This window comes from Cupriavidus sp. FW305-F7, assembly GCF_058782875.1.
Map to the genome: position 1 here is coordinate 54,251 of NZ_JBYSYC010000004.1, position 56,397 is coordinate 110,647.

The 56,397-nt window shown below is 67.0% G+C and carries 52 protein-coding genes and 1 riboswitch (2 of these 53 only partly in view); of the genes, 31 read left to right on the forward strand and 21 right to left on the reverse strand.

Translation table 11 applies throughout. The annotated features are described in order from the left end of the window. A protein-coding gene (locus AC3WL8_RS05080) for a sensor histidine kinase (RefSeq protein WP_153955730.1) crosses the window boundary here: on the forward strand, positions 1-567 show its final stretch. It extends 774 nt beyond the left edge of the window; only the last 567 of its 1,341 coding nucleotides appear in the window; its start codon lies beyond the left edge, outside the window; it ends in the stop codon at positions 565-567. Here the strand turns inward: AC3WL8_RS05080 and AC3WL8_RS05085 are convergent, their stop codons facing one another. Then, the gene (locus AC3WL8_RS05085; protein ID WP_013952876.1) at positions 568-1,065 is read right to left on the reverse strand and encodes an Mpo1 family 2-hydroxy fatty acid dioxygenase; all 498 of its coding nucleotides are present in this window, start codon (positions 1,063-1,065) and stop codon (positions 568-570) included. A gap of 185 nt (positions 1,066-1,250) precedes the next feature. Here AC3WL8_RS05085 and AC3WL8_RS05090 point away from each other — a divergent pair, with 185 nt between their 5' ends. From AC3WL8_RS05090 to AC3WL8_RS05110, 5 genes are all read left to right on the forward strand, one after another. After that, a complete protein-coding gene (locus AC3WL8_RS05090) occupies positions 1,251-2,003 on the forward strand; it encodes a Crp/Fnr family transcriptional regulator (protein WP_153955729.1) in 753 nt (250 codons plus the stop codon). Between the two features lie 27 nt (positions 2,004-2,030). Beyond that, positions 2,031-2,897: an arylamine N-acetyltransferase family protein gene (locus tag AC3WL8_RS05095; RefSeq protein WP_013952874.1), complete on the forward strand. Its 867-nt coding sequence runs from the start codon at positions 2,031-2,033 to the stop codon at positions 2,895-2,897. Positions 2,898-3,102: 205 nt separating this feature from the next. Continuing rightward, positions 3,103-3,867, forward strand: coding sequence for an SDR family oxidoreductase (locus AC3WL8_RS05100; protein WP_011617096.1), 765 nt, complete (start codon positions 3,103-3,105; stop codon positions 3,865-3,867). A 97-nt stretch (positions 3,868-3,964) separates the two neighbouring features. Beyond that, positions 3,965-5,713 carry a class I adenylate-forming enzyme family protein gene (locus AC3WL8_RS05105; RefSeq protein WP_153955728.1) on the forward strand — a complete coding sequence of 583 codons (1,749 nt, stop codon included), beginning with the start codon at positions 3,965-3,967 and terminating at the stop codon, positions 5,711-5,713. 48 nt (positions 5,714-5,761) lie between these two features. Further along, positions 5,762-6,604, forward strand: a complete 843-nt coding sequence (locus AC3WL8_RS05110; RefSeq protein WP_338084270.1) for an acid phosphatase — start codon at positions 5,762-5,764, stop codon at positions 6,602-6,604. 33 nt (positions 6,605-6,637) lie between these two features. Here the strand turns inward: AC3WL8_RS05110 and AC3WL8_RS05115 are convergent, their stop codons facing one another. From AC3WL8_RS05115 to AC3WL8_RS05125, 3 genes are all read right to left on the reverse strand, one after another. Further along, positions 6,638-7,120: a CreA family protein gene (locus AC3WL8_RS05115; RefSeq protein ID WP_013952871.1), complete on the reverse strand. Its 483-nt coding sequence runs from the start codon at positions 7,118-7,120 to the stop codon at positions 6,638-6,640. Between the two features lie 14 nt (positions 7,121-7,134). After that, entirely contained in the window at positions 7,135-7,620 is a 486-nt protein-coding gene (locus tag AC3WL8_RS05120) for an acyl-CoA thioesterase (protein WP_013952870.1), read from the reverse strand. Between the two features lie 209 nt (positions 7,621-7,829). Beyond that, positions 7,830-8,111 (reverse strand): HU family DNA-binding protein, encoded by a 282-nt coding sequence (locus AC3WL8_RS05125; protein ID WP_010814166.1) that lies wholly within the window; start codon positions 8,109-8,111, stop codon positions 7,830-7,832. Positions 8,112-8,620: 509 nt separating this feature from the next. Between AC3WL8_RS05125 and AC3WL8_RS05130 the strand changes: the two genes are divergently transcribed. Both AC3WL8_RS05130 and AC3WL8_RS05135 read left to right on the forward strand, forming a co-directional pair. Further along, positions 8,621-9,823, forward strand: coding sequence for an ammonium transporter (locus tag AC3WL8_RS05130; protein WP_153955727.1), 1,203 nt, complete (start codon positions 8,621-8,623; stop codon positions 9,821-9,823). Positions 9,824-10,034: 211 nt separating this feature from the next. Then, positions 10,035-10,889 carry a mechanosensitive ion channel family protein gene (locus AC3WL8_RS05135; RefSeq protein WP_153955726.1) on the forward strand — a complete coding sequence of 285 codons (855 nt, stop codon included), beginning with the start codon at positions 10,035-10,037 and terminating at the stop codon, positions 10,887-10,889. A 19-nt stretch (positions 10,890-10,908) separates the two neighbouring features. On the opposite strand, the gene AC3WL8_RS05140 is transcribed toward AC3WL8_RS05135, so the two are convergent. Continuing rightward, positions 10,909-12,114 (reverse strand): Bcr/CflA family multidrug efflux MFS transporter, encoded by a 1,206-nt coding sequence (locus AC3WL8_RS05140; protein WP_013952867.1) that lies wholly within the window; start codon positions 12,112-12,114, stop codon positions 10,909-10,911. Positions 12,115-12,500: 386 nt separating this feature from the next. Here AC3WL8_RS05140 and AC3WL8_RS05145 point away from each other — a divergent pair, with 386 nt between their 5' ends. After that, complete coding sequence (locus AC3WL8_RS05145; RefSeq protein WP_153955725.1) at positions 12,501-13,088, forward strand: hypothetical protein; 588 nt, start codon at positions 12,501-12,503, stop codon at positions 13,086-13,088. 107 nt (positions 13,089-13,195) lie between these two features. On the opposite strand, the gene mdoH is transcribed toward AC3WL8_RS05145, so the two are convergent. The 3 genes from mdoH to AC3WL8_RS05160 form a co-directional block, all read right to left on the reverse strand. Next, positions 13,196-15,808 (reverse strand): glucans biosynthesis glucosyltransferase MdoH, encoded by a 2,613-nt coding sequence (mdoH, locus tag AC3WL8_RS05150; protein ID WP_153955724.1) that lies wholly within the window; start codon positions 15,806-15,808, stop codon positions 13,196-13,198. Next, a complete protein-coding gene (locus tag AC3WL8_RS05155) occupies positions 15,781-17,376 on the reverse strand; it encodes a glucan biosynthesis protein G (RefSeq protein WP_492377978.1) in 1,596 nt (531 codons plus the stop codon). The genes mdoH and AC3WL8_RS05155 overlap by 28 nt, the downstream gene beginning before the upstream one ends. Before the next feature lie 367 nt (positions 17,377-17,743). Further along, positions 17,744-18,115: a hypothetical protein gene (locus tag AC3WL8_RS05160; RefSeq protein WP_114134759.1), complete on the reverse strand. Its 372-nt coding sequence runs from the start codon at positions 18,113-18,115 to the stop codon at positions 17,744-17,746. A gap of 201 nt (positions 18,116-18,316) precedes the next feature. Here AC3WL8_RS05160 and AC3WL8_RS05165 point away from each other — a divergent pair, with 201 nt between their 5' ends. Next, on the forward strand, positions 18,317-18,748 hold the full coding sequence (locus AC3WL8_RS05165; RefSeq protein WP_013952862.1) for an RT0821/Lpp0805 family surface protein: 432 nt from the start codon (positions 18,317-18,319) through the stop codon (positions 18,746-18,748). Positions 18,749-18,777: 29 nt separating this feature from the next. Here the strand turns inward: AC3WL8_RS05165 and AC3WL8_RS05170 are convergent, their stop codons facing one another. The 4 genes from AC3WL8_RS05170 to ribB all read right to left on the reverse strand — a co-directional run bounded on the left by AC3WL8_RS05170 (position 18,778) and on the right by ribB (position 22,664). Continuing rightward, complete coding sequence (locus AC3WL8_RS05170) at positions 18,778-20,433, reverse strand: mechanosensitive ion channel family protein (RefSeq protein ID WP_492377979.1); 1,656 nt, start codon at positions 20,431-20,433, stop codon at positions 18,778-18,780. A gap of 445 nt (positions 20,434-20,878) precedes the next feature. After that, positions 20,879-21,112 (reverse strand): hypothetical protein, encoded by a 234-nt coding sequence (locus tag AC3WL8_RS05175; protein ID WP_013952860.1) that lies wholly within the window; start codon positions 21,110-21,112, stop codon positions 20,879-20,881. Positions 21,113-21,287: 175 nt separating this feature from the next. After that, positions 21,288-21,875, reverse strand: a complete 588-nt coding sequence (locus AC3WL8_RS05180; RefSeq protein WP_153955722.1) for a surface-adhesin E family protein — start codon at positions 21,873-21,875, stop codon at positions 21,288-21,290. Between the two features lie 105 nt (positions 21,876-21,980). Continuing rightward, on the reverse strand, positions 21,981-22,664 hold the full coding sequence (gene ribB, locus AC3WL8_RS05185; protein ID WP_492377980.1) for a 3,4-dihydroxy-2-butanone-4-phosphate synthase: 684 nt from the start codon (positions 22,662-22,664) through the stop codon (positions 21,981-21,983). Between the two features lie 171 nt (positions 22,665-22,835). Then, positions 22,836-22,994, reverse strand: a riboswitch (FMN riboswitch). A gap of 322 nt (positions 22,995-23,316) precedes the next feature. On the opposite strand from ribB, the gene AC3WL8_RS05190 reads away from it, so the two are divergent. Then, a complete protein-coding gene (locus AC3WL8_RS05190) occupies positions 23,317-23,856 on the forward strand; it encodes an acyloxyacyl hydrolase (protein ID WP_041228622.1) in 540 nt (179 codons plus the stop codon). On the opposite strand, the gene AC3WL8_RS05195 is transcribed toward AC3WL8_RS05190, so the two are convergent. The 5 genes from AC3WL8_RS05195 to AC3WL8_RS05215 all read right to left on the reverse strand — a co-directional run bounded on the left by AC3WL8_RS05195 (position 23,831) and on the right by AC3WL8_RS05215 (position 29,162). Then, positions 23,831-24,724, reverse strand: a complete 894-nt coding sequence (locus AC3WL8_RS05195) for a helix-turn-helix domain-containing protein (protein ID WP_041228621.1) — start codon at positions 24,722-24,724, stop codon at positions 23,831-23,833. The two genes, AC3WL8_RS05190 and AC3WL8_RS05195, sit on opposite strands and share 26 nt — an antisense overlap. A 35-nt stretch (positions 24,725-24,759) precedes the next feature. Next, the gene (locus AC3WL8_RS05200) at positions 24,760-25,749 is read right to left on the reverse strand and encodes a LysR family transcriptional regulator (RefSeq protein WP_492377981.1); all 990 of its coding nucleotides are present in this window, start codon (positions 25,747-25,749) and stop codon (positions 24,760-24,762) included. A gap of 54 nt (positions 25,750-25,803) precedes the next feature. Further along, positions 25,804-26,799: an amidohydrolase family protein gene (locus AC3WL8_RS05205; RefSeq protein ID WP_153955718.1), complete on the reverse strand. Its 996-nt coding sequence runs from the start codon at positions 26,797-26,799 to the stop codon at positions 25,804-25,806. Then, the gene (locus AC3WL8_RS05210; protein ID WP_013952853.1) at positions 26,796-28,133 is read right to left on the reverse strand and encodes an MFS transporter; all 1,338 of its coding nucleotides are present in this window, start codon (positions 28,131-28,133) and stop codon (positions 26,796-26,798) included. Before AC3WL8_RS05210 ends, AC3WL8_RS05205 begins: the two co-directional genes overlap by 4 nt. A gap of 84 nt (positions 28,134-28,217) precedes the next feature. Continuing rightward, positions 28,218-29,162 (reverse strand): YncE family protein, encoded by a 945-nt coding sequence (locus tag AC3WL8_RS05215; protein ID WP_153955717.1) that lies wholly within the window; start codon positions 29,160-29,162, stop codon positions 28,218-28,220. Positions 29,163-29,414: 252 nt separating this feature from the next. Between AC3WL8_RS05215 and AC3WL8_RS05220 the strand changes: the two genes are divergently transcribed. From AC3WL8_RS05220 to AC3WL8_RS05230, 3 genes are all read left to right on the forward strand, one after another. After that, on the forward strand, positions 29,415-30,728 hold the full coding sequence (locus AC3WL8_RS05220; protein ID WP_041228620.1) for a hemolysin family protein: 1,314 nt from the start codon (positions 29,415-29,417) through the stop codon (positions 30,726-30,728). A 316-nt stretch (positions 30,729-31,044) separates the two neighbouring features. Then, the gene (locus AC3WL8_RS05225; RefSeq protein WP_041228619.1) at positions 31,045-32,364 is read left to right on the forward strand and encodes a GGDEF domain-containing protein; all 1,320 of its coding nucleotides are present in this window, start codon (positions 31,045-31,047) and stop codon (positions 32,362-32,364) included. A gap of 144 nt (positions 32,365-32,508) precedes the next feature. Continuing rightward, positions 32,509-32,640, forward strand: a complete 132-nt coding sequence (locus AC3WL8_RS05230) for an entericidin A/B family lipoprotein (protein WP_010814145.1) — start codon at positions 32,509-32,511, stop codon at positions 32,638-32,640. Positions 32,641-32,734: 94 nt separating this feature from the next. On the opposite strand, the gene AC3WL8_RS05235 is transcribed toward AC3WL8_RS05230, so the two are convergent. The 3 genes from AC3WL8_RS05235 to AC3WL8_RS05245 form a co-directional block, all read right to left on the reverse strand. Further along, positions 32,735-33,379, reverse strand: a complete 645-nt coding sequence (locus AC3WL8_RS05235) for a bifunctional 4-hydroxy-2-oxoglutarate aldolase/2-dehydro-3-deoxy-phosphogluconate aldolase (RefSeq protein WP_013952849.1) — start codon at positions 33,377-33,379, stop codon at positions 32,735-32,737. A gap of 69 nt (positions 33,380-33,448) precedes the next feature. Continuing rightward, complete coding sequence (locus tag AC3WL8_RS05240) at positions 33,449-34,384, reverse strand: sugar kinase (protein WP_013952848.1); 936 nt, start codon at positions 34,382-34,384, stop codon at positions 33,449-33,451. Between the two features lie 13 nt (positions 34,385-34,397). Further along, on the reverse strand, positions 34,398-35,666 hold the full coding sequence (locus AC3WL8_RS05245; RefSeq protein ID WP_013952847.1) for an amino acid deaminase: 1,269 nt from the start codon (positions 35,664-35,666) through the stop codon (positions 34,398-34,400). A 224-nt stretch (positions 35,667-35,890) separates the two neighbouring features. On the opposite strand from AC3WL8_RS05245, the gene AC3WL8_RS05250 reads away from it, so the two are divergent. The 14 genes from AC3WL8_RS05250 to AC3WL8_RS05315 all read left to right on the forward strand — a co-directional run bounded on the left by AC3WL8_RS05250 (position 35,891) and on the right by AC3WL8_RS05315 (position 53,384). Beyond that, positions 35,891-36,796 (forward strand): MurR/RpiR family transcriptional regulator, encoded by a 906-nt coding sequence (locus tag AC3WL8_RS05250; RefSeq protein ID WP_153955714.1) that lies wholly within the window; start codon positions 35,891-35,893, stop codon positions 36,794-36,796. A gap of 2 nt (positions 36,797-36,798) precedes the next feature. Further along, positions 36,799-38,271 (forward strand): N-acyl-D-amino-acid deacylase family protein, encoded by a 1,473-nt coding sequence (locus AC3WL8_RS05255; protein ID WP_013952845.1) that lies wholly within the window; start codon positions 36,799-36,801, stop codon positions 38,269-38,271. A gap of 51 nt (positions 38,272-38,322) precedes the next feature. Then, a complete protein-coding gene (locus tag AC3WL8_RS05260) occupies positions 38,323-38,715 on the forward strand; it encodes a RidA family protein (RefSeq protein ID WP_012355941.1) in 393 nt (130 codons plus the stop codon). 111 nt (positions 38,716-38,826) lie between these two features. Further along, positions 38,827-40,188 (forward strand): GntP family permease, encoded by a 1,362-nt coding sequence (locus AC3WL8_RS05265; RefSeq protein ID WP_013952844.1) that lies wholly within the window; start codon positions 38,827-38,829, stop codon positions 40,186-40,188. Positions 40,189-40,344: 156 nt separating this feature from the next. After that, positions 40,345-41,253 (forward strand): aldo/keto reductase, encoded by a 909-nt coding sequence (locus AC3WL8_RS05270; RefSeq protein WP_153955713.1) that lies wholly within the window; start codon positions 40,345-40,347, stop codon positions 41,251-41,253. 12 nt (positions 41,254-41,265) lie between these two features. Further along, entirely contained in the window at positions 41,266-42,633 is a 1,368-nt protein-coding gene (locus AC3WL8_RS05275) for an NTP/NDP exchange transporter (RefSeq protein WP_492377982.1), read from the forward strand. A gap of 150 nt (positions 42,634-42,783) precedes the next feature. Continuing rightward, positions 42,784-44,247, forward strand: coding sequence for an MFS transporter (locus AC3WL8_RS05280; protein ID WP_013952841.1), 1,464 nt, complete (start codon positions 42,784-42,786; stop codon positions 44,245-44,247). Beyond that, a complete protein-coding gene (locus tag AC3WL8_RS05285; protein WP_492377983.1) occupies positions 44,244-45,767 on the forward strand; it encodes an FGGY family carbohydrate kinase in 1,524 nt (507 codons plus the stop codon). Before AC3WL8_RS05280 ends, AC3WL8_RS05285 begins: the two co-directional genes overlap by 4 nt. Before the next feature lie 18 nt (positions 45,768-45,785). Further along, positions 45,786-47,465 (forward strand): glycerol-3-phosphate dehydrogenase/oxidase, encoded by a 1,680-nt coding sequence (locus tag AC3WL8_RS05290; RefSeq protein WP_035816804.1) that lies wholly within the window; start codon positions 45,786-45,788, stop codon positions 47,463-47,465. Beyond that, complete coding sequence (locus AC3WL8_RS05295) at positions 47,462-49,012, forward strand: FAD-binding oxidoreductase (protein ID WP_153955711.1); 1,551 nt, start codon at positions 47,462-47,464, stop codon at positions 49,010-49,012. Before AC3WL8_RS05290 ends, AC3WL8_RS05295 begins: the two co-directional genes overlap by 4 nt. Before the next feature lie 5 nt (positions 49,013-49,017). Next, positions 49,018-49,602 carry a glycerol-3-phosphate responsive antiterminator gene (locus tag AC3WL8_RS05300; protein ID WP_013952837.1) on the forward strand — a complete coding sequence of 195 codons (585 nt, stop codon included), beginning with the start codon at positions 49,018-49,020 and terminating at the stop codon, positions 49,600-49,602. A 180-nt stretch (positions 49,603-49,782) separates the two neighbouring features. Continuing rightward, complete coding sequence (locus AC3WL8_RS05305) at positions 49,783-50,889, forward strand: S-(hydroxymethyl)glutathione dehydrogenase/class III alcohol dehydrogenase (protein WP_013952836.1); 1,107 nt, start codon at positions 49,783-49,785, stop codon at positions 50,887-50,889. A gap of 13 nt (positions 50,890-50,902) precedes the next feature. Then, on the forward strand, positions 50,903-51,745 hold the full coding sequence (fghA, locus tag AC3WL8_RS05310) for an S-formylglutathione hydrolase (RefSeq protein ID WP_013952835.1): 843 nt from the start codon (positions 50,903-50,905) through the stop codon (positions 51,743-51,745). A gap of 427 nt (positions 51,746-52,172) precedes the next feature. Next, a complete protein-coding gene (locus AC3WL8_RS05315) occupies positions 52,173-53,384 on the forward strand; it encodes a GGDEF domain-containing protein (RefSeq protein WP_492377984.1) in 1,212 nt (403 codons plus the stop codon). A 247-nt stretch (positions 53,385-53,631) separates the two neighbouring features. Here AC3WL8_RS05315 and AC3WL8_RS05320 read toward each other — a convergent pair whose 3' ends face one another. Continuing rightward, positions 53,632-53,934, reverse strand: coding sequence for a helix-turn-helix domain-containing protein (locus AC3WL8_RS05320; protein WP_492377985.1), 303 nt, complete (start codon positions 53,932-53,934; stop codon positions 53,632-53,634). 194 nt (positions 53,935-54,128) lie between these two features. Here AC3WL8_RS05320 and AC3WL8_RS05325 point away from each other — a divergent pair, with 194 nt between their 5' ends. The 3 genes from AC3WL8_RS05325 to AC3WL8_RS05335 all read left to right on the forward strand — a co-directional run. After that, positions 54,129-54,479, forward strand: a complete 351-nt coding sequence (locus AC3WL8_RS05325; protein WP_035816801.1) for a DUF2958 domain-containing protein — start codon at positions 54,129-54,131, stop codon at positions 54,477-54,479. 264 nt (positions 54,480-54,743) lie between these two features. Next, positions 54,744-56,132 carry an MFS transporter gene (locus AC3WL8_RS05330; RefSeq protein WP_492377986.1) on the forward strand — a complete coding sequence of 463 codons (1,389 nt, stop codon included), beginning with the start codon at positions 54,744-54,746 and terminating at the stop codon, positions 56,130-56,132. Next, a protein-coding gene (locus AC3WL8_RS05335; protein WP_492377987.1) for a helix-turn-helix domain-containing protein crosses the window boundary here: on the forward strand, positions 56,129-56,397 show its 5' portion. 424 nt of this gene lie beyond the right edge of the window; the window shows 269 of its 693 coding nt (coding positions 1-269); it begins with the start codon at positions 56,129-56,131; its stop codon lies beyond the right edge, outside the window. Before AC3WL8_RS05330 ends, AC3WL8_RS05335 begins: the two co-directional genes overlap by 4 nt.

A 56,397-nucleotide genomic window follows, 5' to 3' on the forward strand; every position in this document is an offset into this window, starting at 1 on the left:
CTCGCCAACGAGGCCGAGGCGCTGCCGGGGGCGCCGGCGCAAGCCGTGGCGGCGCAGGTCGAAGCGATGCGCCGGCAGGTCGACCGCCACCTGGCGCGCGCCCGCGCCGCGGGCGCCGCGGCGGCGCGCGGCGAGCGCATCGATGCCGGCCCGCCGGTACGCGAGCTGACGCGTGCACTGGCGCGGCTGCACGCTGAGCGCGCGCTGGCGCTGACGGTTGAAGGCGCCGGGCACTTTGCCGGGGACCGGCAAGACCTGATCGAAATACTCGGCAACCTGCTCGACAATGCCTGCCAGTGGGCGCGCACGCGCGTGCGCGTCACGCTGCAGGAAGCGGATGGCGAGCTCGACATACTGGTCGAAGACGACGGCCCGGGCATGCAGCCGGAGGCGCAGGCACTGGCCACCGCTCGCTATGGCCGGCTCGATGAGGCCGCTGCTGGCAGCGGCCTGGGCCTGGCGATCGTGACGGAAATCGCCGCGATGTACGACGGCAGCCTGGCGCTGGCATCGAGCCCGCTGGGCGGGCTGGCGGCGCGGCTGCGGCTGCCGGCGGGGTTGCCTTGATCAGTGCGCGCGGGCGGCCATGGCCTCGCGCGTGTCGCGTGCCAGCCCCAGCGCAAAGGCGGTTTCCGCCACCAGGAACAGCGGACCGATCAGCAGGCCGACCAGGTCGTCGACGAACGCCGGCTTGCGCCCCTCGTAATAGTGGCCGATGAACTGGATCACCCATCCCGCCACGAACAAGCCAACGCCGATGGCAAGCCACCAGGCGGTGGGCATCGCTGCAATATGTGCGCCGGCATAGAGGAAGAACGCCAGGATGGCCGCCATCGCCACCCCGAACACCAGCGACAGGCGCAGGTAGAACAGGCACGACAGGATGTACAGCAGCATCGCCGGCGTCAGGTAGGCAGAGCCGTCGCCCAGCGGCAGCGCCGGGCGTGCCAGCAGCGTCGTCACTGCCAGCACGATCATCGGGATGCCGATGAAGTGCGTAAAGACGTTGCGCGGGTCGCGATGGTAGGCAGCGTAGTTGGCCAGGTGTTCGATCAGGGTTTTCACGGGGGCGTCTCCTTGTGCGCAGGCGTGCGCGTGCCGCCTGCTGCTGCGCGGCGGGCGCGATGTGGATTTATAGTAGTGGGCGCGCACCGTGCGGTCTGTCAGGTTTTTGACAGTCGGCACAGTCGCGCGTGCCCTTGTGTGTCCCTGCTAACACCCGGCACAGCCCCATATGAAAGGAGACCGGCATGGGACTGGCGAGCCCGCCGCAACGCCCCCGATCGCAACTCGCCGGCACGCTGCCCGGCACGGTGCCGCCGCGCGACGATTCCCTTGCTGCCGTACGTGCCGGCGCGTGGTTCAGCCAGTTGCCGCCGGCGCTGCGCCAGGCACTGCTCGATGACGGCAGCCTGCGCCGGCTGGTGGCCGGCGAGACGCTCTTTGCCCGCGGCGACCGCTTCGACGGCCTGTATTGTGTCGCCAGCGGCACCATGCAGATCCACGCCAGCGGCGAATCGGGCAAGGCGGCGTTGCTCGGACTGCTGGAGCCCGGCACCTGGTTCGGCGAAATCTGCCTGTTCGACGGCCTGCCGCGCACCCACGACGCGCGCGCGGTCAGCGCCACGATGCTGTGGCACGTGCCGCGCGCCAGCCTGGAGCGGCGCCTGGCGCAGCAGCCGGCATGGTGGCAGGCCTTCGGGCAATTGCTGGCCGCCAAGACGCGCCAGGCCTTCAACTATGTCGAGGAAGCGCAATTGCTGCCGCCGGCGGCGCGCATCGCCCGCCGCCTGGCCGCGATCGCCCATGGCTACGGCAACCTGCCGCAGGACCAGGCCACGCAGCGCGTGCGCATCCCGCAGGAACAGCTTGCGCAGATGCTGGGCCTGTCGCGCCAGACCGTGAACCACGCGTTGCGCGAACTGGAAGCGCGCGGGCTGCTGCGGCTGGAGTATGGCGGCATCGAACTGCTTGACCTGCCGGCGCTGGAAGCGCTCAACTGAATGCATCGCACCGGAGCCCCGCACACCATGATGACCCTGGACGCCCCCCAACTGGACGCCTGGCTGGCACGCCTCGGCATTGCCGCCCCGCCCTCGCCCACGCTGGAAGCGCTGGATATCGTACTGGCCGCGCACCTGGCCAGCATTCCGTTCGAGAACATCGATCCGCTGTTGCGCCGGCCTGTACGGATCGAACTGGATGCGGTCTTCGACAAGCTCGTCACGCGCCGGCGCGGCGGCTACTGCTTTGAGCTCAATACACTGCTGGCGGCCGGGCTGGGCGCGCTCGGCTACGCCGTGACGCCGCTGGCCGCGCGCGTGCGCTGGGGCGTTCCCGACGATGTGCCGACCATGACCTCGCACATGCTGCTGCGCGTGGAAGTGGCGCATCGTAGCTACCTGGCCGATGTCGGCTTCGGCGGCCCCACGCCATACCGGGCGATGCCGCTGTCCGAGCCGGCCGATGACAGCTTCCCTTACCGTCTGGCCCCTTCGCCGCCGGAGGCCACCGCCACCGCGTTCCACAGCTACGATCTGGAGGCGCGCGGCGACACCGGCTGGATCAAGGTCTACCGCTTTGACCTGACGCCGCAGCCTTGGATCGATTTCGTGCCGCGCAACTGGTATGTATCGACGCACCCTGACAGCGTGTTCCTGCAGCGGCTGATGGCCGCGCGCACCGACGGCGGCACCCGCGTGACGCTGGCCGACGGCGACCTGGCCGAGCGCGCACCGGACGGCACCGTGCGCCGAACGCGGCTGGCCTCGCCCGAGGCCGTGGTGCAGGCCTTGTCGGATCGCTTTGGCGTGCTGCTGGACGATGACCTGCGGCGTGGCCTGGCCGACGCCCTGCCAGCGCTGCTGGCGCCCGCAACGGCATCCTCCGGCACCTGAGGCGCCATGATTGCGCTATGCAGCATGTCTGCCATGCACGGCGCGCATTGCCCGCAGAAAGAATCCTGATATGGCCGGCGCGCGGCACCCCGGCCTGTGGACTGGTGCCAGCGGCGCCACCATAATGTCCTGGCGATGCTGCCTGCGGGCACGTCGCCAGGACAAAGCCGGCCCCTGACGCCGGCGCAGCCATACAGGAGACTCCATGTCATTGTTTGATCTGACGGGCAAGGTTGCCATCGTCACCGGCTCCTCGCGCGGGATTGGCCGCGCCATCGCCGAGCAGATGGCCGTCCAGGGCGCCAAGGTGGTCATTTCTTCGCGCAAGATCGAGGCCTGCCAGGAAGTGGTGGATGCCATCAACGCTCGCCACGGCGCCGGCACCGCGATCGCGGTCCCTGCCAATATTTCTTCGAAGGACGACCTGCAGCGCCTGGTCGACGAGACCAACCGCGCCTTCGGCAAGATCGATGTGCTGGTCTGCAATGCCGCGTCCAACCCGTACTACGGGCCCATGAGCGGCGTGTCGGACGACCAGTTCCGCAAGGTGCTGGACAACAATGTCATCTCCAACCACTGGCTGATCCAGATGGTGGCCCCGCAGATGATCGACCGCAAGGACGGCTCGATCATCATCGTGTCGTCGATCGGCGGCCTGCGCGGCTCGCCCACCATCGGCGTGTACAACATCTCCAAGGCCGCCGACTTCCAACTGGCGCGCAACCTCGCCGTCGAGTTCGGGCCGCACAACGTGCGCGTGAACTGCATCGCGCCGGGGCTGATCAAGACCGACTTTGCGCGCGCGCTGTGGGAAGATCCCGAGCGCTACAAGCAGTCCACCCAGGGCGCCCCGCTGCGCCGCATCGGCGAACCCGTCGAGATCGCCGGGGCGGCGGTCTACCTGGCGTCGGCGGCCAGCACCTTCATGACCGGCCAGGCGCTGGTCGTGGACGGCGGCGTGACCATCTGAGCGTCTGGCCCCAGCGTTGCGGGCGCCGGCCTTCACGCCGGCGTCCGCCGCTTTCCTGCATTTCCCTCAACCTGCAGTGCAGTTCCGGGAGGCAGTCATGTCGAGCAATCCGCAGTTGGCCGGCACCTGGCCGGTCATGTCGCTGGCCGAGGCCCACGCCCGGCTTACCGCGCCCGGCGCGCCGTTCGAAACCGAAACGCGCGTGATCCGCGGCTTCCCCACCACAGTCTGGAAGAACGCCCCCCCCACGCTGCGCGAGCTGTTGCTGAATACGCGCGCGTTTGCCGACCGCACCTTCGTGGTCTACGAGGACGAGCGCGTCTCCTACGATGCCTTCCGGCGCGCGGCCATCGCCCTGGCCCATGCACTGGTGCGCGACGGCGTGCGCAAGGGCGACCGCGTGGCCGTAGCCATGCGCAACTTGCCTGAATGGCCGGTGGCGTTCTACGGCGCGCTGCTGGCGGGTGCCATCGTGACACCGCTCAATGCCTGGTGGACCGGGGCCGAGCTGGAGTATGGCCTGGCCGATTCGGGCAGCCGCGTGGCGATCGTCGATGCCGAACGGCTCGACCGCATCCTGGAACGCCTGACAGGCTGCCCGGCGCTGGAACGCGTCTATGCCTCACGTGTCGGCGGCACCGCCTCCGAGCCGCGTGTGGCCCCGCTGGAGAGCGTGATCGGCACCCCGGCTGACTGGGCCGCGCTGCCAGACCAGCCGCCGCCACAGGTCGATATCGATCCGGACGACGACGCCACCATCTTCTACACCTCGGGCACCACCGGCAAGCCCAAAGGCGCGCTCGGCACCCACCGCAACTCCACCAACGTGGCGGTCGCCGGCAGCTTCAGCCCGATCCGCAACCTGTTGCGCCGGGGCGAGCCGATTCCCGCGCCGGACCCCGCCGCACCGCAAAAGGCCATGCTGCTGGCGGTGCCGTTCTTCCACGTCACCGGCTGCATGGCGGTGCTCAACGGCGCCATCGCCACCGGCGGCAAGATCGTGCTGATGCACCGCTGGGACGCGCTGCGCGGCATGGAACTGATCGAGCGCGAGCGCTGCACCGCGGCCGGCGGCGTGCCCACCATCGCATGGCAGATCCTGGAGCATCCGGAGCGCGACCGCTTCGACCTGTCCTCGCTGGAGAACGTCAACTACGGCGGCGCGCCGGCATCGCCCGAACTGGTGCGGCGCATCGGCGAGGTATTCCCGCTGGCCGCACCCGGCATCGGCTGGGGCATGACGGAAACGTCGTCCACCTTCACCAGCCACAGCGCCGAGGAATACGTGATGCGCCCGGACAGCAGCGGCCCGGCACTGCCGATCGGCGAGATGAAGGTGGTGGACGGGTACGGCCGCGCGTTACCGCCCGGCGAAACCGGCGAGCTGATGGCGCGCGGCGCCAATGTCGTGCGCGGCTACTGGAACAAGCCCGAGGCCACGGCGCAGACCTTTGCCGACGGCTGGCTGCGCACCGGCGACATTGCACGGCTGGATGAGGAAGGCTACGTCTATATCGTCGACCGGATGAAGGACATGCTGATCCGCGGCGGCGAGAACATCTACTGCATCGAGGTGGAAAGCACCCTGTACGAGCATCCGGCGGTGATGGATGCCGCGGTGGTCGGGCTCGCGCACAAGACGCTGGGCGAAGAGCCGGCCGCGGTGGTCAGCTTGAAGCCCGGCATGCAGGCGAGCGAGGCCGAGCTGCAGGATTTCGTGCGCACGCGGCTGGCGGCGTTCAAGGTGCCGGTGCGTATCCTGATTTACCAGGAGATGCTGCCGCGCAATGCCAATGGCAAGATCCTGAAGTCGAACCTGCGCAAGCTGTTCGACGCAGCCGCCTGAATCGCGGCAGGACAGCCCCGACTCGACAAAAACAACAAGGACGACCAATTGACGGAACAAGCAAAGCGTGACCGCTCCCTGTCCACCCCAGTGCGGGCAATGACCGCGGTGGCACTCGCCGCCCTGGTGGCGGGCTGCGCCGCCGGCGGCACCAACCTGTCCGCGGTGCCAGAGCTGCGCCCCGGCGTGGCGGCAGGGTACCTGGCGGCCGATGCGCGCCCGGACAGCCTGAAGCTGCTGCCCGCGCCGCCGGCGCAGGGCTCCCCCGCCCTGGCGCTGGATGAAGACGCCGCGCGCCAGGCCGGCACGCTGCGCGGCTCGTCGCGCTGGCAGCTGGCCACCGAAGATGCCGTGCTGACGTTCCCGCAGGCTGCCAGCGCGTTCTCATGCGTGCTGGGCGTGCCGGTCAGCGAGAAAGACACGCCCTACCTGAACATCCTGCTGCGGCGCAGCCTGGTCGATGCCGGCCTGTCCACCTACGGCGTCAAGGACCGCTACAAGCGCACCCGCCCCTTTGTGGCCAACAAGACGCCGATGTGCACGCCGACCGACGCCGCCAAGCTGGAAAAGGATGGCTCGTACCCGTCCGGCCACAGCGCCATCGGCTGGGCCTGGGCGTTGATCCTGGCGGAGGTCGAGCCTGAACGCGCCAATGACATCCTGGCGCGCGGGCGCGCGTTCGGCCAGAGCCGCGTGGTCTGCAACGTGCACTGGCAAAGCGATGTCAACGAGGGCCGCATGATGGCCGCGGCAACGGTGGCGCGGCTGCATGCCGATCCCACCTTCCGCGCCGACCTGGACCAGGCCCGACGCGAAGTGGCGGCGGCACGCGCCAGCGGCGCGCGCCCGTCGCGCGACTGCCAGGCGGAGAGCGCAGCGCTGGCCCCCTGATCCGCCGGTTGCCGGGGCCGGCTACTGCACGGGTTACTTCACCGGGATGACCGTGCCCGCCGGCACCGGCACGGCGGTGACGCTGTTCTGCGGGCTGCCGCTGACAATGCGGTCGGAGTACGTCAGGTACACCAGCGTGTTGCGCTTGCGGTCGACCGCGCGCACGACGTGCAGGACCTTGAACAGGATCGACATGCGTTCGGAGAAGACGTTGTCCTGTTGCCGGATCGGCCCCTTGAAGGCGATCGTGCCCACCTGCCGGCAGGCGATCGATGCCTCCGGCGGGTCTTCGGCCATGCCCAGCTGGCCCTTGATACCGCCCGTGCGGGCGCGCGACACATAGCAGGTCACGCCGTCCACCTGGGGGTCGTCATAAGCTTCGATCACGACCTTGTCGGAGCCGGTCATGCGGAAATTGGTGCTGACGCTGCCGATCTCCTCGGCGTAGGCGCCCGAGGCGGCCGCCAGACAGGCGACGGCCAGGACCGTGCGGATGCGATTGCAGTTGCGCTTCATGGCGGGGTCGGTATTCAGGTCACCGACGACTTGATGTCGTCGTGGCGCTTTTCCATTTCCTGGCGCAGCGCGCGGCGCTGCTGGGCGGCGGCAAAGCGCTGGCGCTCCACCTCGTCGCGCGGCTCCAGCGGCGGCACCTCGGCCGGCGTGCCGTTGTCGTCCACGGCCACCATGGTGAAGTAGCAGCTGTTGGTATGGCGCACCAGCTTGCTGCGGATGTTCTCGGTTACCACCTTGATGCCGATTTCCATCGAGCTGCGGCCGGTGAAGTTGACCGAGGCCAGGAAGGTCACCAGCTCGCCCACGTGGATCGGCTGGCGGAACACCACCTGGTCGACCGACAGCGTCACCACGTAGCGGCCGGCGTAGCGGCTGGCGCAGGCATAGGCAACCATGTCCAGGTACTTGAGGATGGTGCCGCCGTGGACGTTGCCGGAGAAGTTGGCCATGTCCGGCGTCATCAGCACGGTCATGGAAAGCTGGTGGGACTGGTCGTTCATGATGCGGGTACGGATTGCGGGGCGGGATTTCGGGGGCGAACCTGCGAGGGCGGCATTGCCTGAATGCACGCCGGAACGCTGGCGCCGGCAGTTTAACCCGGATCGTGCCCGCCGTTGCCGGCGGCAGCCCGGTGCCGGCAAGGGTGGCCGTGCCGGGCAACAAAAAAGCGGCCTGCAAGGCCGCTTTTCACGCTGTGGACGCAAACTGCTTACTTCTTCTTGTTCACCGCGTCCTTGAAACCCTGCCCGGCAGAGAACTTGACCGTCTTGGCGGCCGGGATCTTGATGGTTTCACCGGTGCGCGGATTGCGGCCGGTGCGGGCGGCGCGTTTGCCGGCGCTGAAGCTGCCAAAGCCCACCAGCGTCACCGAATCGCCCTTTGCCACTGCCTTCTTGATACTGTCCAGCGCTGCGTTGAGCGCGCGCTCGGCGGCGGCATTGCTCAGTTCTGCTTCCGCGGCGATGGCCGATACCAGTTCACCTTTATTCATGGCTGATTTCCCTTGTTGGTCGTCGTCACCGATGTGCGTGCCTCGCGGCAAAGCCATCGATCGGCGCAGTCTAATCTGCCCGTTGCGCGTAGAGCAATCCCCAGTGGCACCAATGCGACAAAAAAACCCGCAAATCCTTGATTGAGGCCGGTTAGCGGGCAATTTCCATCGCTTTTCCCGCTTGCCAGAAGCCGACTTTGCCAGGCCGTCCTGCCGCGCGGCAACGCCAGGCCGGCCCTCGCCCCGGGGCAAACAAGGAGCATAGGACAAATTCCCACAAATGGGGCGCCGCACCATAACGGTTCAGCCTGCGCCGCCGCCGCGCGCCATTTCGGCGCATCCGCACCACCACGGCGATGCCACTGACAACACTGCCAGCAGCGCCGCCCCGGTCTGCGCGCGGCATTCCGGTGCGGTTTTACCCGACAAGGTGCACGTGGCACCAGGATGCGGCCATTGCTGGAATGCTTTTTGCATACCCACGCTCCCATTTTGAGCATGAGGTCACTATGGACAACTGGAAGACCGGCACCGACGCCCTGTTTATCCTGCTAGGCGCCATCATGGTGCTGGCCATGCACGCCGGCTTTGCCTTCCTGGAACTGGGCACGGTGCGCAAGAAGAACCAGGTCAACGCACTGGTAAAGATTCTGGTGGATTTTGCGGTTTCGACGATCGCCTATTTCTTTATCGGCTACACCATTGCCTACGGCGTGCAGTTCATGTCCGGGGCCGAAACGCTGGCGCAGAAAAACGGTTACGAACTGGTCAAGTTCTTTTTCCTGGCGACATTTGCCGCGGCTATTCCGGCGATTATCTCGGGCGGTATTGCCGAGCGTTCACGCTTCAATCCGCAGCTGGTCGCCACCTTCGTGCTGGTGGGTTTTGTCTATCCGTTCTTCGAAGGCATCGCCTGGAACCAGCGCTTTGGCGTGCAGGACTGGATCACGCGCGTGGCCGGCGCACCGTTCCATGACTTTGCCGGCTCGGTGGTGGTGCATGCGCTGGGCGGCTGGATCGCGCTGCCGGCGGTGCTGCTGCTGGGCGCGCGGCGCGGGCGCTACCAGAAGGACGGCCGCATCAGCGCCCATCCGCCCTCAAACATCCCGTTCCTGGCGCTGGGCGCCTGGGTGCTGGCTGTGGGCTGGTTCGGCTTCAACGTCATGAGCGCGCAGACGGTCGACAAGGTCAGCGGCCTGGTGGCGATCAACTCGCTGATGGCAATGGCCGGCGGCACGCTGGCGGCCTGGGCGGCCGGACGCAACGACCCGGGCTTTGCCTACAACGGGCCGCTGGCCGGGCTGGTGGCGGTGTGCGCGGGCTCGGACCTGATGCACCCGCTCGGCGCGCTGATCACCGGGGCGGTGGCCGGCGCGCTCTTTGTCTATATGTTTACGCTGGCGCAGAACAAATGGCATATCGATGACGTGCTCGGCGTGTGGCCGCTGCACGGGCTGTGCGGCGCCTGGGGCGGCATTGCTGCGGGCATCTTCGGGGCCAGGGCGTTGGGCGGGCTGGGCGGCGTGTCGCTGGGCGCGCAGGCAATTGGCACCGTGCTTGGCATCGTGGTGGCGCTGGCCGGCGGCACCCTGGTATATGGCGCGCTGAAGAAGCTGGTGGGCATCCGGCTGGATGCCGAAGGCGAATTCAACGGAGCGGACCTGACCTTGCACCGGATTTCGGCAACGCCGGAGCGGGAAACCAACTGGTAATGGTGCGGGCCGTCCTGATTTAAATAGACAAGCTGCGCAAGGCAGCTTGTCTTAACAATAATTTGCTTGCACTTCCGGTACGGCGTCTCAATAATTGCCGTGCCCATGTATTGCGCCGCAACAGCGCGCAGGGCTAGCACATCGCTGCCGGCTGAATCGGGGGATGTTGTGCCGGCGGCCGGCCGGACACCAACATTAAAGGACTACGCCGATGGATGCCACTACCTTCGATAACCTCAAGGCCCTGGTTGTCACCTACGCGACAGAATTCGGGGTCAAGATCCTGGCGGCCCTTGCCTTCTGGGTCATCGGCCGCTGGCTGATCCACTTTGTCGTGCGCATGGTGCAGAACGCGCTCGGCAAGCAGCAGGTCGATCCCACGCTGCTGCGCTATGTCGGCTCGATCGTCACCGTGACGCTGAACGTGGTGCTGGTGATTGGCATCCTCGGCTACTTCGGCATCCAGACCACGACCTTTGCCGCACTGATCGCCGCCGCTGGCGTGGCCATCGGCATGGCTTGGTCGGGGTTGATGGCGAACTTCGCTGCCGGTGCGTTCCTGGTGGTGCTGCGCCCGTTCAAGGTAGGAGACTTCGTGACAATCGGCGGCGTGACCGGCACGGTGCGCGAGATCGGCCTGTTCGCCACCTCGCTCGACACGCCAGACAATGTGCAAACCGTGGTCGGTAACAACAAGATCTTCAGCGATACCATCCAGAACTTCACGGCCAACCCGTACCGGCGCGTCGAACTGAAAGCGCAGCTTGCCGGCAGCACCGACACTGCCCATGCGGCAGCGCTGCTGAAGACCCGCATCGCGGAGATCCCCAACGTGCTGGCCGAGCCCCCGATCGACGTCGAGATCCTGGAGTTCACGCTGGTCGGCCCGGTGCTGGCGGTGCGTCCGCACTGCCACAATGACCACTACTGGCAAGTCTATTTCGATACCAACCGCATCATCCGCGAGAGCTTCGGCCAGGCCGGCTATGCCGCACCGATGCCGGCGCAGATGGTGGTGGTGCAACAGGCTGCCGCCCAGCAAGCCGCCGCGCAACAGGCCGCCTGACGACGGCTCGCAGCCGGTGTCAACGGGGGCCTGAGCGCCCGTAGTAGCGCATCAGCACCGCGCCTGCACCGCAGGCCGCCATCACCACGCCCAGCGGCAGCGCGGTGCCGTCGCGCCACAGGCTGACGGCCGCGCCGCCCAGCGTGCCGAGTGAAAACTGCAGCGTGCCCATCAGCGCCGAGGCCGTGCCGGCGCGATGGCCCTGATGGGCGAGCGACAGTGCCGACGCATTCGGCGATACGCAACCGAGCGCGCCGATAAAGACGAAAAATCCCGCCAGCAGCACCGGCAGCACCGCCACGCCTGCAAGCGCGGCAAAAGCGAGCGCCAGGCCCGCCGCGCAGGCCGCCAGCAGCGCGCCCCCGAGCACCTGATCGAGCGAGCGGCCGCGCACCAGCCTGGCGTTGAGCTGCGACATCGTGATCAGGCCCAGCGCATTGGCGCCGAACACAAAACCGTAGTGCGACGGCGCGATGCCGTGGAGCTGGATCAGCACGAACGGCGACCCGGAGATATACGCGAACATGCCTGCCGAGCCGAAACCGGCAGACAGCGAGTAGCCGAGGAATTCGCGATCCCGCAGCAGCTCGGCATAGCTTTTCGCCACGGTGCCGAGCCGCAGCGGCGCCGCATGGCGCCGGTCCAGCGATTCTTCCATGCGCAGGTGGACCAGCAGCAGGATCAGCATCCCGGCCGCCGCCAGCACCCAGAAGATCGTGCGCCAGCCCGATACCGAGAGAATGCCGCCACCGACGATCGGTGCCAGGATCGGCGCAACCCCCATCACCAGCATCAGCGACGAGAAAGCGCGCGCTGACTCATGCGCCTCAAGCCGGTCGCGGATTACCGCGCGTGCCATCACCATGCCGGCGCAGCCGCCCAGCGCCTGCAGGAAGCGCCACAGCATCAGCGACTCCACGCTGCGTGCCAGCGCGCAGCCCACCGCGGCGGCCACGTAGAGGCACAGGCCGACATAGAGCGGCGGCTTGCGCCCGAAGCGGTCGCTGAACGGCCCATAGAAGGCCTGCCCCAGCGCCAACCCCACCAGGAATGTGCCGAGGGTCAACTGCACCTGGCCGATGTCCACGCCGAGATCGCCAGCCAGCGACGGAAAACTCGGCAGGTACATGTCGATCGACAACGGCGCGATCGCCATCAGCGAACCGCAGATCAGCAGCCAGGCAGGAAAGCGCGCGGGAGAAGCCGCGCTGGTGGAACGGGGCATGGAAAGTATCCGGGGGAACGGCGTTGTCACGCACGGCCAGCCTGCTTGCGGCCCGCGCCTGCAACCCGTGAAAAGGCGCAATTGTTGCACAGCATAACGAAGGCGGTACGGTCCTGGCGTGCAGGGTTTTGAAACAGTCGTTCAGAAAAACTGCCCTGCCTAAGTCGGGTCCGATGGTGCTGGCGAAGTTGGCGCTATTGGTGAATAGTGAGGTCAGGTCATTTGCGATCACGGCAGCGCGAATCGGCGCTGCAGATGCCCTTGCCGGGTGGCGCGGCTTTCACCTGCGGCAAGGTGGAGGGTACAATGCCAGCCTGTCGGCGCAAGCCACACCGTCGGCCACGCAGAGACGGACGACAGTATCGGTCCCGGCAACGTTAGCCTGCATGAGAATACGACACACGCCGCTTCCCGCTTCGCTAGGCCCGGCCGCATTCGCGGCTGCGCTGCTGTTGCTGCTGCCCCAGCCCGGCAACGCCGCGCCGGTGCAGGCGCGCAATGTCGCCGCCTCGGCGCCGGCCCCCGCGATCGATGAGGCCGACCCGCTGTCACGCATGCTCAAGGGCGCTGCCACCGGCCAGAACACCGGCGCCGCCGGCGTGCCCGAATTGCTGCGCAACACCACACGGCCCGACAACGTACTGGCACGCGCCTGCCGCCAGCTCAACGACGCCCTGCCGATCGAAATCGACGGCGAAACGCGGCTGCGCCGCTGCCAGTCGATCCCCGGCAAGCATGTGCTGTTCCAGCTGGAGCTCACCAACTACCGCGGGCCGATGCTGGACCTGGCCAGCTTCGAGGTCAACTACGCCGCGCCGCTGCAGCGCAATATCTGCGCCAACCGCGACGTCGAGATCCTGACCAAGCTTGGCATCAGCCTGATGTTCCGCTACATGACGCGCAAGGACCGTGGCGAGCGCCGCATCGGCGATGTCTACATCAACGCGCCCATCTGCACGGCGGCGCTGCGCTAGCCAACACAAACAAGAATCGATTGCAATTGACGCGTGACGGCACGCCGCCCGCACAAAAGAAAGACGGCCCGCAGATGCGGGCCGTTCTCGTTTTGCGTCAGTCCCGCTCAGGCAGCGCGCGGGCGCAGCGGCAGCACGTTGGCCGCGCGCCGCACCAGGATGCGCGTGTCCTTCCAGCCGGCATCGGCCAGCGGCGAGCCCCATACCAGTTCATGCAGGCGTGCCAGTGCAAACGGATTGCCCAGCAGCACATGCTTCTGCGCGGGGGTCAGCGCGCGCGGGCCATGCGTGAGCGCATGCTCGACCAGGGCCTCATGGCGCCTGCGGGACGATTCCGGCTGCACCACGCGCGGCGTGGCGGTCGCGCACATCAGCGCATTGGTAACCGGGTCCACCACGGCGTCGACAAAGTCAGGCGTTTCGGCCGCAGCTTCGACATGCTGTTGCGTCTCGACGATTTCCCGCGGTACCTGCGTCTCCTCAGGGATCATGAAGAGGCCCGCATTGCGCGAGGCACGACCGAACGACACCCGCGACAGCATCACCGACAACGGGATCGACAGCGCCAGCGAGCCCACGATCGGCAACAACCACAGCACGTAGGACGGGTTCAGCCAGTACACCAGACCACCCCAAGCCAGGCCCAGCGCGGTGTGCCAGCCGTGGCGGCGGAACGCTTCGCCCCAGGTGGTCTCGGTGTCTTCGCGCGGGGGCGACTTCCACGAGATGCCCCAGCCGCTGTATGCGGCGATCACGAACTTGGTATGGAACAGCATGCGCGTGGGCGCCAGCAGCGCGGACAGCAGCACCTCGATCAGCATGCTGGCAATCAGCTGCACCGCCCCGCCATAACGCCGCGCCTGCTTCATCAGCAGCACCACGCTGGCCAGCTTGGGCAGGAACAGCAGCGTGGCCGTGGCAGAGAACAAGGCCAGCGCCTTCTCCGGATGCCATTCGGGCCAGGTCGGGAATAGCTGGTATTGCTGCGTGAAATACTCCGGCGGCACCAGCGCATGCTTGGCCAGCATCGCCGTGGACAGCAGCAGGAACAGCAGCCACAGCGGCGCCGACAGGTAGGCCATGATGCCGGTCAGGAACACCGCGCGGTGCACCACGTGGAAGCCCTGCTTGAGCCACAGCCGGAAATTCATCAGGTTGCCCTGGCACCAGCGGCGGTCGCGCTTGACCTCGTCCAGCAGGTTGGGCGGCAGTTCTTCGTACGAGCCTTCCAGGTCGTAGGCGATCCACACGCCCCAGCCGGCACGGCGCATCAGCGCGGCTTCGACAAAGTCGTGCGACAGGATCTCACCCGACAGCGGGCCGCGGCCGGGCAGCGGCGCCAGCGCGCAGTGCTCGATGAACGGGTGCACGCGGATGATGGCGTTATGGCCCCAGTAGTGCGATTCACCCAGCTGCCAGTAATGCAGGCCGGCCGTGAACAGCGGCCCGTACACGCGCGTGGCGAACTGCTGCACGCGCGCGTACAGGGTCTCGCGGCCCACTGCCAGGGGGGCGGACTGGATGATGCCCGCGCCGGGGTTGGCTTCCATCAGCCGTACCAGCGTGGCCAGGCAGTCGCCGCTCATCACGCTGTCGGCATCGAGCACCACCATGTAGCGGTACTTGCTGCCCCAGCGGCGGCAGAAGTCGGCCACGTTGCCGGTCTTGCGCTTCACGCGGTGGCGGCGCCAGCGGTAGAAGATGCGGCCGAAGCCGCCGACGGCGCGGCACAGCTCCATCCACGCGTCATGCTCGGCGGTGCGCAGGTCCGGATTGCCGCTGTCCGACAGCACGATGAAATCGAAGTTGGACAGGTGACTGGTGCGCGCCAGCGATTCATAGGTGGCGCGCAGCCCGGCGAACACGCGCGTCACGTCCTCATTGCAGATCGGCATGATGATCGCGGTGCGCGCCTCGGGCGCGATCGGCCCGTCGGGCGCGGCCGAGCGCGAGATCAGGTGGCGGTCGCCGCCCTTGGCCAGCACCAGGAAGCCCATCATCGCTGTCCAGAAGCCGGCCGACACCCATGAGAACAGGACGGCGAACAGCACCAGGATGGCGATCTCGAGCGGATCGGCGCCATGGTACGGCAGCACATTGCTCATGAAGTACGTAGCCAGCACGGTCTGGATCACGACCAGGCCCAGCAGGAACCAGCGGCGGTGCGAGCCAGCCGGATGCCATTTGCCTTCGGCATCGGGACCGTCGTGCAGCGTGTCCCAGGTCTCGGGCACGGGTGGGCGGCCCAGCATGTGGCGCCAGGTATTGCGCAGCCAGCCGGTGACGATATGCGGCGGCCACTGGCGCGGCACCATCGAGCTGCGCTCGGGCTCGGGGCCGGTGTCGACCTTCACGGTGCCGTCTTCGCGCCGCTGCAGCAGCGGTGCGCCATCCACCTGGGGATTGCCGTATGCCATCGTGAAACGCCGGCCGACGGAGGCGTAGGCACTGCCGCCTTGCGCGGGCGGCGTGTCCTTGGCCGCCAGGCGCGACTGCAGGCGCGTGATCGCGTCCTGCGCATCGCGGCCGTCGGCGGTAACGGCGATCACGGGGGCAACGGATGCCACGGGCGTGACCGGTGCGACCGGCGTCGCGGGCGCGCCGTCCGCCAGCAGTTCGCTGCGCACTTCAGGCGATACCGGCAGGCGGTCGACATAGCGCTCGCATGCCGCCGCCTTGGCCGGTCGCTGCTTTAGCCTGGGGGTAAGATGTAGCTCCATGTCTCGGATAGGGTTGTATTGCCGTTGCGAAGATAGCCGCGCAACTCAACCGGCTTGGTTTCGTCCTTGCGGCGCATCACCATGGTCATGCGCCAGCCGCCGGTCGCCTCATTGCGCTGCACCGACGTTTTCAGCAGCTCACCGTTGGCATCGGCCGAAACCACCGGGTCGATGCGCACGTTCGCCGGCAGCTTGCCGAAGGCCGGGCCTTCGAAGTCCACCACCAGCGAAAAGCTCGTGTCTTCCTTGTTGCGGGTCTGGCCCTGCCCCAGGCGGGTCTGGGTCACCCACGACAGCGGCGGCTGTTGTTCGCCGTCCTTCTGCCACAGCAGCCGGTACTCATAGTCGAAGGGTTGCTTCGGCTTGGGCGGGCTGTCCGGCACCCAGTACGCGACGATGTTGTCATTGGTCTCGTCCGGCGTCGGGATCAGCACCAGCTCTACCCGGCCCGAGCCCCAGTTGCCGCGCGGCTGCACCCAGCCACTGGGCCGGCGCTCATACCATGAGCCGATCTCCTGGTAGCTGTTGAAGGTGCGGTCGCGCTGCATCAGCCCGAAGCCCTGCGGATTGGTCGCCGCAAACGAGGTGACCAGCAAGCGCTTGGGATTGACCAGCGGGCGCCAGACCCATTCGCCGGTGCCCAGGTGGATCGACAGGCCGTCAGAGTCATGCACCTCGGGGCGGAAATCCTGCGCGGCCGACGGCTGGTTCTCACCGAACAGGAACATGCTGGTCAGCGGCGCCAGGCCCAGCTTGGTCACGTTCTCGCGCAGGTAGAGGCGAGACTTGACCTCCATCGCGGTCTCGGCGCCGGGCTTGATGGTGAAACGGTACGCGCCGCTCATGCGGCGCGAATCCATCAGCGCGTAGATCGTGATCTCCTTGGCATTGGGGCCGGGACGCTCGATCCAGTATTCGACAAAGCGCGGGAACTCCTCGCCCGAATTGAGCGCGGTGTCGACCGCCAGGCCGCGTGCCGACAACCCGTACCACTGGTCCTTGCCCAGCGCGCGGAAATAGCTCGCGCCCAGGAACGACGCCAGCTCATCCTTGCGCTTGCCCTGATTCAGCGGGTACAGGATGCGGAAGCCTGCATAGCCCAGGCCCTTGAGCTTGCCGGCATCGACCTTGTGCGGGCCGTAATTGAACGCGGACGGGTCGAAGCGGAATTCACGCACGCTGTCGCCCACCACTTCATGGATACGCACGGGCTGGTCAAACACCATGCCCTCGTGGAAGAACGACAGCTCGAACGGCGAGCGCGTGCCGCGCCAGGCAAAGCGCTCGGGCTTGTATTCGATCTCGCGGTAGCGCTCGTATGACAGCTCGCGCAGCTCGCGCGGCAGGTTCTGCGGCGGCGCCTTGTAGGGCGAGGCCGCCAGCTGGCGCGCGCGCGCCGCCACGGTGTCGAAATCGAACGCATGGGCGGCCATGGCACACAGCGCCAGCGTACTGCCACCAAGCCAGGCTGCGATCCGCACACCCGCCCGTGCCGCGCGGCGGGCCACCGGCCCGGCGGCGGGCAAGGTATGGGTAACGGACAGGCGTGACGTGGCGATCTGTGACATGTATGCCAGGGTGAGCGGTTGAATCGGGGTGACCGGCATCGGCGGTCGGAACGAAGGACGACACAGCAAGAGACGGGCCCGGCGCCGAGTGGCGAGACCCGGACACGAGGCAGACGGCCCGCGGGGCACTGTGTCCGGTTTGTTGCGATGCGCAATAAACCATAACAATTCGAGACGCGGAAGTCACGTTTCGATCACGCAAGGTTTGAAACAAAATGTTGGCCAGGTTGCCCGAAAGCCGCTCCGGACAAGGCTTTGCGGGCGCTGGGGTCACACGGCCGCAAGCCCCGGCGAGGCCAACGCCTGCCGGCTGTGAGAATCTGGTTGAGATCGGGGCCGGCCGGCAGCCGGCCCCTTTAATACAGTGTTACTTTTTAGCCCCTTCGCTGTACGGATCGAACTTGCCGCTCTTGGCGCCTTCGGAATACGGATCGAACTTCCCGCTCTTCATGCCACCCTGGCTGTATGAGTCGAAGGACTTCTGCGCGCCGCCCTGGATCGGCTCCATCTGGTCAGGGCGGGCACCCGGGTTCAACGAGGTCACGTTGTCGCTTTTTGCGCCATCCGAGTACGGGCTGAATTTGTCCTGCTTGGCACCATCGGAGTAGGGACTGAACTGGTCTTGCTTGGCGCCGTCGGTGTAGGGATTGAACTTGTCGGCCTTGCCTGTGGTCTGGGCGTGCAGCGTGCCGAATGCGCAGGCAAGTGCCAGGCCGATGGTCAGATAGCGCAGCTTCATGGGATCTCCTCTCGCGGGGGGAAAGGCGCTTGCCGTGCAAAGCGCACAGCAGGCTCCGCTGCCGGCCAACGCGAAGCGCGGGGGCAACAATCAACGCTAGGTCAGCGGCTGGCACGTGTCAACCGCACCGCGCGCTGCTGCGGCGCTGCATTGCGCTTACAATGCCACCCAAATGCCACCACGAAGCCACAAGGAATCGTCATGCTGCCTCGGCCATCCGACCCTACCGCCAGCCCTGTCCGCCCTGCCCTGCGCGCCGCCGTCACTGGCGCGCTTGGTGCCGCCCTGCTGTTTGCCGCGGCGGCACCGGCGCAGGCGTACTTTGACAATTACCTGAGCGGCACCATCATCGGCACGCTCAACGACAAGGAAGGCGCGTCGCTGGCCAAGTCAGTGCGCACGGCACTGAACGATACGGCCGACGGCAAGACCGTTGAATGGACGTTCCCCGCGGCGGGGCGGCGCCAGCAGATCGACGGCACCATCACGCCGATCGAAAGCAAGACCGACAAGGGCCAGCCCTGCCGGCGCCTGAAGTCCGATCTCAAGCGCGGCAGCGCTGAAGAGCATTGGAGCGGGTGGTTCTGCAAGCAGTCCAACGGACAATGGAAGTCGCGCCAGGTGGCTGACTAAGCGGCGCTGATCGCTCGCGCAGCCGGCGTTCATGCCGCGCGCGACGGCGCGCGATGCGGCCGCGCTGCCGGATCGACCTGCGGCGACCCTGGTTCCTCGTACCACCTGGTCCCGGGCACGTAGACGGTCTTGTCCGGCTGCGCCATGAAATGCGGCGACATGATCTGCACGCCGTGGGTGTTGAACTGGTCCTGGATCGCCGCGTGCAGCGCCGACAGCGCGTAGAAGCGATTGCGCGGATGGTCCAGCGCGCAGAACAGTTCGTACTCGACATAGAAGTCGGACAGCCCCCGCTGCAGCACGAATGGCGTGGGCGACGGCACAATATGCGCCGATTCGCCGGCGGCTGCCAGCAGCATCGCATGGACCTGCCGCCAGGGCGTGTCGTAGCCGATCGTGACCGAGGTCGAGATCAGCGCAGCCTGCCAGCCTTCCTGCGCGCGGGGATCACGCACGCTGCCGTGGCGGGTGTAGTTATGGATGGCACTGCCGACCACCACCGCGTTGGGCAGCGTGACCTCTTCATTGCGCAGGTTGATCACCTTCACCGAGAGCGCGTCCAGCGAGGCAACGGTGCCCACCGTATCGCCGATGCAGACCATGTCGCCGCGCCGCAGCGCACGCGAATACACCACCACCATGCCGCTCATCAGCTGGTTGACCACATTGGCCGATCCCAGCGTGACCATGAAGCCGAGCAGCACCGACAGCCCCTTGAAGACATCACTCTCTGAGCCCGGGATATAAGGGTAGGCAAAGGTGAAGCCCAGCGCCCAGATCACCACCGCCGCCAGCCGCCGCGTGGCGCCCGCGGTTTCCGGATGCATGCCGGGCACCGTGATCTGGCCTTTCTGCACCGCCTTGAAGATATTCGACACCAGCCGCTGCACCGCGCGGGTAATCAGCAGGATCACCGCCACCGTGACCAGGCCCGGCACCGACGACACCATCGACAGCGCGATCTGCGACAGCAAGCCGACGATAAACGCGCCCATGCGGTCGCCCATGGGCTGGGTCAGCGGAAACTGCTCGAGCGCAAACTCCAGCCAGGCAAAGGCCAGCACCAGCACCAGCCCGATCGCCAGGATCTGCACGATGCGGGCAACCAGCTGGTAGAGCGCGCCGGTCCAGTCGAACTGGCCGCCGACGCGCTGCGCCAGGTGCCGCTCCAGTGCCACCTGCAGGCGGGCGCGCAGGGCCACGCCGGCTCGCGCCACACCCCATGTCAGCGCGGCCAGCACGGCCAGGCCGAGCAGGCTCAGCGCGGCACCGCGCAGCAGGTTTGGCCAGTGCAGGTGCGCGCGCCGTGCGGCAATGGCCTGGCGCAGACCCGCCGCGGTGCGCGTTGCGGCAGCTTCAAGCGTAAGGTGGTCCTCCGGCGAGAGGTCTTGCGAGGTCAGCGCGAACAAGAGCCGGTCGCCCAGCCGATAGGCGACCATCGGCACGTCGCCGACCGTGCCGCTGACCTGTCCGAGGGGCAGTGCCAGCTCGCTTTCCGTCAGGTCGTTGAACACCAGTTGCGCGCGCGAGACGCGCATGGCCGGGGTGGCACCCGCAATCTCGGCGCGCATGGTGGCGATGGGCCGGTCCATCAGGCGCAGCTCGACCGCGGCCCCGCTGCGCACGGCAATCGGAGCCTGCACGGCCGCGACCTCGGACACCGGCGCGGCCAGGCTGGCTTGCATCCACAGCGCGCCTATCACCCAGCCTAGTCCCGCCATCCAGAATGCCGTCAATCGCCGCCACCGCCGCCACACCGCTAGCGCTGCCATAAGACCGCTCCCGTCCGAGTTGGCCTGTGCCGGCGCGAGGGCTCCACGCCCTGCCCGGCACGATGCCCGCAAGCATAGCGTGCGGCGGCGCAGGCGCAAAGCCGGGGCGGCGGCGGCCGCTTGCGGCAGCGGACAAAAAAAAAGGAGGCCGAAGCCTCCTGTTGCGATCCGCCCGACATGCCCGGCTTTATCCCCCCGGAAGACACACAACGCGTGCCGCAGGGCTGTCCTGCGCGCGGCGGGTCCGCGCCATGCAGGCACGGCCGGCCATTATTTGCGTGGCGGCATGGCAGTCACGGACGCAGCCTGCATCCCCGCTTGCCGGGGAGCCGTGCGCCCGCCGCCATCGTCAGCGCGCTCAGGCGCCTTTGTTCTTCGTCGGATCCTTGGCCGCAGGCGCGTGGCTCTTCTTCTTGGTGCTGGTCTTCTTGGCCTTGGCCTTGCCGCTGTCTGCCTTGGCCGGCGCGGCCTTGTCAGTCGACGCTGCCGCCGGCGTGGCCGGGGTGGCAGGCGTCGCCGGAGTCGCAGGCGTCTGCGCCATTGCGCCCGCACCAAACATTGCCATCGACAGCATGACGATCCATTTCTTCATTTCCGTCTCCTCATTTGCCCTGCAGATAGGTATGGCAGGGATGCCTGCCATGACTGGCGCTTCTGGCTCGCGCCCTGTCACCAGCATCAACGAGGAAGGTTCGCGCGCCGTTGACCGGGACAAACCCTGATAGGGAGATGGATAGGGAGCCTTGGATCGCCGGCCGCCGCCAGGCTTACCTGCACAGCTTGCGCAGCAACTCTGCGGCAATCGTGCCGGGGCCAGCGACCTGGAAGGTGCCGTACTGCGGCGCGCGGATCGTATAGAGCGAGTCGCCGCGCGCAAAGCGCTTGCTGTAGAGCGTCTGCTCGACCACGGCGAACATGGACGTGGCGCAGTTCAGCACCATGCGCTTGAGCGACGAGCGGATCGGCTCGCCGCTGGCGGTGCGGATCACGCCCGACGGTGAGTTGCGCATCACCACCACGCCGACTTCGGTGCCCTGGCGGCGCACCGCGGACTGGTCGAAATAGGAAACCACGCCATTGGCACCCATCAGGGGAAGCCATCGCTGCGGATCGGGGGCGGCGGGATCGGGTGCCGCGACCAGCCGGCAGCCTTCCCTGGGCGTGGACCGGAATACCGTGCCGGTGCCGGCGACCTGGCACTCATACAGGCCAGCGGCGGCAGCCGGGCGGGTGGTGCTGGAGGGAACGGGGGACGGTGCCGGCACGGCGCTGCCTTCGGCATGCGCCAGCGGTGCGGCCAGTCCAAGCAGGCAGCCAGCAAACGTGGCTGCGTGCCTAAAAATGCGGAACATCATGGAATTGCCCTCATATAGACGGGAAAAAGCGATCCGCATTGTCGCACAGGAAGCACACATCCCGGCGCGCTTGCATGCCGGAAATGCGTGCAGGCGACGACTTTTCTAGTCGCGCAGGCGCCGCCAGGCCACCAGGTCCTCGATGGTCAGCACCGGCAACTGGTACATCTCGGCAAAGGCCAGCGCCTCCGGCCGGCGTGCCATGGTGCCATCCGGGTTCATCAGCTCGCACAGCACCGCGGCCGGCGACAGGCCTGCCATGCGGGCCAGGTCGACCGAGCCCTCGGTATGGCCGCGGCGCACCAGCACGCCGCCGTCGCGCGCCACCAGCGGAAACACATGGCCCGGGCTGACCACCGCATCGGTGCCCGCGTCCCCGGCAATGGCGGCGCGGATGGTGGTGATGCGATCGGCGGCGCTGACACCCGTGCTGACGCCTTCGCGGGCCTCGATCGATACCGTGAAGGCGGTGCCGTACTGGCTGCGGTTGTGCTCGACCATCGGCCGCAGGCCGAGGCTGCGCACCTTGTCTTCAGTCAGGCACAGGCAGACGATGCCGCTGCATTCGCGGATCATCATCGCCATGTTGGCGTTGGTCAGGCACTCCGCGGCCAGGATCAGGTCGGCCTCGTTCTCGCGGTCGTCATCGTCGAGCAGCACGACCGGGCGGCCTTCGCGCATGGCCTCCAGCGCCTGCGCGATGCGCGCGGCCAGGGAACGGGGGTCGGCATCGGCGGCAAGATCCGCGGACACTTCGGGTACAACAGCTTCGGTGGAAAGGCTAGACATGAAACGCTCCTTGTTCAGCATCAATGGGCGTTCCAGGGGAAGGATCAACGGAGTTGCAGCGCCGCACGCCGCGCCTGAAGCGCAAGCACGAGCGGCCGCGCCCTGCGCGCGGCGCAAGGCAACAGCGAACCGCAAGGCCGGGCAAGGCGCCAAGCCGCGCGGGCAAGCTCCGTCCATCTTCTTTCATCCGGACTATGACCGTCGGCCCTGGCCTCTCACCAGGTCTGCTGACCTCGCACGGGAATGCGAGCGCTCGCGGGCTCGCCGGACACGCACTGCGCGCCGCGGCATACCGCCGGTGGGGACTTTCACCCCGCCCTGAAGACGTAACGAACCGGTGCGGCCATGTAGCCGGCACCGGCCCGCAGATGTTAGCACGATTGTTGTTTTTTTCCTCTCGCGGGCGCTCACCCACGTTCGGCCATGTCCGACCATCGCAAGGTGCCTTCCCGTGTACTACAAATAAGGGGGGGAGGCAGCGCATGTGCAAGCGGTTCCCGCAGTGGCGGCCGCCTCATGCCTTGCCGGACAACAACGCAGCACCTCTTCATCCGTGCTTCCCATGCGCCGACACGAACAAGAAGCCAGACAAGACCGCCGTGTGAGTTGTTCCTCCTTCCATGCGCCCTGCCGGCGTGCGTGGCAACAGCGGGTGCGCCGCACCGTCGCCGCGGGCCTGCTTGCCCTGCCCTTGTGCCTGGCAGCGACGGCGCGCGCCGCGCCTGCCGTGCAGCTTGGCTACGGCTTCGACGATAGCCACGACGTGCAGAAGGCGGAGGTCGCCATGTTGTGGGATTCGGGCTTTGCGTGGGGCAATCCGCAAGGCTGGCAGGTCGACCTGCAATGGGAAGTCAACGTTGCGCGCTGGCGCAGCAGCAGCGACAACCAACCCAACGACCTATGGGAGTTCGGTGCCTCGCCGGTGGTGCGAATCGCATGGTGGCGCCACACCTGGGTGCCCTTCCTTGAGCTGTCGGTCGGGCCGCGCCTGCTGACCAGCACGCACACTTCGGCCGAGCACAACATTGCCACCGCCTTCCAGTTCTCGGACTACGCCGGGATCGGCGTGACAGTCGGCAAGGACCGGCGCTTTACCGCGGGCTACCGCTTCCAGCACCTGTCCAATGCCGGCATCAAGCAGCCCAATCCTGGCACCACCTTCCACGTCATTTACCTGCGCTACCACTTCTGAGCGCCGGCCGCTGCGGCGCGCCCTGCGTTTCAAACAGGGTGCGGGTGGCATCGTCGGCCGGGAAGAAGCATTCGATGCGCAGCTCCTGCAGCGTGATGTCCTGTGGAATGCCGAGCGTGGTCAGCGTCGAGAACAGCGACGCGCGGAACGCACCCGCATGCAGCACCACCGGCAGCAATGGCGCCGGCGGGCCATCGGTGCCGTCGTCCTCGCGCAGCAGCACGCCGCCCGGCCCCACCATGTCAGGGTGCCAGGCAGCGATGCGCCCGAAGATCTCGCGCGCGGTCTGGTCGTGGGCCTGCACCTGCAGCTCCTGCCACACGCGCCGCAGCAGGTAGCGCCCGACCTGGTGCGCGTTCTCGATCACCGGCCACAGGCCCTCTGGATCAAACACGGTCAGCATCAGGTTGATCCGGTGGCTGCCTTCCGTGAGCGATGCAGGCGCGCGCTCCCCCAGCAGGGTATCGAGCATGCGCCGGTAAGCCAGGTTGGCATCCACCAGGTTCCAGAAGCGGTCCAGCACCACGGCCGGGTACGGCTCCTGCTTGGCCAGGATCAGCGCGATCGCCTGCTGCACCATCTGCAGCGGCGGCGAAGCAAGCGCGTGTTCGCTGTATGCCGGGGCAAAGCCGCCGGCCAGCAGCAGCCGGTTGCGCTGGCGCAGCGGCACGCCCAGGCGCTCGGCCAGCGCCAGCACCATCTCGCGGCTGGGGCGGGCGCGGCCGGATTCCAGGAAGGAGATGTGGCGCTGCGACACCCCGGCCGCCAGGGACAACGCCAGCTGGCTGTAACCGCGCTTGCCGCGCCAGTAGCGCAGCAGCCCGGGGAAGTCGAGGGTGGCTTCGGAGGCGGGGGTCAGCGTTTCCATGGCTGCATTACAGCATGCGTTGGGGCGAATGGCCATTACCTGACAGGTAATGGCTCCGATTCAACCACCGCATTCGGATGGCCAGGCCGCGCCGCGCGCACCGCGTCGATCAGCAGGCGCATGGCCGGCGTCGCGGCACGACGCCGGCGCACCACAATCCCATAGGGAACCAAATGCCCTCGCATCGGCACCGGCAGCACTGCCAGCGCTCCCAGCGAGGCGAAGTAGTCCGCGATGGCGCCCGGCACGACAGCAATGCGATCGCTCTCCGCCAGCAGCGGCAGCGTGCCCATGATCGACGAGGTCTCGATAATGTCTTCCGGCAGCGGCACGCGGTTGTCGCGGAAGGTCTGGTCGATGATCTGCCACATCGGCACGGACGCCGGCGGGATGATCCACGGATAGCCAGCCAGGGAAGCCAGACTGACGCTGCGCTTGCCCGCCTGCGGATGGCCGGCGCGCGCCACGATGGCCAGCGACTCCTCGAACAGTGGCTCAAAGTCGAGATCGTCGGCCATCGTCCCCTCGGGGATGCGCCCTATCACCACGTCCAGCGCATCCTGCCGCAGCGCCTGCACCAGCACGTCGCTGGTATCGACCTGCATCACGATATGCAAATGCGGATAGCGCGCCTTGAGCGCGTTGATGACACCGGACAGCACCGAAGGCACCGGGGCCAGGATCGAGCCAAGCCGCACCTTGCCCACCTCGCCGGCTGCGATGGCGGCAAATTCGTCATGCAGGGCATCCAGGTCGGCCAGCACCACGCGCGCGTAGCGGATCAGCGCCTCGCCGAATACCGTCGGCTCGATACCGCGCGCATGGCGCGTGAACAGCAACGTGCCAACCACGCTCTCGAGCTCGCGCAATGCCTTGGTGACGGCTGGCTGGGACAGCGCCATCTGTGCAGCGGCGCGCCGCAGCGAGCGGTGCTCGGCCAGGGCCAGGGCCAGGCGCAGGTGCCGCATATGCAGGCGTTTGCGCAGGGTGGCCGCGCTGGAGAGGGTGGCGGGGAGGTCTGGCATGGTGGCCGCTCAGGAGGGACTTCGGCGAAGATCGGCCTTTATAGCATGCGTGCCTTAGGCAAGCTCTGACGGCTTTGGAGCAGCCTTAGCATCGTTGGCATCGCTTCGCGCCGTCATTTGCGCCGGCGCAATGCGATAGAACCTCGCCGCATTTCCAGCCAGCACGCGCTGTCTGTCCACGGGATCCGGCAGCGCCTCGCACACCATGCCGAGAATCGTGCCGAAGTCCGCACTCAGGCCCGAGACCGGCAGGTTGCTGCCGAACATCGCCCGCTCATGTCCGAAAATCGCCAGCACCTCGCGCACGATGCGGCGGTTGCCCAGCGCATCCCAGCGCCCGCCGGCCAGCCCGAACTCCGACAGCTTGACCGACACATTGGCGCAGGCAGCCAGCGCCTCCATGCCGGCGCGCCAGCAAGCCAGGCCCGCCTCCGAGCGGTCCAGCGGCAGGCCCGCGTGATTGAGCGCGATGGGCACGCCGGGCAAGGCGGCCGCCACCTGGGCCGCCTCGCGCAAGTGCCAGAACGGTACCCGCAGGTCCCACGACAGGCCGTGGCGTTCCAGCCGCGCCAGGTCATCCAGCCAGACCTGGTCCTGCATCGACCCGGGGCGCCCGGCCACCGACTCGCCCGGCGCCGCCGCGTTCAGCGGTTTGCATCGAATCCCCCTGACCCGCGCGAAACCAGCCTGGCGCGCCAGCAGTTCGGCGCACCCGGGAGTCCCGAACGGCGCGTAGGCCACCACCGCCGCAGCCATGCCGGGGCGCCAGTCCTGGCGGTGCACCCACGCAGTCTCGTCGACGGCTTCGCTGCGGTCGCGTTCGGCCTCTACGTGTACGGTAGCAAGTACGGTGACGGCGCTGGTGTCGTACGCATACTGCGCCTCCAGGTAATCGCGGCGCAGGCTCTCGTAGTCGCCGAGAAAGAAAGTCTGCGGCCGGTATTCGTCCTGCAGCCAGGGATAGCGGCCGCGCCCGAGTTGCCACAGGTGGTGGTGGGCGTCGACGATGGCCAGCCCCGGGGGCAGCGCGCCGTTTGCTTCGCGGTTCATCGGCACCGCCTCGGCAACGTGGCAGCCAGGGCGCCGGCCAGCACCAGCGCGGCGACCAGCAAGTAGACACCGGCGCCCGCGCCGACGCGCTCGATCAGCACGCCCGCGGCATAGGGACCGCAGAATCCCCCCAGGTTGCCGAGCGCATTGATCACGCCGCGCGCCACACCGGCGTGCTCGGCGGCCAGCAGCCGCGGCGGCAGGGTCCAGAACACCCCCGCAGCGGACTGCAGGAAGAAGCCGCTGCCGACCAGCAGGCCATAGGACACCCAGGTATTGTCGTGCCACCACACCGAACCGGCCAGGCAGGCAGCGAAACCCAGCAGCGGCCAGACCACGAAGGCCTTGCGCCGGCCGGTGCGGTCGGACAGCGAAGACATCGCGAGGATGCCGGCCATGGTACCCAGGTACGGCAGCACGGCCAGCATGCCGACCTGCCCCATGCCGCCTCCGGTCAGGCCTTTCAGGATGGTGGGCAGCCACAGCGTGTAGCCGTAGATCCCCATCTGATAGAGAAAATTGACGGCGATCAGGCGCCAGATCACATCCTGCGACAAGATGTGCGCCAACACCGCCCGCGTGCTGCCCGCGCCCTGCCCCACGTTCGCACCAGCCGCGGCTGCCTGCTGCTCTTCCTCGCGCAGGCGGGCCAGCAGATAAGCCTTCTCTTCGGCGGAAATCCAGCGCGCCTGGTCCGGCCGGTCACAGGCCAGCTTCCACCACACGCCGAGGCAGGCCAGCGAAATCAGGCCTTCCACGATAAACAGCCAGCGCCAGTCGAGCGCCGCGATCACCAGCCCCGACAGCGGCGCGGTGATGATGCCGGCGATCGGCACGAACAGGATCACCAGGGCGTTGGCGCGTCCGCGCTCGTGGTCGGGAAACCAGTTGCCGACCATGGTCAGCACCACCGGCAGCATGCCGCCCTCGGCCACCCCCAGCGCAAAGCGCAGGATCAGCAGTTCGGTCTCGTTGCGCACCAGGCCGGTCAACACGGAAATGACGGCCCAGGCCAGCATCGACCAGGCGATGAAGTTGCGCCCACTGCCGCGCACGGCCAGCTTGCCGCCGGGGATCTGCAGGAACAGATAGCCGACAAAGAAAATGCCGCCGGCCAGGCCGGCCATGCTGGCACCGATACCGAGCGCGTCGCCCATCCCGCCCGGCATCGCGAAGGCGATATTGACGCGATCCATGTACGAGACGATGCAGACCATCAGGATCGGCGGGATGATGCGCCACCAGCGCTGGGCGGGGATGCCGGGCGCACCGGTGAGAGGTGTCGCGTCGATGGCGACGGACGTACCGGCGCCGGCTTGGTCCAAGCCTTTCATACTCTGTCTCCGTATGGATTTCTGGGTATCAGCCGCCGGCATCTGCGCTGCCTTCGCGGCCTTGTCGGTTGAAACGACCGGGTGCTACTGCGGCGGCAAAGCCAGGATGGCAAGACCGTCCGGTTCCTTGCCGGTGGTGAAGGCATGGCGCAGGGTCAGGCCAGGCAGGTCAAGCTGGCCGACGGTGTGGTCGTTGAGCGCGACATAGGCGCGGCTCGGGTCAGCCGGATGGAAGGCGAGCGCGATCGGCTTGGCGCCGGTATCGACCCGACCGGTCTCCGCGAGCGTGTCGGGGTCGAAAATGCGGATGCTGCGCTCGCCGTAGTTGAGTACGAACAGGCGGTTGTCCGGCGACCAGTAGATGCGAGTGGGGTCCTCGCCCGTCGGCACCGTGCGCACCACTTCCATCGTGCGCGCGTCCAGCCGGGTGAGACTGTGGTCGTCGCGGCTGGCAACGTAGAGCGCCGCTTCGTCGCGGCTCAGGCAACAGCCCTCGGGGCGCCTGCCGGCGTTGGCCGCGCGCGGTGCGCGGGTGGCATCGTAGGGGTGCACCAGTGTCACGGTATGCGACAGCAGGTTGGTCACGTAGGCACGCTCGCCATCGGCCGACAACACAAACAGATGGCTCTTGACCCCGCCCGCCGGCACCGCGCGGTCCGGCACCGGGCGCTCTAGTGGGGCCTCGAACACGAGCAGCATATTGTCGCGCTCGCTCAGCGCATAGACGCGCCCTTGCCGGTCAATCTGCAGGCCATGGATGCGGTGATAGGGCGAGCAATCGAGCTGCGCCCTGACCGCGCCGCTCACCAGGTCGACCGCGATCACCATGGCGCCGCCGTCGCCGGCATGTGCGAAGGTCTGCACACCATAGTGGCCGACGTAGCCGCACAGGCGCTCGCGGTCCACCACGAATTCATGGGGATAGTCCGGCAACTGCACGCTGAAGCGGCGCTTGCCGCCTGCCAGTTCGTAAGCGCTGAAGCTATGGCCGAATTTCTCCACCAGCACGGCCGTCCATCGGTTGTCCATTCTGTCTCCTTGTGATTCGCACGCCTGTCGGATCCAGGCTTTTCGTAATGGGGCACAGGTAGTGCCACGGACAGAAGTTTGGCGCGGCCGACGATAACTATCTATTGAATATTAGGCATCGAGCTATCTCCGCTGGTTATCGCTAAGCGACCGGAGCAGCCGCCACCATCGCCAGGCTGCCCGGCGCCGTGTCGTCATGCGCGGATGGTATGCTTGGTGCTTTCAACTCACACGCAAAGGGCGCGTACCCTGATGGAAATTGCCATACTACTGGCGCTGATTCTGCTCAACGGCCTGTTCGCGATGTCCGAGATCGCGCTGGTCACGGCCCGTAAGGCACGTCTGCAGCGCCAGATCGAGAACGGTGACCGCGGCGCGATTGCCGCGGTCCAGCTGGGCGAGGACCCCACGCGCTTCCTGTCCACAGTGCAGATCGGCATCACGTCGATCGGCGTGCTCAATGGCGTGGTCGGAGAATCCACGCTGGCGCAGCCGCTGGGCCTCTGGCTGCAGGGCTTCGGCTTGTCGCCGAACACCTCCGGCTATGTGGCGACCGCCATCGTGGTGGCCGGCCTGACCTACTTTTCCATCGTGCTGGGCGAACTGGTGCCCAAGCGCCTGGGCCAGATGGCCCCGGAAGCGATCGCGCGGCTGGTGGCGCGCCCGATCGGCTGGCTGGCCGTGGCCTCCACCCCGTTCGTCAAGCTGCTGTCCAGCTCCACGCGGCTGGTGCTGCGGATGCTGGGCACCAAGGTCGACCGCGGCCCGGGCGTGACCGAGGAAGAAATCCACGCACTGCTGGTCGAGGGCTCCGAGGCCGGCGTGATCGAGCAGCACGAGCACACCATGGTGCGCAACGTGTTCCGGCTGGACGACCGCCAGCTGGCATCGCTGATGGTGCCGCGCGGCGATGTCGTGTACCTGGACGTCGAAGAGACGCTGGATGAAAACCTGCACCGCATCGAAGAGTCCGACCATTCGCGCTTTCCGGTGGTGCGCGGCGGCATGCACGACATCATCGGCGTGGTCAGCGCGCGCCAGCTGCTGGCGCGCCGGCTGCGCGGCGAGGAAGCCGACCTGAAGGCCGCGGCGCAGCCGGCGGTGTTCGTGCCCGAGAGCGTGACCGGCATGGAACTGCTGGAGAATTTCCGCGGCTCCGGCGGCCAGATGGCCTTTGTCATCGACGAATACGGCGAAGTGCTGGGCCTGGTCACGCTGCAGGACCTGATCGAGGCCATCACCGGCGAATTCAAGGCCGACGCCGCCGGCGAGGAATGGGCGGTGCAGCGCGACGACGGCTCGTGGCTGCTCGACGGCCTGATCCCGATCCCGGAACTGAAGGACCGCATCGGCCTGCGCCAGGTGCCGGAAGAAGAAAAAGAGCGCTACCACACCCTGTCCGGCATGCTGCTCCTGCTGCTGGGCCGCCTGCCGCAGATCGCCGACAGCGTGCAATGGGGCGACTGGCGCTTCGAGATCGTCGACATGGACGGCAAACGCATCGACAAGGTGCTGGCCGCGCGCCTGCCCCCGCAGGAAGGTCCTGAGGAAGAGACCACCGGCTGATCAGGCCAGCCAGTCGGCCGCTGCCGGATTCCGGCGGTGGCGTCAATCCAGGATCACGGTCAATTCCGACCATATTGATCCATATTAAGTTGCAGGTTGCGACCAAGTCACCTTGGCGCAATTTGCAATGTTCCGCCCCCTCCCCTTCGCTTATGATCCGCCTGTGCGGCCCGCATGCGGCCGTGGCAGGCATGGATCACCAGGGCCTAACGACAAGCGCCGGCGGCCGCCCCAGCGGCCAGCCGAACGACCAAATCTGATACCGGGGAGACGCGGGCATCGCACGGCCATCAACAGGCTGCCCGCAAGACCATCCATGCATCCTGATGCCGATGACATCGCCGCGGCCGCGGGCGCACCTGGCGCGATGCAGCCGTCCGCCCTGGTGTCCGCGCTTGCGGCACGCCGCTCCGGCACCGGGCAGCCAGCGACGATCCTTTCTATCCGCCTGGACCGCTTTGCCAGCGCCTGCGAAACCCTGGGGCCCCGGCGCGCAGCGAGGCTGCGGGCCATCGTGCAGGCACGCATCGCCTGCCTGCTGCCGCCTGGCGCCATCATGCACTGGATGGCGGCGGCAGACCTGGTGGTCATTACCGCGCTGCCGGACGGCGTGCCCGACCCCGGCCCGGTGGCCAGCCGGCTGGCCGACGACCTGTCCCGGCCGTTCGCGCTGGACGGCTTCGAGCTGTTTATTTCGTGCAGCATCGGCGTGGCCACCGACCATCCGGATATCCCGGCGGAACGCAGCCTGCAGCAGGCCCTGGACGCCATGCTGCGGGTCGATCGACGGGGGGGCGACGGCCTGGCGCGCGCCGAAAAGCCCGCCGCGCCGCCGACCGCGCCCCTGCTGGCAGCCCTGCCCGATGCGCTGGAGCGCGGCGAACTGAGCCTGCAGCTGCAGCCGCGCGCCGACTTCGCCAGCGCCGTGGTCAGCGGCTACACCGTGCGGCTGCGCTGGCACCATCCGGCGCTCGGGCGCGTGGCGCCGCAGGATTTCCTGCCGGCGGTGGAGTCGCTGGGGCTGGTCGGCCGGATTGGCAGCTGGCTGCTGGAAAGCGTGCTGCCGCTGGTACGCGCCGCCGAAAACGTGGCCCCGCTGCAATTCACCCTGCTGGCCTCCAGCGCCCAGCTGCACCGCCCGCAGATGGTGGAGGCACTGGCCCACGCCATCGACGCAGGCGGCATCGCACCGGACCGCCTGTGCATCGAAGTGTCGGCCAGCGCGGTGCCGGCCGACGCCGACATCATTGCCCGCGTTGCCGCCCTGCGCCGGCGCGGGCTGCAACTGACGCTGGGCGATTTCGACGACAGCCCGGGCTGCCGCCAGTTGCTGGCGGCGCTGCACCCGGACAGCGTCACGCTGGACGCCCGCCGGCTGGGCCATGCACCCCGGCCCGGTGATTCCGCCAACCGTGCCGACAGCCTGCACGCCGCCTGCCGGCTGGCCCGGGGCGCCGGCGTGTCGGTCTGTGCCAAGGGGGTCGAGACCCACCAGCAGCTCGAGGCCGTGCGTGCCTGGGGCTGCCACAGCGTGCAGGGCTACCTACTGGCGCAGCCATTCCCCGCGGCCTGGCTGCTCCAGACCCATGCGGCGATCCAGCAACGCGCGCGGGAGCTGCTGGCGCCCCACGCCTGAGAGGCGGCTGGCGTTGCGGCCGTTGCACGATTTACAAATTGGCACATACCAGATGTCAAACCCGCTCACAGCAGCGGTAAAATCGGCGCAAATCCCTCAATCCCTGAATCTCTCGATTCTTGAAATCTTCGAAAGGAGCCCGGCGTGAAGAAAGGTTGGATCTGGTGCGTTTTGTTTGCCACCCTGTTGGCTGGATGCAACACGATGGCGGGGCTCGGCCAGGACATTCAGCGCGGTGGCCAGAAGCTTGAAAGCTCGGCGGACCGTCACAAGTAAGCCGCCAGCCCCCCAAGTCTGATGCGGCCCGGACCGCGTCGATATGAAAACGGCACGCCGAATGGCGTGCCGTTTCCTTTTGCGCTGCCGGTGCTCAGCCCTTGTTGCGCAGTGCCCTGGCCTGCTCGGCCAGCGTGCGGATGCGGCCCCAGTCGCCGCTGGCGACGGCGTCCTTGGGCACCACCCATGAACCGCCCACGCACACCACGTTGGGCAGCGCCAGGTAGGTCGGCGCCAGCGCGGCGTCGATGCCGCCCGTCGGGCAGAAGCGCAGCTGCGGCAGCGGCCCGCCCAGCGACTTCAGCATCGGCACGCCGCCCGCGGCCTGCGCCGGGAAGAACTTGAGAAAGGTGAAGCCGGCTTCCAGCGCCGCCATCGCCTCACTCGCGGTGGCCACGCCCGGCAGCAGCGAGATGCCCGCGCCCTGCGCGCCCTCGGCCAGCGCCGGGGTCAGGCCGGGCGAGACGGCAAACTGCGCGCCCGCATCGCGCACGGCGTGCAGCTGCTCGACGTTCAGTACCGTGCCGGCACCGACGCAGGCCTGCGGCAAGGCTGCCGCCACCGCCCTGATCGCTTCCAGCGCCACCGGCGTACGCAGCGTGATCTCAAGCAGCGGCAAGCCGCCGGTGACCAGTGCCTCGCTGACGTGCAGGGCCTCGTCGACCGAGTGGAACTCCAGCACCGGGATCACCGGCACATCGGCAAGGCGTTGAAGCAGCGGGGAAGTCTGGTTTTGCATGGCTGTCTCGGAATAAGGAGTGCAGAAGAAGCAGGGGTTCAGGGAAGCAGGAGTTTCAGGCCAACCGGGTCACGCGATCACCGACACTGACTGCGCCAACCGGCCCAGCACGGTCTGGGCGTCGGGGATCGGCGCCACCGCGCCATAACCAGTGGTAGACAGCGCGGCGGCCACGTTGGCATAGCGCGCCGCCTCGAACGGATCGGCACCCGCGGCCAGGCGCGCGACAAAGCTGCCGCCGAAGCAGTCGCCGGCGCCGGTGGCATCGATCGGCTTGACCGGATAAGGCGGCACCAGCGCGCGCGACTCGGGCGTGGCCACATAGGAGCCCTCTTCGCCCAGCTTCAGCGCGACCAGGCCGATGCCGCAGCCCAGCAGGTAGTCGACGATGGCGTCGCGGTCGTCCAGCCCGGTCAGCACGGTGATGTCATCCCAGCTGGGCAGGCACACATCGGTCAGCATGAGGGCCTCGCGCATGATGCCGCGCGCGCGTGCCAGCGACCAAAGCCGCAAGCGCAGGTTGGTGTCCAGCGTGACCTTGGTGCCGGCCTTGCGCGCATGCTCCATCGCGTCCAGCCCGGCATCGCAGGCGCTGGTGCTGATGGCCAGGCTGATGCCCGACAGGTGCAGGTAGCGCGCCGCGGCGATCGCGCCGAGCGGCAGATGCTCATGCTGGTAGCGGCTGGCGGCAGAGCCTTCGCGCAGGTAGTCGAAGCGGTGGCCGTGGTTGTCGTGCGAGACAAAGTAGACCCCGGTAGGCGCGCTCGGGTCGACGCGCACGTGGCGGGTATCGACCCGCTCCTGCGTCCACAGCGCGCGCAAGCGCTCGCCGAAGGTGTCGGCGCCGACCGCGCAGATATAGCCGGTGCTGGCGCCCTGGCGCGCAGCCGCAATGCAGAAGTTGGAAGTGTCGCCGCCAAAGCCTTGCAGGTAGCGCGACGGATCGTCGGGCTGCTGGTTGAACTCCACCAGCGGTTCGCCGTAGGCCAGGATGTCGATGCTCATGGGGCTGCCTGCCTCAGAAGAAGGTTTGCACGATGTCGATCACGCGCATGTCGCGGTCCAGCACCGGGATATGGCGCCACTTGTCGAAAGTCAGGCATGGGTGCGAGATATCGAAGGCGATCATGTCGCCGACCTGAACGTCGTCGCCCGGCTTGACCTGCAGGTAGGCGTGCTGGTCCATCATGCCGGTGACTTCCCAGTGCGCGGGCACGTCCACCGGCGCCTCGGTGCCGGGCCGGTACAGCCGTGCCGGGATCGGCATGCCGGCGTCGAAGGCCGCATCGCGCTTGCCCATGCCGATGATGACGCGGTCCGGCTCAGGGATCGACTGCACATAGGCCCACAGCTGCAGCGCCGGCAGCAGGCCCTCGCGCATCTTCTGCGCGACCGGGTTGCTGGCCAGGATGCGCTGCTGCGCGGCGCGGTAGATGCCCACGTCGTGCGTCAGGTAGCAGCCGGGGCGCAGCACGATGTCGATCGGCGCGCCGATCTCGGTGCGCGCGAATTCCTCGGCCACCACGTCGTACCAGGCCGAGCCCGCGCCCGACATCACCACAGGGCTGCGGCCGAAGCGGCCTTCCCGTGCCAGCCGCCGCGTCACCGCCACGGTGCGCTGCAGGAACTTGCGGATATCGGCTTCTTCCTTGAGCACGCCTTCATAGATCTCGACGCCGGCCAGCGACAGCGCCTGCGGCCAGCGCGCCAGCGCGTCCAGCACGGCCTGCTGCTGCGCGTCGTCGCGCACGCCGGTGCGCCCGCCTTCCACGCCCAGCTCCAGCAGCACCTGCAGCTTCTGCCCGCGCTCCTGGAAGAACTTGCCGAGCTGGTCGACCAGCGCGGCCGAGTCCACCAGCGCGAAGAATTCGAAATCCGGATCGCGCAGCAGGTCAGCGATGATTTCCATATTGCGCCGGCCCACCAGCTGGTTGGCCATCAGCACGCGTTTGACGCCGTGCGCATGCGCGGCCGCGGTCTGGTGCGCGGTGGCCAGCGTGATGCCCCACGCGCCGGCGCCGAGCTGGCGCGCAAACAGCTTGGGCGCCATGGTGGTCTTGCCGTGCGGCGCAAGCTGCACGCCGTATTCGTTCATGAAGCGGCGCATCCATTCCAGGTTGTGCGCAAGCCGGTCTTCATAGAGCACCGCGGCCGGCAGGCTCAACTCTTCCTGCAACAAGTTCCAGCCGGTCTGGCCGGCCGCATCCGGGGCGATCGGGCCTTCCATCCGGCCCAGTGCCTTGTTGAGCGGATCGATCACGCCGGCCTGATACTTTATTTCACGCATGCTTGTCATCACCCTGAAAAAATCTGATTGACGTAATGATAGCCCTGAAAATAAGATATTTCATCCTTGTTATAAAGTAACACGCAGATGCCCGGAAGGGCTAGCCGGGACAACGCGACTGGCACCCGCCACGTGCGCCAATCACAGTTATAGCCCCTGCCCGCGGGCACTGCAGCTTCCGTCACATTTCGATCCGACCCGTCTTCCGACCAGACCTGCCGCCCATGACCGCGCCCTTTGACATCCTGACCCGCATCGCCGAGCGCGGCCCCGCGCTGCGCCTGGCCGAGCAGAAGGTGGCGCAGGTGGTGCTGGAAGACCTGGCCGGCGCGGCCGCCGCCAGCATCAATGAACTGGCGCGCAAGGCCGGCGTCAGCGAGGCCAGCGTGACGCGCTTTGCCAAGGCCATCGGCTGCCGCGACGTGCGCGACCTGAAGCTGCGCCTGGCCCAGGCCACCGCGGTAGGCGCGCGCTTCCTGCAGCCCGGCAGCGTTCCCGCCGGTGAAGCCGCCCCGGCCACGCTGGCCGACAGCATCCACGCCGACATCCTCACCGCGCTGGAAGTCAACCGCGGCATGATGGATGCGCAGCGCATCGAACAGGCCGCGCGCCTGTTGCTCGGTGCACGCATGGTCTACGCTTTTGGCATGGGCGGCGGCTCGTCGTTCATGGCCGACGAGGCCCGCCATCGCCTGGCGCGCCTGGGCCAGCCGGTGGCGAGCTACCAGGACGCGCTTCTGCAGAAGATGGTGGCGGCCACGCTGGGCCGCGACGACGTGGTGCTGGCCTTCTCGGCCAGCGGCCGCGTGCCGGAGATGCTGGCCAGCTGCGATATCGCGCGCGAGTACGGTGCCCGCCTGGTGGCCGTGACCGCGCTGGGCTCGCCGCTGGCCGCGCGTGCCGACGTGCTGCTGCCGGTGCGCACGCTGGAGACGGATTTCATTTTCAAGCCGTCGGCATCGCGCTACGCCATGCTGATGGTGCTGGACGTGCTCGCCACGCAATGCGCGCTGTTGCAGCCGGACCAGAGCAAGGAGCGCCTGCGCCGGCTCAAGTACGTGCTGGACACCCACCGCGGCGAAAGCGGCCCCGCCAGGGGCCCTGACAGCCGCCAGCCGCTGGGAGACTGACCATGCCACACCTGTTCGATACCCTGATCCGCTGCGTCACCCTGATCGACGGCTCCGGCGCCGCCGCGCGCCTGGCCGATGTGGCCCTGCGCGACGGCCGCATCGCCCGCATCGATGAAGCCGGCGCGATCGATCCCGACGCCGCCTCGCATGTAGTCGAAGGCGACGGCCTGGTCCTTGCACCGGGCTTTATCGACGTGCATACGCACGACGACACCAACGTGGTGCGCCAGCCCGAGATGACGCCCAAGCTGTCGCAGGGCGTGACCACGGTGGTGGTCGGCAACTGCGGCATCAGCGCCGCGCCGGTGACGCTGGCGGGCGAGCCGCCCGACCCGATGAACCTGCTCGGCCATGCCGACGCCTTCCGCTACCCGGATTTCAAAAGCTACGTCGATGCGGTGGAAGCCGCGCAGCCCGCGGTCAACGTTGCCGCGCTGGTAGGCCATACCGCGCTGCGCAGCAATCATATGGACCGCTTCGACCGCGCTGCCACGCCGGAAGAAATCGCGGCAATGCGAGCACAGCTGGAAGAAGCGCTGCAGCATGGCGCGCTGGGCCTGTCCACGGGCCTGGCCTACGCCAACGCGTTCAGCGCGCCGACCGATGAGGTGCTGGCGCTGGCCGAACCGCTGGCCAAGGCCGGCGCGCTCTACGCCACCCACCTGCGCAGCGAGTTCGCCGAGATCCTCGACGCCATGGACGAGGCCTTCCGCATCGGCCGTCATGCACGCGTGCCGGTGGTGATCTCGCACCTGAAATGCGCGGGCGTGGCCAACTGGGGCCGCAGCACCGAGGTGCTGGACGCGCTCGACGGCGCGCAGCGCTGGCAGCCGGTGGGCTGCGACTGCTACCCCTACACCGCCAGTTCCTCCACGCTGGACCTGAAGCAGGTCACCAGCGATTTCGACATCATGGTGACCTGGTCCGAAGGCGCGCCCGAAATGAGCGGCCGCCTGCTGGCCGATATCGCCGCCGAATGGCAGGTAGACCTGCACGAAGCCGCGCGACGGCTGATGCCCGCGGGCGCGGTCTACCACTGCATGGAAGACGCCGACGTCGACCGCATCCTGAGCCATCCGGCCACGGTGGTCGGCTCGGACGGGCTGCCCAACGACCCGCTGCCGCATCCACGCCTGTGGGGCGCCTTCCCCCGCGTGCTGGGCCACTACGCCCGCGACCGCGAGCTGTTCCCGCTGTCGGTGGCCGTCAACAAGATGACCGGCATGTCCGCCGAGCGCTTCGGGCTGCAGGAACGCGGCTTCGTGCGCGAAGGCTACTGGGCCGACCTGGTGCTGTTCGACGCCACCACCATCCGCGATGCGGCCAGCTTTACCGATCCCATGCAACCGGCCGAGGGCATTGCCGCGGTCTGGGTCAACGGCGAGCTGTCATGGCAGCAGCGCCAGACCACCGGCGTGCGCGCCGGCCGGTTCCTGCCGCGAGGCTCGCGGCCTGAGTTCGGCGCCGCCTGACCAGCGCGCTGCCCTCTTCCTTCCCATATCCAACCCATCCCAGGAGTACCCATGGACATCAAACGATTCGGCGTCGAAGGCGGCACCGGCACCGGCGGCCAGCACATGCCCTTTGCCCGCGCGGTCGCGGCCGACGGCTGGCTCTACGTCTCCGGCCAGGTGCCGATGGTCAACGGCGAGGTCATCGACGGCGGCATCGTGCCCCAGACCCACCAGGCCATCAAGAACGTGCTGGCCATCCTGGCCGAAGCCGGCTACGGCCCCGAGCACGTCGTGCGCTGCGGCGTCTGGCTGGATGACACGCGCGACTTCGCCTCGTTCAACAAGATCTTCAAGGAATACTTCGGCGCCAACCCGCCCGCGCGCGCCTGCGTGCAGTCGAGCATGGTGGTGGACTGCAAGGTCGAAGTGGACTGCATCGCCTACAAGAAGCCGGCGGCCTGAGCCTGCTGCCTGCGGATTGCGTGCCCCCCTCCCGCTACCGCGGGAGAGGGGAAAAACTAAAAACTAACCCCTGCCGCCACAAGCGGCCTTTTTTCCACACAAGGAGACAATATGGGTGCCGTCACCGGAACCACGCTCTTGGTGTATGCGCTGATCGCAGTGATCGCACTGGTGGTGCTGATCGCGCGCTTCAAGCTCAACCCCTTCATTACCCTGGTGGTCGTTTCAGTGCTGCTCGGCTTTGCCGTGGGCATGCCGATGGGCGACATCGTCAAGTCCTTTGAAGCCGGTGTCGGCGGCACGCTGGGCCATATCGCGCTGGTGGTCGGCCTGGGCACCATGCTCGGCAAGATGATGGCCGAATCCGGCGGCGCCGAGCGCATCGCCAACACACTGATCGATTTCTTCGGCGCAAAGAACGTGCATTGGGCGATGGCCACCATCGCCTTTATCGTCGGCCTGCCGGTGTTCTTTGAAGTGGGCTTCGTGCTGCTGGTGCCGATCGCCTTCAACGTGGCCAAGCGCACCGGCACGTCGATGGTGCTGGTCGGCATCCCGATGGTGGCCGGCCTGTCCGTGGTGCACGGCCTGATCCCGCCGCACCCGGCCGCGCTGCTGGCGGTGACCGCCTATGGCGCCGACATCGGCAAGACCATCATGTACGCGCTGATCGTGGGCATTCCCACGGCAGCCCTCGCTGGCCCGCTGTTCGCCAAGCTGATGGACCGCTACGTCAAGCTACCCGAGATCAACCCGCTGGCGGAGCAGTTCACCGAAGAGGATGAGCGCGTCAAGGCATCGCATGAGTTGCCGGGCTTCGGCATCACCGTGTTCACCATCCTGCTGCCCGTGATCCTGATGCTGATCGGCAGCTGGGCAGACCTCATCGCCACGCCCAAGACCTTTGCCAACGACTTCCTGAAGCTGATTGGCAACTCGGTGATGGCGCTGCTGATTGCCGCGCTGGTGAGCTTCTACACCTTCGGCAAGGCGCGCGGCTTCAACCGCGAGACCATCCTCAAGTTCACCAACGAGTGCGTGGCGCCCACCGCTATCATCACGCTGGTGGTCGGCGCCGGCGGCGGCTTTGGCCGCATCCTGCGTGACTCGGGCATCTCCAACGCCATCGTCGACGTCGCCACCGGCGCCAACGTGTCGGTGCTGGTGCTGGGCTGGCTGGTGGCGGTGATGATCCGCATCGCCACAGGCTCGGCCACGGTGGCCATGACCACCGCCGCGGGCATCGTCGCGCCGATCGCCGCCAGCGTGCCGGGCACCCGCCCGGAGCTGCTGGTGCTGACCACCGGCGCCGGTTCGCTGATCCTGTCGCACGTGAACGACGGCGGCTTCTGGCTGGTCAAGGAGTACTTCAACATGACCGTGACCCAGACCTTCCAGACCTGGTCGGTGTGCGAGACCATCATCTCGGTGGTGGCGCTGCTGCTGACGCTGGGCCTGGCCACGGTGATCTGACGCCCCTTGCCGGTGGCGGCAAGACCGCACTCCAGGCCAGGCTTTGGCGGGATCAGAACGGGTGACATGGCGAAAATGTGCATTGAAGCAACGGTTTACAAGCCCCCGGACAGCTACTAAGGTCAACCAGTGTGTGACCTGCCGCGAACCGTCCCAATGCCACTAGATCGCCGCTCCTTCCTGGCCCTGGCCGCCGGCCTCGCCGCCTGCGCCGCCCTGCCCGCCGGCGCTGCCACCGTAGCCGTGCCAATGCGCCGCAACATCCCGGGCACCACCGAAGCCCTGCCCGTGATCGGCTTGGGCACCGCCGACACCTTCAACGTCGGCACCGGCGCCGATGAACGCAAGCCGCTGGCGGAGGTAATGGGCCTGCTTCTGCAGAGCGAAGGCTCGGTCGTCGATACCGCGCCCAGCTACGGCAGCGCCGAAGCCGTGACCGGCGACCTGCTGCGCGCGGCCAATGCCCGCAGCCGGGTGTTCCTGGCCACCAAGATCTCGGCCAAGTCCGGCGCGCCCGCGCAGGCGCAATGGGCGCACTCGCTGGCCGACCTGCACGTGGACAAGATCGACCTGCTGCAGATACACAACCTGATCGACTGGCAGGCCAACCTGCGCTGGCTGCGCGAGCTGAAGGAACAGGGCCGCATTCGCTACCTGGGCATCACCCATTACCGCGAGGACGCGCACGAGGCGCTGGAGAAGATCGTGCGCAGCGAGCGCGTGGACTTTGTCCAGATCAACTACTCGGTGGCCGAGCGCAATGCCGAGCGTACGCTGCTGCCGCTGTGCGAAGCGCGTGGGGTGGCGGTGCTGGTCAACCGGCCATTCCAGGACGGGCGCCTCTTTCGCGTCGTCAAGGATCGCCCGCTGCCGCCGTGGGCCGGCGATATCGACTGCGGCTCGTGGGGCCAGTTGTTCCTGAAGTTCATCGTCAGCCATCCCGCCGTGACCGCGGCGATCCCGGCCACCTCCAAGCCGCGCAACATGGCCGACAACCTTGGGGCCGGACTGGGCCGCATGCCCGATCCCGGCCAGCGCGAGCGCATCGCCGCGCTGCTGCGCTGAGCCGTATCGATCGTGGACGATCCCGCGCGCGACCCGCCTGCCGGTGGCCTGGCCCGGCTGCGGCGCGGTTTCGGCATCCACCCCGGCGAGACCGGCGCCGTGGTGGCCGGCTTCCTGTTTTTCTTCTGCCTGTTCGCCAGCTATTTCATGCTGCGGCCAGTGCGCGAGACCATGGGCATTGCCGGCGGCGTGAAGAACCTGCAGTGGCTGTTCACCGCCACCTTTGTCGTGATGCTGGCCGCGATTCCGCTGTACGGCGCGATCTGCGCCTGGCTGCCGCGGCGCCGCTTCGTGCCCTGGGTGTACGCCTTCTTTATCGCCAACCTCCTGGGCTTTGCCCTGGCCACTCGCGCCCTGCCTGACAACGTCTGGCTGGCGCGCGTGTTCTACGTCTGGCTGTCGGTGTTCAACCTGTTCGTGGTGTCGGTGGCATGGAGCCTGATGGCCGATGTGTTCCGCCCCGAGCAGGCGCGCCGTCTGTTCGCACTGCTGGCCGCCGGCGCCAGCGCGGGCGGGCTGGTCGGGCCCGTGCTGGGCGGCTGGTTGGTGCCGCGGATCGGCCTGACCGGACTGATGCTGCTGTCGGCCGCGCTGCTGGCCGCCACGCTGCCCGGCGTGGGCTGGCTGTTCGGCTGGCGCCGCCGCGCCGGCGCGGGCGTGGTGCAGCCGGGCGAAGCCCCGGCCGGCGCGGCGCAGGATCCGGCCAACCCGATCGGCGGCGGGCTGCTGGCCGGGCTGTCGCTGCTGCTGCGCTCGCACTACCTGCTCGGCATCGGCCTGTTCGTGATCCTGCTGGCCACGGCCAGTACCTTCCTGTATTTCGAGCAGGCGCGGCTGGTGGCCGAGGCCTTCCCGGAACGCACCCGCCAGACCCAGGTCTTCAGCGCGCTGGATGCTGCCGTGCAGGCGCTGACCATCCTGGTCCAGCTCTTCTTCACCGGCCGCATGGCGCGCCGCTATGGCGTCTCGGTACTGCTGACCGCGGTGCCGCTGGCGGTGGCCTGCGGCTTTCTCGTACTGGCGCTGTTGCCGACCTTCGGCGTGCTGGCCGGCGTGATGATCCTGCGCCGTGTCGGCGAATACGCGCTGCTGCGCCCCGGGCGCGAGATGCTGTTCACCGTGGTCAATCCCGAGACCAAGTACAAGGCCAAGAACGTGATCGACACCGCCGTCTACCGTGCGGGCGATGCAGTCAGTGCGTGGGTCAAGACGGGGATCGATGCGCTGTCGGGCCATCCCGCCACGGTGGCGCTGGCTGGCGCGGTGCTGGCGCTGGCGTGGGCGGGACTGGGGTGGTGGCTGGGGCGGCGGCATGAGGGGCAGCTGGGCCCGCCGGATGCCAGTCTGCGCCGTGCCGTGGGGAATACCGCTGCACGCTAGTGCTCAGGACAAGGGTTTTCCCGGTTGACGCTGTGTCTGCGAAGCCATACATTGGCCACGCAGATCTAGATAAGAGACCATCTGTAGGATGGTCTCTTCGCGCCTTGCAGTCGCTGCGGCCTCTTACAGAACAAATAAGAGGAGACCGCCGTGCAACGCTCTGCCATCAAAATTCGTGGCATCGATGATGTCATTGCCTACATAGATTCCTGCCCAGGCATTCGCGGCAGGGCCGGTGTCATCTGGTGGCTCGCACTCGGCGGGCTATTCCTTGATGCGTTTTCCAATTCTGCGCTGAGCGCCGGCCTCGGGCCGATGACGCGCAACCTTCAACTCGCGCCCGCAAAAGTCGCCCTGTTGACCTCGTTTGCCTCCTGGGTGGCCATTGCCTTCAACCCTATCGGCGGCTGGATGGCCGACCGCTGGGGCCGCGTCCGCCCGCTGATTCTCGCCAAGGTCCTGGCTGTGGTCGGCGCATTGCTGGTGGTGTTTGCCCCCGGCTTCGAGGTGATCCTGGCCGGGCGCTTCTTTGTCGGTGCGGCCTACGGCATCGACTTTGCCATCGCCATGGCGGTGCTGGCGGAGTTCACGCCGGTGAAGCTCAAGAGTCGGCTGAACACGTGGCAAGGCATGTGGTACACGGCCGTCTGCTCCAACTTGCTGCTGGCACTGCTGTTCTACTCCTGGGACGTTGGCGATACGATCTGGCGCTACTCAGTGGCAGCCACCGCGGTCTTTGGCGTGATCATCCTGCTGCTGCAAGGCTTGTTCCTGGTGGAAAGCCCGATCTGGCTGGCACGCAAGGAATGGCTCGATGCCGCCGCGCATGCCATGACGCGCATCTACGGACGTGAGTTCGTTGCCGCCCCGCCCGCGGAACGCATCCCCGTCCTCAACCAGGCGCGCCGCGGCCTGGCCAATGTGCTGTTGATCTTCCGCGGCGTCTACCTGCCGCGCACCATCCTGGCGGCCACCGTGCAGATCGGGCAGTCGATCCAGTACTTCGCGATCGGCTGGTACCTGCCGCTGATCAGTGCGGCCCTGTTCGGCAAGGACTTTGTCTACGCGACGATCGGCGCGCTGGTCTTCAACGTCTGCGGCATCTTTGGCGGCTTCCTCTCGCCCTTTATAGGCCGGAAGCTGGGCCTGCGCCGCGCCTCGGCATTCGGCTTTGCGGCGGTATTCGCCATGCTGCTGATCCTGGGCCTGTTTAACGGCAAGATGCCGATGTGGATGGCAGTGGTCGTTCCGTCGCTGTTCATCCTGTTCCACTCGGGCGGGCCCGGCGCAAACGGCAAGAGCCTGTCGTCACTGTCTTTCCGCAGCGAACTGCGCGCGGGCGCCAACGGCATCATCGGCGCGCTCGGTGCCATCGGCGCTGCACTGGGCCTGCTGGTCTTCCCGCTGTTCCGCGCACAGTATGGGCTGGAGACCACCTTCCTGATTCTCTCCGTGGTCCCGCTGCTGGCAAGCATCATCTGCTTTGCGATCCGCTGGGACCCGACCCGCACCACCATCAACCCCGACAATGAAGCCGACGCCCCGCAGTTCAAGGGCGATGTGCCGGACGCTCCGGGCTTCATGAATCCCGCGATTGAAAAGGCCCGCCCATGACCCAGCGCAGAAATGTCATCCTTGCGATCGATGAGGGCACCTCAGGCACGCGGGCAGCGGTGGTGGCCGCCGACGGTCATGTCATGTGCCTCGAGTACACCACGCTTGAGGTCCGATCCCCCTGCCCTGGCGTGGTCGAACAGGACGCCAACGTCTTGCTCGACAAAACCCTGGCGGTTTGCCGCGCCACCCTGGCGCAGGCTGCTCGCGAAAACCTGAATGTCACCGCCCTCGCCATCGCCACCCAGCGCGCCACCGCGGTACTGTGGGACACGCAGACCGGACGTGCGCTGGTACCCGCCATGGTGTGGCAGGACACGCGGTACGCGGCCGATCTTGACCAGCTCGCGCCGGCATGGGACGCAAATCTGCGCAAAACGGTCGGCCGCCCCACCGGTGTACGCTCGCCATACCTGTGGGCAGCGCGGCACCTGCGCGACACGCCGGCTGTGGCTGACGCCTTCAGTGCGCGCCAGCTCGCCTTCGGCACCATCGACAGCTGGCTGCTCTGGCACCTGTCGACGGCACGCGCATGCATCACCACGCCGACCAACGCCACCTCATGCAACGCCTACGTGCTGACCGGGCATCGCTACCAGCTCGACTGGATCGACGCGCTTGGCTTTCCGCGTGAACTGCTGCCTGAGCTGCGCCAGGATGCGGACGACTTCGGCCGCACGCGGCCGGACGTGCTGGGTATCGACGTACCGATCCTGGCTTGTGCCGGGGACCAGCTCGCCGGCGCAATCGGCCTGGGATGTCTCGATGCCGGCCAGGCGATGTGCCTGCATGGCACCGGCAGCTTCGTCGATCTGGTAGTCGGCCCGAACCTTCCCGCACGCAGTGGCAAGTCGGACAGCACCCTGACCATGACCGCGCGCCGGCAGCTGGGCGTGTCGCACTTCTCCGTCGAAACCTTTGTCGCCACCACCGGCTCCGCGCTCAACTGGGTCTGCGACAAGCTCGGCTGGTTTCAGAACGCCAGGCAAATCAGTGCGCTGGCCAGCACTGTTGCGTCGTCACGGGGCGTGACCTTTATTCCCGCGCTGACAGGGCTGCGGGTCCCACGCATGCAGCCTGAAGCGCGCGCAGCATTGACCGGTATCTCGATGGCAACGACGCAGGCCGAGATGGCCTTTGCCATCCTCGAAGGCATTGCGCATTCGGTAACTTCATGCATCGAGGCAAACCGGGAGATCGCGGGCGTGCCGGTGTCGGAGCTCGTGGTTGGCGGCGGCTTGTCCGGCAGCGATGCGCTGCTGCAAATGCAGGCGGATCTCAGCGGAATTCCCATCCACCGCATGAAGGAGACCGACCGCGCCAGCCTGCGCGGCATCGCTTACCTTGCCGGCTCATCCGGCCTGCTTTGGGATTCCATGCAGCAGGCCCGTGCCACCACCACCCCGGACGCGGTATTCGAACCGGCGATCAGCGCCGATGAACGTGCCCAGCGGCGCGCGCGCTGGAATGCGCGGGTGGCATCCGAGCTCAACCATGCGGACGCGCTTGCGGTCCATTAATCAGGAGCAACAACAGACATGGTGATTTTTCCATCCCGCAGCGCTAACCGCGAGCGCGCCGCCATGACCAGCACCGAGCCGTTGCGGCTGGTGCGCCGGGACCTGCTTGACCGCCTGGAGACAGATGCATTCGACATCCTGGTGGTCGGTGGTGGTGTGACGGGCACCTACGCCGCGCTGGATGCCAGCTTGCGCGGCTATCGCGTGGCGCTGGTTGAAAAGTGCGACTTCGCCGCGGGGACTTCGTCCAAGTCATCCAAGATGGTGCACGGCGGCCTGCGCTATATCGAGCAGGGCAATCTCGGCCTGGTGCGCCATTCACTGCTGGAGCGCCAGCGCCTGCGCCGCAACGCGCGCCACCTGGTGCAACGGCTGCCGTTCCTGTTCCCGGTGATGGAGCGCAACGGCGTGTTCGACAAGCGCCTGGCCAAGGCCTTCGAGAGCCTGCTCTGGACCTACGACCTCGCCGGTGGCTGGCGCGAGGGAATCCTGCACCAGAAGCTGACCAAGGCCGAGGTGCTGTCCCACTGCCCGACCTTCAATGAGGAACATCTGACCGGCGGCTACCTGTACTTCGATGCGCGCGTCGACGATGCCCGCCTGACACTGAACATCGCGCGCACGGCAGCGTTCCATGGCGCGGCCGTGGTCAATCACGCGACCGTCGCCGAGATCACCCGCGACGGCCACGGCAAGGTGGATGGCGCCATTGTCCACGCCGGCGAGCGCGAGATCCGCGTGCGCGCAGGCGTGGTCATCATGGCAACCGGCGTCTGGCTGCGCGACTGGACCGGACGCAGGAAGGGCGAGGCCAGGACCCTGCACATTCGCCCCGCCAAGGGCGTCCACGTTGCCATCCCATGGCTGAAGATCCGCAATGACTGCACGGTGACGATCCCGGTGCCCGGGCGCAGCCGCCGGGCAACCATCACGCGGTGGGGCAATGTGTCCTACCTTGGCACCACCGACGAAGACTATGTGGGCGACCTCGACAATGTCATGTGCACCCGGCAGGAACTCGACTTCCTGCTGGAGGGCGCGCGCTCGGCACTAAAGACCGACCTGACGCCGGAAGACGTGGTGGGCAGCATCGCGGGGTGTCGCCCGCTGGTGGCGCCGCCCGGCGGCAAGACCCTGGAAATCAAGCGCAATCACGAGATTCATACCGCGGACGACGGCCTGGTGACCATCGTCGGCGGCAAGCTCACGACCTCGCGGCACATGGCCGAGCAAACCATCGATGCAGCGCAGAAGGTCATCGGCAAGCGCAGCAAGTGCCTGACCAAAGCGGCCTATCTGCTCGGGGCGGCTGGCTATGACGCGCAGGCCATCGTCGCATCCGGCGGCATGTCCGCGCACCTGGGCGAGCGCTACGGCACAGAGGCGCGCTTTGTCAGCGACATCCTGCAGGCGGACGCCACCCTGGCTAGGCCGATCGTCGAAGGCCTGCCCTATACCGAGGCCGAAATCGTCTACGCCGTGCGCCATGAACTGGCCGGCACGGTTGACGACGTCTTGTCACGACGCATCCGCGCCCGCCTGATGGCGCGCGATGCCTCCGCCCGGGCCGCAGCGCGGGTGGGCCAGATCCTCCAGGCCGAACTCGGATTGTCCGAGGCGGCCGTGGCGCGGCAGGTCAGCGAATACCTGGCCGCCGTCGCCCTCGAAAAATCCGTCCTCATGGGAGACTCAGCATGATCAGCAAGGAAGCCATCAAGCGCGGCTACAACCGCGGCAACTACGTCGTCGGCGCCCACACGCCGCCGGGCTATGCGGCAAACATCCAGGACACCCCGGATGCGCCGGGCCTGCAACGTGACACCATTTCCGTCTGCGCGGCCGATCTCGCGGCCCTGCGCAAAGTGGCCGACGAGGTCTTGACCGATACCGCCGATGTCGTGGCGTGGACCCGCGACTGGTGGGCCGGATCGATGATCACAGAGACCGCAGGCAAGCCCGCCACGCCGCGCGGGGTCATCGTACGCGCTTCCACCGTGGAACAGGTGCAGGCAGTCATGCGCATTGCCAGCGCCAGTGCCATTCCGGTCACCGTATCGGCCGGCCGCAGCAACGTGACGGGCGCCGCCCTGCCCGTACGCGGCGGAATCGTGCTGGACGTGTGCGGCCTTAACAAGCTGGTCGGATTCGACAAGGACAGCCAGATCGTCGACGTGGAAGCCGGCATGTTCGGCGACATCTTCGAGGAGACCATGCAGAAGGAATTCGGCATGACGATGGGCCACTGGCCATCATCGTACGCGATCAGCACGGTCGGCGGATGGGTAGCCTGCCGCGGCGCCGGTCAGTTGTCCACGCGCTACGGCAAGATCGAGGACATGGTGTTTGGCATGGACGTGGTGCTGGCCGACGGCAGCCTGGTCACCGTAGGCGGCTACTCGCGCGCGGCATTGGGCCCGGATCTGCAGCAACTGTTCATCGGGTCCGAAGGCATGCTGGGCGTGATCGTGCGCGTGCGCCTCAAGCTGCACCGCCTGCCCGACTACGGGCGTGCCATCGCCTATGGCTTCAAGACCTTTGCCATTGGCCTGGACGCCTGCCGCGAGATCATGCAACGCGGGGCCAACCCCGCCGCGCTGCGGCTCTATGACAAACTGGAGAGCGGAGTGCAGTTCGGGCTGCCCGACACCAACGTCCTGCTGGTTGCCGACGAGGGCTCGCGCGAGATGGTCGATGCGGTGATGACGATCAGCGAGCGCGTGTGCCAGGAACGTGGTGACAAGCTGGACAGCGCGGCGATTTTCGAACGCTGGCTCGATACGCGCTACCTGACGGGCAAGAGCGCCGAGGGCTTCAAGCGCAGCCCCGGCTTTGTCGCCGACACGCTCGAAATGTCGGGACCGTGGCGCGACCTGGCTGCCATCTACACGGACGTTGTCAAGGCCATCAATGCCGTGCCGGGCACCCTCGCCGGCTCCGCGCATCAGTCGCACGCCTATGTGGACGGCGCCTGCCTGTACTTCTCGCTGCGCGGCGAGGTCGCGGTGGAGGACCGCCAGAAGTGGTATCACCAGGCATGGGATGCTGCCAATGCGGTGCTGATCCAATACAATGCGGCACTGAGCCACCACCACGGAATCGGACTGCTGCGCGCGCCATACATGGCCTCGTCGCTGGACACGGCATTCCCGCTGCTGGCGGCAGTCAAGCAGGCACTTGACCCGCAGAATATCCTGAACCCAGGCAAGCTGGGTCTCAGTGACGTGCTCACCAACGAACCGAAGTAACCAGCATGGACAGGTCCCTCGGTGCGCGCCTGACGCGACACCCCGTCATCGGCACACTCTACGGTGTTGACCAGATCGACGCCATCTTTGAAAGCGTGGCCGAAGTCTGCATCGTCGCCAACGTGGAGTTGCGCAAGCTGCAGCCCGTCATCGCCACGCTGGCCAGCGCTGGCAAGTACGTCATCGTCAATATCGACAGCTGCGAAGGCTTGTCGCAGGACAAGGGCGGGGTGGATTATCTGGCCGACATCGGGGTGACCAGTCTGGTTTCCACGCGCGTGGCAACGATCCAGCGGGCCAACCGCGCGGGCATGGTGACGATGCAGAAGGTCTTTGTGACCGACCGTTCCACCTGGCCGCGCAGCGTCAAGGCGCTCGAACAGAGCGACCCGAACCTGGTGCAGCTGATGCCGGCGCCGATGCTGTCGCACCTGCCCGAAGCGGACCGCAAGGCGCTGCCGCCGATCGTGACATCAGGCTTTGTCTGCAATCGGGATGATATCCGCAGCGCGCTCGCACATGGCGCTGTGGCCGTCTCCACCAGCGACCGCAAGCTCTGGAATCTGGAAGCGAGAGCGCTCAAGGCGTAAGAGTCCCGCCTGGCGCAGCCTGGGCAGTTTCGCTGACCGATGATCGGCCAAAACTGGCCTGCTGCGGCAGGAAGATCGTATAGTCATGTCCTCGGACCTGGCTTGCCCCCGCGCCGCGCCGGCCGTCGCCGCGCAGCCTGCAAGCCCCCCCCCACATTCCTGATCCCGGAGGACTCCCCCATGAAAACCAAAGCCGCCATCGCCTGGAAAGCCGGTGCCCCGCTGACCATTGAAGACGTGGACCTGGACGGCCCGCGCGCCGGGGAAGTGCTGGTGGAAGTCAAGGCCACCGGTATCTGCCATACCGACTACTACACACTGTCTGGAGCCGACCCGGAAGGCATCTTCCCGGCGATCCTGGGCCACGAGGGCGCAGGCATCGTCACCGACGTCGGCCCTGGCGTCACCTCGCTCAAGCCGGGCGACCACGTGATCCCGCTGTACACGCCGGAATGCCGCCAGTGCAAGTTCTGCCTGTCGCGCAAGACCAACCTGTGCCAGGCAATCCGCGCCACCCAGGGCAAGGGCCTGATGCCGGACGGCACCTCGCGCTTCTCGATCGACGGCAAGCCGATCTTCCACTACATGGGCACCTCGACCTTCGCCAACCACATCGTGGTGCCGGAGATCGCGCTGGCCAAGATCCGCCCGGATGCGCCGTTCGACAAGGTCTGCTATATCGGCTGCGGCGTCACCACCGGCGTGGGCGCGGTGCTGTTCACCGCCAAGGTGGAAGCCGGCGCCAACGTGGTGGTGTTCGGCCTCGGCGGCATCGGCCTGAACGTGATCCAGGCGGCCAAGATGGTGGGCGCCGACAAGATCATCGGCGTGGACCTGAACCCTGGCCGCGAAGCCATGGCGCGCAAGTTCGGCATGACGCATTTCATCAACCCGAAGGACGTGGAGAACGTGGTCGACCACATCATCCAGTTGACCGACGGCGGTGCTGACTATTCGTTCGAATGCATCGGCAACACGCAGGTCATGCGCCAGGCGCTGGAGTGCTGCCACAAGGGCTGGGGCAAGTCGATCATCATCGGCGTGGCCGAGGCCGGCGCGGAGATCTCGACGCGTCCGTTCCAGCTGGTGACGGGGCGTGAATGGAAGGGCTCGGCCTTTGGCGGCGCGCGCGGGCGCACCGATGTGCCCAAGATTGTCGACTGGTACATGGAAGGCAAGCTCAATATCGACGACCTGATTACGCACACGCTGCCGCTGGAGCGCATCAATGAGGGCTTCGACCTGATGAAGCGCGGCGAGTCGATCCGCTCGGTGGTGCTGTACTGAGGACGGCGCCGACATGGAACTGATCTCGCAACACGGCTGCTACGGCGGCGTGCAGCGCTTCTATCGGCATGACTCGGCGGCCATCGGGCTGCCGATGCGTTTCTCGGTCTACCTGCCACCGCAGGCGCAGGGAGGCGGCAAGGTGCCGGTGCTGTTCTACCTGGCCGGCCTGACCTGCACCGAAGAAACCTTCATGATCAAGGCCGGTGCGCAGCGCTTTGCCGCCGAGCACGGCCTGATGCTGGTGGCGCCCGATACCAGCCCGCGCGGCGCGGGCCTGCCGGGCGAGGCCGATGCCTGGGACTTCGGCGTGGGTGCCGGGTTCTATGTCGATGCCACCGAGGCGCCGTGGCAGGAGTACTGGCGCATGGAAAGCTACGTGGCCGACGAGCTGTTCGGGCTGGTCACCACCGCGTTGCCGGGCGATGCCGGCCGTGTCGGCATCTTCGGGCATTCCATGGGCGGGCACGGCGCGCTGGTGCTGGCACAGCGCCATCCGCAGCGCTTCCGCTCGGTGTCGGCGTTTGCGCCGATCGCCGCGCCGTCACGCTGCCCGTGGGGGGAGAAGGCTTTTACTGGCTACCTGGGCAGCGACCGCGCCGCGTGGGCCGAATATGACGCCAGCGAGCTGATGGCACGCCAGCAGGGCGCGCCCTTCCCGGCCGGCATCCTGGTCGACCAGGGACTGGACGACCAGTTCCTGCAAAGCCAGCTGCATCCGGAAGCATTCGCGGCGGCCTGCCAGGCCGTCGGCCAGCCGCTGACGCTGCGCCGGCATAGCGGCTACGACCACGGCTACTACTTCATTACGACCTTTATCGCCGACCACATCCGGCATCACGCCGGACAGCTCTAGCGCCTGAGCGCTCAAACGCACCCACTGCCCCGCACCGCCCCCCAATCAGGGGATGCCCGGTGCCGGGCCCGACCCCATAATTGCTGCTCGACCGGCCCCAGAGCCGGAACAAGATGGGGTCACATCATGAACCACGTCGTCTCCCTCGGCGGCTATATCCTCGGCTGCCTGGCAGCGCTGCTGATCGCCGCGCGGTGGTTGTTGCGCAATGACCCGGCGCTGTGCGCCGACTAGCCGCGCGAAGCGCCACGACGAAGCGACTAGCCCAGGCGCCGCGGCAGCCCCGGCACAGGAGGCGGCCGCCTCAAATGCCACGGACAGCGCGACGGCGCCCCCCGGCGGCGCCCGCAGGGCCCGCTCGCCCCTTATCATTACGGGTCGCGCCGGTCCGGCGCATTCCAGCCACGCCGCCGCCAGCCCCTGTCCGATGTCCGTGCCGATCGCCCTGCTCACCATCACGACTGCGCTCAGCGCCATGATGCTGGCCATCGTGTGGTCGCTGCGCCGCTGCGAGCTGCCCGGCGTGGGCGAATGGTGCAATGCCAACCTGACCGCAACCGGAGCGTTGGTGCTGTTCTCGCTGCGCAGCATGATTCCGGATTTGTTGTCGGTCGGCGTTGCCAACGCCGCGCTGGCGTGGTCGCTGGCGCTGTTCTACGCCGGCAGCGTTCGCTTCTGTGGCGGCGTGCCGCCGTGGCGGCGGCTGCTGGCGGCAACGGCGGTGACAACTGCGGGCGTGATTGTCTGGCGCTATGCCGTCGACGTCTTCACCACGCGCGTCGTCATTGTCTCGGTCTTCCATGCGGTGCTGTGCGCGCTGGTCGGGCTGACCTTGCTGCGCCGCCGCCCGCGCGGACAATCGGCACGGTTCTTTATCACGACCGCCTGCTTCGCGCTGTTCTTCGCCACCGGCCATGCAGTGCGCGGCACACTGTCCGCGCTGCAGTGGCTGGGCAATCCCTACCTGCAGGAATCGATGCTGGTCAACACAGTTTTTCTGACCCTGGGCGCACTGGTGATGCCGGCGATGACCATGGGCGCGGTGCTGATGATCCATGACGCCATCGTGCGCCGGCTTGAAGCGGTCGCCAATACCGATACGCTGACGGGCGTGCTGTCGCGCAAGGCGTTCGAGGAAGGCGCCCAGCGCGAGCTGGCGCGCGCCGCCGGCGGCAATCCGGCCCCCGCGATGCTGATCGTCGACATCGACCATTTCAAGTCGGTCAACGACACCTACGGCCACGCGGCCGGCGATGTCGTGCTGCAGGCGTTCGCAAGACTGGCGGCGGCGCAACTGCGGCCCGGCGACCTGCTGGGCCGCCTCGGCGGCGAAGAGTTCATGGTGCTGCTGCCCGCGACCGGCGAGGCGGGTGCCAGCGCGGTGGCGGAGCGCATCCGCGCCAGCGTGCAGCGCCAAGCTGTCACGACGGTCGCGTCGGACGGCAACAGCCACACCGTGCGCTATACCGTCAGCGGCGGTACCGCCGGCTGGCATCCGGGCCTGACGCTGGCGCAGCTGAGCGCGCGTGCCGATGCGGCGCTGTATCGCGCCAAGGTGGGCGGGCGCAATCGTATCGCAGCGCATAGCGTACCAGACTTGGCCACGCAGACCGCACCAGAAGGCGCGCACACGCTCTGACTGCTAATTGCTACAGTCGCCCGCGGCGGTGATTGAGAACGACAACTACCTTCCGCTGTCATGCGTGACGCTCAGCGTCGGCGGTACCTCCGGATGCCGATGCTCCGGGCCTCAAGGCTAAACAAGGCGCGCTCGCCCTCGGTGGCACACGCCCTTCGTCGCTGCACCGTGTTTGCCCGCGACCAGCACCCGCATGCCATGCTGGAACAGCAGGCTCGGCATCGCGGCGCAGCACGAAATATGATAATTAAGGCGCATTCTCGATTGCAAACGCAATCACAGCGGCTCGATGCTTCTTTGGAAGCCTATGAAATACAAGCAGCAACTCGGCTTCGTCGTCTGCTGACGCATAGAAATAGGACGTGGGCACCTTCAGCACGGCTGCTAACCTTTCTACAAGCAGCCAATCGGGCGTTCTTTTCCCGAGCTCGTACCGATTCATTCGCGTGCTGGCAGACATAGGGTCCAGCCCGGATTCAATCCCCAGCTTTTCTTGCGATAACCCGGCACGATGCCGCGCCTCCTTAAGTCGTTTCGCGAGTACTGACATTTCTGCCTTCTAGTTGGTGAAGACAGGAATCGTCCGGCGTTGTGCTGGTGCAAATACTACCGATTTGGTAGTATTCAAATTCTTTGGGATGACCAAGAGGGTGCGGGGCTTCATCTGATTACGGCAAGGCGGCAATTGCCGAGCCCAGTATCGCCTCGCTCCTCTGTGAAGTGAACCTTCCAGGAGGCAACGAAATGATCAAATCCCTGATCACCGTCGAACAACGCGCACAGCTGCTCGCAAACGGCCAAGCATACGCAGCCGGCCACGCTGGCGACCCGCGGCCCGTGGTGCGGCTGTTTACCCCTGACGCGCATGCGACATGGGTCTTGGCCGCGCTCGACCCGGCCGATGGTGACACCGCCTATGGTCTGTGCGACGTGGGTATCGGCATGCCCGAACTAGGCCATGTAAGGCTGTCCGACCTTGCATCCATCGTCGGGCCGCTCAAGAGGCCGATTCTCCGGGACCTGTACTTTAGGCCAACGCGACCGCTATCGGCGTATGCGCAGCTGGCGCAGCTCGACGGCTCGATTCCCGACTGACCGATCCGGTTGGTCCACTCCTGATGGCTGCCCAGGCAGCCCCTACGGCGCCCCATTAGTAGTTGCAGCGGGGGCTGCCGCTGTTCGCTCAGCGCAAACAACATGGAAAGACCGATGGCGTTGGCACCACTTGATGCCCTGGTGCTTCCATGCAGCGTGGCACATGCCTGATCGGCATCGCTCACGCGCAACCAATGGGGTCTTGGTCTCAAAAGGACCAGCCCTGACCGAAGTCCATTGATCACTACCTGACGAGGACCGAACGTGAATCCACAACAAGAACCCCATGTGAATCCCCTGAGCGTACCGGGCGGCGTCTTGCCCGTTCCGGCACGCACGCTGGCTGCTCGCGACTACAAGACCTTGGGTCTTGCCGCCCTCGGCGGCACGCTCGAGTTCTACGACTTCGTCATCTACGTCTTCTTCGTCACGGTGCTGGGCGCGCTATTCTTCCCGCCCAACATGCCAGATTGGCTGCGACAACTGCAGACGTTCGGCATTTTCGCCGCCGGCTACCTGGCACGCCCGCTGGGCGGCATCGTGATCGCCCACTTTGGTGACCGGCTTGGCCGCAAGCGCATGTTCACGCTGTCGATCTTGCTGATGGCCGCGCCCACGCTGATGATCGGCCTGCTGCCCACCTACGCCAGCATCGGCGTCGCGGCACCGCTGCTGCTGCTGGCGATGCGCGTGCTGCAGGGCGCGGCCATCGGTGGCGAGATGCCTGGTGCCTGGGTGTTTGTCGGCGAACACGTGCCGAGCCGGCACTACGGTTTCGGCATCGGGACCCTGACCTCGGGCATCACGGGTGGCATCCTGCTGGGTTCGCTCGTGGCGGTCGCCATCAATCGCCACTACACGCCTGAGCAGGTGAGCGATTTCGCCTGGCGCATCCCTTTTATCCTGGGCGGCGTCTTCGGACTTGTGTCGGTGTACCTGCGCCGGTTTCTTCATGAGACCCCCGTGTTCCGCGAGGTGGCTGAGCGCAGCAATCTGGCGCGCGAACTCCCGATCCGCACCGTGCTGCGCGAGCACCGCTCGGCCAGTCTGTTCGTCGCATTGCTGACCTGGGTACTTTCTACCTCTATCGTCGTGGTGGTCCTGTACACGCCCGCCTACCTACAGAAGGTGCACCACATACCCGCCGCGCTCGCGCTCGAGACCAATGCGTTCGCCACCCTCACGCTGACCATCGGCTGCGTAATCGTCGGCTGGGCATGCGACCGCATCGGCACCCGCGCCGTCATGCTGATCGGCTGGGGCGGACTTCTCATGACCGCTTACCTCTTCTACGGCAGCCTGCCCGGCACGCCTGGCACGCTGTTCTGGCACTACGGACTGCTGGGTCTGTTCGTCGGCACCATCGCCACCGTGCCGATTGCCGGCGTGCGCGCCTTTCCGGCACCAGTGCGGTTCACCGGTCTCTCGTTTGCCTACAACATGTCTTACGCAGTCTTCGGCGGCCTCACGCCGATGATTCTCACGCTGTGGCTACAGCACGACGCAATGGCGCCGGCTCACTATGTGGCAGTACTGGCAGCTGTCGGCTTCTCGCTAGCGCTCTGGCCCCTCGCTAAATGCGGCCATGCCATGCGCAATGGCGTGGCCAGAACGGCTGGCCAGTCGGTCGATAACGAAGGAGCAACGAAATGAATGCGACGGAAAACACGCCACCAGTACGCCTACTGACTCCCGCCGAGCTGGCTGTCTGCATCAAGGTATTTCGCGACGCCCGGCAATGGACGCAAGAGCAGCTAGCCGTGATCGCAGGACTCAACGTGCGAACCGTTCAGCGCGTCGAACAAGGCTGGCCCGCTGGCCCCGACATCTGCCGGGCGCTGGCCAGCGCGTTCGATTTCCTGGACATCGACGCGCTTAACAAGCCATTCGCGATTCCACCGGAAGACGAACTCAAGGC

Bases quoted from the DNA above. Each gene is read 5' to 3' on its own strand.
- AC3WL8_RS05130 (WP_153955727.1), top strand. From the start codon at position 8,621: ATGGACAACTGGAAGACCGGCACCGACGCCCTGTTTATCCTGCTAGGC.
- AC3WL8_RS05095 (WP_013952874.1), top strand. From the start codon at position 2,031: ATGATGACCCTGGACGCCCCCCAACTGGACGCCTGGCTGGCACGCCTC.
- AC3WL8_RS05100 (WP_011617096.1), top strand. From the start codon at position 3,103: ATGTCATTGTTTGATCTGACGGGCAAGGTTGCCATCGTCACCGGCTCC.
- AC3WL8_RS05105 (WP_153955728.1), top strand. From the start codon at position 3,965: ATGTCGAGCAATCCGCAGTTGGCCGGCACCTGGCCGGTCATGTCGCTG.
- AC3WL8_RS05200 (WP_492377981.1), bottom strand. From the start codon at position 25,749: ATGCCAGACCTCCCCGCCACCCTCTCCAGCGCGGCCACCCTGCGCAAA.
- AC3WL8_RS05250 (WP_153955714.1), top strand. From the start codon at position 35,891: ATGACCGCGCCCTTTGACATCCTGACCCGCATCGCCGAGCGCGGCCCC.
- AC3WL8_RS05265 (WP_013952844.1), top strand. From the start codon at position 38,827: ATGGGTGCCGTCACCGGAACCACGCTCTTGGTGTATGCGCTGATCGCA.
- AC3WL8_RS05295 (WP_153955711.1), top strand. From the start codon at position 47,462: ATGATCAGCAAGGAAGCCATCAAGCGCGGCTACAACCGCGGCAACTAC.
- AC3WL8_RS05090 (WP_153955729.1), top strand. From the start codon at position 1,251: ATGGGACTGGCGAGCCCGCCGCAACGCCCCCGATCGCAACTCGCCGGC.
- AC3WL8_RS05305 (WP_013952836.1), top strand. From the start codon at position 49,783: ATGAAAACCAAAGCCGCCATCGCCTGGAAAGCCGGTGCCCCGCTGACC.
- AC3WL8_RS05210 (WP_013952853.1), bottom strand. From the start codon at position 28,133: ATGAAAGGCTTGGACCAAGCCGGCGCCGGTACGTCCGTCGCCATCGAC.
- AC3WL8_RS05290 (WP_035816804.1), top strand. From the start codon at position 45,786: ATGGTGATTTTTCCATCCCGCAGCGCTAACCGCGAGCGCGCCGCCATG.
- AC3WL8_RS05300 (WP_013952837.1), top strand. From the start codon at position 49,018: ATGGACAGGTCCCTCGGTGCGCGCCTGACGCGACACCCCGTCATCGGC.
- AC3WL8_RS05240 (WP_013952848.1), bottom strand. From the start codon at position 34,384: ATGAGCATCGACATCCTGGCCTACGGCGAACCGCTGGTGGAGTTCAAC.
- AC3WL8_RS05175 (WP_013952860.1), bottom strand. From the start codon at position 21,112: ATGAAGAAATGGATCGTCATGCTGTCGATGGCAATGTTTGGTGCGGGC.
- AC3WL8_RS05135 (WP_153955726.1), top strand. From the start codon at position 10,035: ATGGATGCCACTACCTTCGATAACCTCAAGGCCCTGGTTGTCACCTAC.
- AC3WL8_RS05140 (WP_013952867.1), bottom strand. From the start codon at position 12,114: ATGCCCCGTTCCACCAGCGCGGCTTCTCCCGCGCGCTTTCCTGCCTGG.
- AC3WL8_RS05165 (WP_013952862.1), top strand. From the start codon at position 18,317: ATGCTGCCTCGGCCATCCGACCCTACCGCCAGCCCTGTCCGCCCTGCC.
- AC3WL8_RS05215 (WP_153955717.1), bottom strand. From the start codon at position 29,162: ATGGACAACCGATGGACGGCCGTGCTGGTGGAGAAATTCGGCCATAGC.
- AC3WL8_RS05270 (WP_153955713.1), top strand. From the start codon at position 40,345: ATGCCACTAGATCGCCGCTCCTTCCTGGCCCTGGCCGCCGGCCTCGCC.
- AC3WL8_RS05320 (WP_492377985.1), bottom strand. From the start codon at position 53,934: ATGTCAGTACTCGCGAAACGACTTAAGGAGGCGCGGCATCGTGCCGGG.
- AC3WL8_RS05160 (WP_114134759.1), bottom strand. From the start codon at position 18,115: ATGAAGCTGCGCTATCTGACCATCGGCCTGGCACTTGCCTGCGCATTC.
- mdoH (WP_153955724.1), bottom strand. From the start codon at position 15,808: ATGGAGCTACATCTTACCCCCAGGCTAAAGCAGCGACCGGCCAAGGCG.
- AC3WL8_RS05285 (WP_492377983.1), top strand. From the start codon at position 44,244: ATGACCCAGCGCAGAAATGTCATCCTTGCGATCGATGAGGGCACCTCA.
- AC3WL8_RS05225 (WP_041228619.1), top strand. From the start codon at position 31,045: ATGCATCCTGATGCCGATGACATCGCCGCGGCCGCGGGCGCACCTGGC.
- AC3WL8_RS05235 (WP_013952849.1), bottom strand. From the start codon at position 33,379: ATGCAAAACCAGACTTCCCCGCTGCTTCAACGCCTTGCCGATGTGCCG.
- AC3WL8_RS05205 (WP_153955718.1), bottom strand. From the start codon at position 26,799: ATGAACCGCGAAGCAAACGGCGCGCTGCCCCCGGGGCTGGCCATCGTC.
- AC3WL8_RS05220 (WP_041228620.1), top strand. From the start codon at position 29,415: ATGGAAATTGCCATACTACTGGCGCTGATTCTGCTCAACGGCCTGTTC.
- AC3WL8_RS05260 (WP_012355941.1), top strand. From the start codon at position 38,323: ATGGACATCAAACGATTCGGCGTCGAAGGCGGCACCGGCACCGGCGGC.
- AC3WL8_RS05115 (WP_013952871.1), bottom strand. From the start codon at position 7,120: ATGAAGCGCAACTGCAATCGCATCCGCACGGTCCTGGCCGTCGCCTGT.
- AC3WL8_RS05195 (WP_041228621.1), bottom strand. From the start codon at position 24,724: ATGGAAACGCTGACCCCCGCCTCCGAAGCCACCCTCGACTTCCCCGGG.
- AC3WL8_RS05245 (WP_013952847.1), bottom strand. From the start codon at position 35,666: ATGCGTGAAATAAAGTATCAGGCCGGCGTGATCGATCCGCTCAACAAG.
- AC3WL8_RS05120 (WP_013952870.1), bottom strand. From the start codon at position 7,620: ATGAACGACCAGTCCCACCAGCTTTCCATGACCGTGCTGATGACGCCG.
- fghA (WP_013952835.1), top strand. From the start codon at position 50,903: ATGGAACTGATCTCGCAACACGGCTGCTACGGCGGCGTGCAGCGCTTC.
- AC3WL8_RS05255 (WP_013952845.1), top strand. From the start codon at position 36,799: ATGCCACACCTGTTCGATACCCTGATCCGCTGCGTCACCCTGATCGAC.
- AC3WL8_RS05180 (WP_153955722.1), bottom strand. From the start codon at position 21,875: ATGATGTTCCGCATTTTTAGGCACGCAGCCACGTTTGCTGGCTGCCTG.
- ribB (WP_492377980.1), bottom strand. From the start codon at position 22,664: ATGTCTAGCCTTTCCACCGAAGCTGTTGTACCCGAAGTGTCCGCGGAT.
- AC3WL8_RS05325 (WP_035816801.1), top strand. From the start codon at position 54,129: ATGATCAAATCCCTGATCACCGTCGAACAACGCGCACAGCTGCTCGCA.
- AC3WL8_RS05145 (WP_153955725.1), top strand. From the start codon at position 12,501: ATGAGAATACGACACACGCCGCTTCCCGCTTCGCTAGGCCCGGCCGCA.
- AC3WL8_RS05155 (WP_492377978.1), bottom strand. From the start codon at position 17,376: ATGTCACAGATCGCCACGTCACGCCTGTCCGTTACCCATACCTTGCCC.
- AC3WL8_RS05170 (WP_492377979.1), bottom strand. From the start codon at position 20,433: ATGCAAGCCAGCCTGGCCGCGCCGGTGTCCGAGGTCGCGGCCGTGCAG.
- AC3WL8_RS05315 (WP_492377984.1), top strand. From the start codon at position 52,173: ATGTCCGTGCCGATCGCCCTGCTCACCATCACGACTGCGCTCAGCGCC.
- AC3WL8_RS05125 (WP_010814166.1), bottom strand. From the start codon at position 8,111: ATGAATAAAGGTGAACTGGTATCGGCCATCGCCGCGGAAGCAGAACTG.